This is a genomic window from Streptomyces sp. NPDC102451, from assembly GCF_044765485.1.
Taxonomy (GTDB): domain Bacteria; phylum Actinomycetota; class Actinomycetes; order Streptomycetales; family Streptomycetaceae; genus Streptomyces.
This window is the reverse complement of sequence record NZ_JBIWKD010000002.1, coordinates 1-57,671: the sequence shown is the minus strand read 5'-3', so window position 1 is coordinate 57,671 and position 57,671 is coordinate 1. Positions and strand designations below refer to the sequence as shown.

26 protein-coding genes (1 of these 26 running past the window's edge) are annotated in these 57,671 nt (G+C 70.1%); 9 read left to right on the top strand and 17 right to left on the bottom strand.

Features of this window, described 5'->3' with window-relative positions:
• The 11 genes from ACIRD8_RS03920 to ACIRD8_RS03870 form a co-directional block, all read right to left on the bottom strand.
• Positions 1 to 1,178, bottom strand: partial view of an SDR family NAD(P)-dependent oxidoreductase gene (locus ACIRD8_RS03920; protein ID WP_403985699.1) — the start only. The gene continues 9,199 nt to the left of window position 1, outside the view; 1,178 of the gene's 10,377 nt are visible here — the first part of the coding sequence; the start codon lies at positions 1,176 to 1,178; its stop codon lies beyond the left edge, outside the window.
• Between the two features lie 36 nt (positions 1,179 to 1,214).
• Positions 1,215 to 20,114 carry an SDR family NAD(P)-dependent oxidoreductase gene (locus tag ACIRD8_RS03915; protein ID WP_403985697.1) on the bottom strand — a complete coding sequence of 6,300 codons (18,900 nt, stop codon included), beginning with the start codon at positions 20,112 to 20,114 and terminating at the stop codon, positions 1,215 to 1,217.
• 18 nt (positions 20,115 to 20,132) lie between these two features.
• Complete coding sequence (locus ACIRD8_RS03910; RefSeq protein ID WP_403985695.1) at positions 20,133 to 20,927, bottom strand: thioesterase II family protein; 795 nt, start codon at positions 20,925 to 20,927, stop codon at positions 20,133 to 20,135.
• Entirely contained in the window at positions 20,924 to 22,063 is a 1,140-nt protein-coding gene (locus ACIRD8_RS03905) for an alpha/beta hydrolase (RefSeq protein ID WP_403985693.1), read from the bottom strand. The genes ACIRD8_RS03910 and ACIRD8_RS03905 overlap by 4 nt, the downstream gene beginning before the upstream one ends.
• Positions 22,060 to 22,815 carry a 2-oxo acid dehydrogenase subunit E2 gene (locus ACIRD8_RS03900; protein WP_403985691.1) on the bottom strand — a complete coding sequence of 252 codons (756 nt, stop codon included), beginning with the start codon at positions 22,813 to 22,815 and terminating at the stop codon, positions 22,060 to 22,062. Before ACIRD8_RS03900 ends, ACIRD8_RS03905 begins: the two co-directional genes overlap by 4 nt.
• Positions 22,812 to 23,045: an acyl carrier protein gene (locus ACIRD8_RS03895; protein ID WP_403985689.1), complete on the bottom strand. Its 234-nt coding sequence runs from the start codon at positions 23,043 to 23,045 to the stop codon at positions 22,812 to 22,814. Before ACIRD8_RS03895 ends, ACIRD8_RS03900 begins: the two co-directional genes overlap by 4 nt.
• A gap of 1 nt (position 23,046) precedes the next feature.
• Entirely contained in the window at positions 23,047 to 24,087 is a 1,041-nt protein-coding gene (locus ACIRD8_RS03890; protein ID WP_403985687.1) for a 3-oxoacyl-ACP synthase III family protein, read from the bottom strand.
• A 1,299-nt stretch (positions 24,088 to 25,386) separates the two neighbouring features.
• The gene (locus ACIRD8_RS03885; protein WP_403985685.1) at positions 25,387 to 27,060 is read right to left on the bottom strand and encodes a glycoside hydrolase family 27 protein; all 1,674 of its coding nucleotides are present in this window, start codon (positions 27,058 to 27,060) and stop codon (positions 25,387 to 25,389) included.
• A gap of 102 nt (positions 27,061 to 27,162) precedes the next feature.
• Positions 27,163 to 28,335, bottom strand: a complete 1,173-nt coding sequence (locus ACIRD8_RS03880) for a zinc-binding dehydrogenase (RefSeq protein WP_403985683.1) — start codon at positions 28,333 to 28,335, stop codon at positions 27,163 to 27,165.
• On the bottom strand, positions 28,332 to 29,888 hold the full coding sequence (locus ACIRD8_RS03875) for a flavin-containing monooxygenase (RefSeq protein WP_403985681.1): 1,557 nt from the start codon (positions 29,886 to 29,888) through the stop codon (positions 28,332 to 28,334). Before ACIRD8_RS03875 ends, ACIRD8_RS03880 begins: the two co-directional genes overlap by 4 nt.
• Entirely contained in the window at positions 29,885 to 31,225 is a 1,341-nt protein-coding gene (locus ACIRD8_RS03870) for a spinster family MFS transporter (protein WP_403985679.1), read from the bottom strand. The genes ACIRD8_RS03875 and ACIRD8_RS03870 overlap by 4 nt, the downstream gene beginning before the upstream one ends.
• Positions 31,226 to 31,395: 170 nt before the next feature.
• Between ACIRD8_RS03870 and ACIRD8_RS03865 the strand changes: the two genes are divergently transcribed.
• The gene (locus ACIRD8_RS03865; protein WP_403985677.1) at positions 31,396 to 32,598 is read left to right on the top strand and encodes a PucR family transcriptional regulator; all 1,203 of its coding nucleotides are present in this window, start codon (positions 31,396 to 31,398) and stop codon (positions 32,596 to 32,598) included.
• Between the two features lie 198 nt (positions 32,599 to 32,796).
• On the opposite strand, the gene ACIRD8_RS03860 is transcribed toward ACIRD8_RS03865, so the two are convergent.
• From ACIRD8_RS03860 to ACIRD8_RS03850, 3 genes are read right to left on the bottom strand one after another with little or no spacing between them, the layout of a single operon-like run.
• Complete coding sequence (locus ACIRD8_RS03860) at positions 32,797 to 33,705, bottom strand: carbohydrate ABC transporter permease (RefSeq protein ID WP_360365139.1); 909 nt, start codon at positions 33,703 to 33,705, stop codon at positions 32,797 to 32,799.
• Positions 33,702 to 34,703: a carbohydrate ABC transporter permease gene (locus tag ACIRD8_RS03855; protein WP_403985675.1), complete on the bottom strand. Its 1,002-nt coding sequence runs from the start codon at positions 34,701 to 34,703 to the stop codon at positions 33,702 to 33,704. The genes ACIRD8_RS03860 and ACIRD8_RS03855 overlap by 4 nt, the downstream gene beginning before the upstream one ends.
• Positions 34,700 to 35,959, bottom strand: a complete 1,260-nt coding sequence (locus tag ACIRD8_RS03850) for an ABC transporter substrate-binding protein (protein ID WP_403987228.1) — start codon at positions 35,957 to 35,959, stop codon at positions 34,700 to 34,702. The genes ACIRD8_RS03855 and ACIRD8_RS03850 overlap by 4 nt, the downstream gene beginning before the upstream one ends.
• Positions 35,960 to 36,640: 681 nt before the next feature.
• On the opposite strand from ACIRD8_RS03850, the gene ACIRD8_RS03845 reads away from it, so the two are divergent.
• From ACIRD8_RS03845 to ACIRD8_RS03835, 3 genes are all read left to right on the top strand, one after another.
• Positions 36,641 to 39,286, top strand: a complete 2,646-nt coding sequence (locus tag ACIRD8_RS03845; RefSeq protein ID WP_403985673.1) for a glycoside hydrolase family 97 catalytic domain-containing protein — start codon at positions 36,641 to 36,643, stop codon at positions 39,284 to 39,286.
• A 339-nt stretch (positions 39,287 to 39,625) separates the two neighbouring features.
• The gene (locus tag ACIRD8_RS03840; protein WP_403985671.1) at positions 39,626 to 42,445 is read left to right on the top strand and encodes a PQQ-dependent sugar dehydrogenase; all 2,820 of its coding nucleotides are present in this window, start codon (positions 39,626 to 39,628) and stop codon (positions 42,443 to 42,445) included.
• A complete protein-coding gene (locus tag ACIRD8_RS03835) occupies positions 42,442 to 44,211 on the top strand; it encodes a ThuA domain-containing protein (RefSeq protein ID WP_403985669.1) in 1,770 nt (589 codons plus the stop codon). Before ACIRD8_RS03840 ends, ACIRD8_RS03835 begins: the two co-directional genes overlap by 4 nt.
• A 315-nt stretch (positions 44,212 to 44,526) precedes the next feature.
• Here the strand turns inward: ACIRD8_RS03835 and ACIRD8_RS03830 are convergent, their stop codons facing one another.
• Complete coding sequence (locus ACIRD8_RS03830) at positions 44,527 to 46,317, bottom strand: glycoside hydrolase family 27 protein (protein ID WP_403985667.1); 1,791 nt, start codon at positions 46,315 to 46,317, stop codon at positions 44,527 to 44,529.
• Between the two features lie 741 nt (positions 46,318 to 47,058).
• Here ACIRD8_RS03830 and ACIRD8_RS03825 point away from each other — a divergent pair.
• The 3 genes from ACIRD8_RS03825 to ACIRD8_RS03815 all read left to right on the top strand — a co-directional run bounded on the left by ACIRD8_RS03825 (position 47,059) and on the right by ACIRD8_RS03815 (position 54,140).
• Positions 47,059 to 49,170 carry a glycoside hydrolase family 2 protein gene (locus ACIRD8_RS03825; protein ID WP_403985665.1) on the top strand — a complete coding sequence of 704 codons (2,112 nt, stop codon included), beginning with the start codon at positions 47,059 to 47,061 and terminating at the stop codon, positions 49,168 to 49,170.
• A 177-nt stretch (positions 49,171 to 49,347) separates the two neighbouring features.
• Entirely contained in the window at positions 49,348 to 52,386 is a 3,039-nt protein-coding gene (locus ACIRD8_RS03820; RefSeq protein ID WP_403985663.1) for a TIM-barrel domain-containing protein, read from the top strand.
• A gap of 284 nt (positions 52,387 to 52,670) precedes the next feature.
• Positions 52,671 to 54,140 (top strand): RICIN domain-containing protein, encoded by a 1,470-nt coding sequence (locus tag ACIRD8_RS03815; protein WP_403985661.1) that lies wholly within the window; start codon positions 52,671 to 52,673, stop codon positions 54,138 to 54,140.
• Between the two features lie 55 nt (positions 54,141 to 54,195).
• Here the strand turns inward: ACIRD8_RS03815 and ACIRD8_RS03810 are convergent, their stop codons facing one another.
• A complete protein-coding gene (locus tag ACIRD8_RS03810) occupies positions 54,196 to 55,092 on the bottom strand; it encodes a LysR substrate-binding domain-containing protein (protein ID WP_403985659.1) in 897 nt (298 codons plus the stop codon).
• Between the two features lie 83 nt (positions 55,093 to 55,175).
• On the opposite strand from ACIRD8_RS03810, the gene ACIRD8_RS03805 reads away from it, so the two are divergent.
• Positions 55,176 to 55,775 carry a nuclear transport factor 2 family protein gene (locus ACIRD8_RS03805; RefSeq protein WP_403985657.1) on the top strand — a complete coding sequence of 200 codons (600 nt, stop codon included), beginning with the start codon at positions 55,176 to 55,178 and terminating at the stop codon, positions 55,773 to 55,775.
• Between the two features lie 303 nt (positions 55,776 to 56,078).
• Positions 56,079 to 56,429 carry a hypothetical protein gene (locus ACIRD8_RS03800; RefSeq protein ID WP_403985655.1) on the top strand — a complete coding sequence of 117 codons (351 nt, stop codon included), beginning with the start codon at positions 56,079 to 56,081 and terminating at the stop codon, positions 56,427 to 56,429.
• On the opposite strand, the gene ACIRD8_RS03795 is transcribed toward ACIRD8_RS03800, so the two are convergent.
• On the bottom strand, positions 56,408 to 57,220 hold the full coding sequence (locus tag ACIRD8_RS03795; protein ID WP_403985653.1) for an SDR family oxidoreductase: 813 nt from the start codon (positions 57,218 to 57,220) through the stop codon (positions 56,408 to 56,410). The two genes, ACIRD8_RS03800 and ACIRD8_RS03795, sit on opposite strands and share 22 nt — an antisense overlap.
• Between the last annotated feature and the right edge of the window lie 451 nt (positions 57,221 to 57,671).

Genomic DNA, 57,671 nt, shown 5'->3' with positions numbered 1-57,671 from the left:
GAGCCGAGCCGGACGGGACTCTCCGCGGTGCGGGCGCTGCCGTACGTCGCGATGAGCGCACCGGCCTCGATGGGGTCGCCGAGTCCGGTGCCGGTGCCGTGCCCCTCGATGACGTCCACGTCCTCGGGGCCGATCCCGGCGTCCTCGAGGGCAGCGCGTATGACGCGTTGCTGCGCCGATCCGTTGGGTGCGGAGAGCTGCGTGCTGGCCCCGTCGGAGTTGACCGCGCTGCCGCGCAGCACGGCGACCACCCGGTGCCCTGCCTTCAGGGCGTCGGAGAGGCGCTCGACGAGGACGAGTCCTACCCCCTCGGCCCAGCCGGTGCCGTCGGCCGAGGCGGCGTACGCCTTGCACCGTCCGTCCGGCGAGAGCCCGCGCTGCCGGCTGAACTCGACGAAGGTGGACGGGGTGGCCATCACCGTGGCCCCGCCCGCGACCGCCATCCGGCAGTCACCCCTGCGTACGGCCTGGGCCGCGTAGTGGAGGGCCACCAGCGAGGAGGAGCAGGCCGTGTCGACGGTGACGGCGGGCCCCTCGAGACCGAAGGTGTAGGCGATCCGGCCCGAGGCGATGGAGCCGGCGCTGCCGGTGCCGATGAAGCCCTCGAAGCCCTCCGGCGCCGAGGTGTGACGGGATCCGTAGTCGTCGTACATCACTCCGGCGAAGACGCCGACGGACTCCCCGGACAGCGACGACGGGTCGAGCCCGGCGCGTTCGAACAGCTCCCAGGAGGTCTGCAGCAGCAGTCGCTGCTGCGGGTCGATGGTGAGCGCCTCGCGTGGGCTGATGCCGAAGAGCCCCGCGTCGAAGTCGGCGGCGTCGTGCAGGAAGCCGCCTTCGCCCGCGTAACTGGTGCCCTCCTTGGCCGGGTCCGGATCGACGAGCCGGTCCAGCGGCCAGCCCCGGTCCTCGGGGAACGGGGTGATCGCGTCGGTGCGGTCCGCCACCAGCTGCCAGAGGTCCTCCGGTGAGGTGACACCGCCCGGGTAGCGGCAGGCCATGCTGACGATGGCCAGGGGCTCGTGCGCGGCCCGCTCGGCCCGCTCGAGCTCTGCCCGGGTGCGGAGCAGGTCGTTGGTGGTCCGGCGCAGATAGTCCCGGAGCCTGTCTTCGTTCGCCATCGGTGATCCGCTCTCCGTGTGTGTGCCCGGTGGGGCGCGCCCGCCCGGCGCCCGCACGGCAGGAGCCGGGCGGGCGGGGCGTGTGGCGCGGCGTCAGTCGCTCAGTTCTCGGTCCAGCAGCCCGAACAGCTCATCATCGGTGGCTGAATCCATTCCAAAGGAGTCCTCCTGGGGTGCGGCGGACACGGTGTCCAGGACGCCGAGCGCCGTCCTCAGCGCCTGGACGAGCCGGGCCCGTCCCGTGTCGTCGTCGGCGAGGGCCGACGCGGCTGACACCCAGCCGTCGAGGGACGAGGCGTCGAAGACGGGCGGTTCGACGGCGTAGCGCCGCGCCAGATGTTCCGTGAGCGCGCGTACGGTCGGATGGTCGAACAGCAGCGTGGCCGGCAGTCGTTCGCCCACCTCCGTCCCGAGCCTGTTGCGCAGCTCGACCGCGGTGAGCGAGTCCAGGCCCAGGTCGAACAGACCGCGTTCCGTGGGCACTTGTCCGGCCCTGGCGATGCCCAGGACCTCCGCCACGGCGGTGGTCACCGTGGTGTGCAGCAGGTCGTGCACGGCGTCCGGGGCCAGACCCGCGAGACGGCTGCCGATGGGGATCGGTGCCTCGCCGCCGGATCCGGTGGGTGTCCGGAGGCTCGCAGCAGGCGCGGTGCGCTCCGTCAGCCGGCCGGCCGCCGAGCGGTCGAACCTGGCGGGAACGAACAGCGCCCTGCCGGAGGTGCGGGCGTCCTCGAGGGACCGGTCGAGCAGCGCCAGTCCGTCGGGGACGCTCAGCGGCCGGATGCCGAGCCGCTCCATGCGTGCACGGGCGGGTGCGTCGAGTGTGGCGCCCATCCCGCTGCCGTCGGCGCTCTCCCACAGGCCCCAGGCCAGCGAGGTGCCCGCCAGTCCCGCCGCCCTGCGGTGCTGTGCGAGGGCGTCGAGGTAGCTGTTGGCCGCGGCGTACGCGGACTGTCCCGCGTTGCCGAGCACTCCGGCGACGGACGAGAAGAGTACGAATGCGTCCAGGGGCAAGTCCTGGGTGAGACTGTGCAGATGACCGGCGGCGTCGGTCTTGGGGCGCAGCACGAGGTCGAGCCGGTCGTCGGTGAGGTTGGCGAGCACCGCGTCCTGGAGCGCGCCGGCCGTGTGGAGGACGGCGGTCAGCGGGTACTCCGGGTCGATCCCGCCGAACAGGCGCTCGACCGCCGCGCCGTCGGCGAGGTCGCAGGCGGCGATCCGGATGTCCGCCCGGGCGGCGAGCTCCGCGGCGAGGTCGCGCAGTACCGGGTCGGCCTCCCCGCGCCTGCTGACCAGCAGCAGGCGGCCGACGCCGTGCTTCTCCACGAGATGTCGCGCGACCGCCGAGCCGAGGGCTCCGCCCGCCCCGGTGACCAGTACGGTCCCGTCGCCGAACGGCCCGGTCCGGCCTGCGGCTTCGGCCGGGGTGTCTGCCGGACCGTCGGCCGTTGTCCCGTCCGGCGGCTCCGCCTCCCGCAGCACCGGCCTGTACGCCTCGCCCTCGCGCAGCGCCAGTTGTCCGCTCCGTGCGGCGACGGCACGGGGCAGCAGCGCGAGCGAGTCAGGGTGCCCGTCGCTGTCGACGATGCTGATCCGGCCCGGGTGTTCGTGCTGCGCGGAGCGCAGCAGACCCCACAGCGGTGCCTGCGCGAGCCCCGGTACCCGGTCCGTGTCGAGCGCGGCGACCGCCCCGGTCGTCAGGACGGTCAGATGGCTGCGCTCGGACAGGCCGTTGACCAGGTCCCGTACGTCGAGCAGGTTGCGCCGGAGGTCGTCGTGGGCGGGGACGGCCACCAGGACGTCCGCGTCCGGGTCCGCCTCGGACACCACGGGGAAGGGCAGCCCTTCGGGTGCCGTGCCGGTCACCAGCGCGACCGTCCGTCCGCCGGTCCCGTCGTCGACGGGCCGTTCCGGGACCCACCGGACCGTGTGGGGCAGCAGTGGGCCGCTCCGGGCCGATGTGAGCGCGCCGGTGGGGACGGGCCGCAGCCGTACCTCGTCGGCGGTCAGGACCGGGCCGCCCCGTTCGTCGGAGATCTCCAGCGCGAAGGAGGCGTCCGACCGTGGGGTGATCGTGGCCCTGAGCGGACCGGTCGGAACGGCGTGCAGCCGCACCCCGTACCAGCCGTACGGGACGAGGAGGCGGGATGCCCCGCCGTCGCCGCTCGCTCCGGGACCGCCGGCGCTCCCGCCGTGGGCCTCCTCGCCCCGGATGTCCGCGGGGCGCGCGAGCCAGCCGTGGAGTACGGAGTCGAGCAGCCCTGCGGCCAGCGGCTCCCCGGTGTCGGCCTCGGCGTACAGCGCGTCATCGGTGCGCCACAGTGCCCGCAGCCCCCGGAAGCGGGGACCGTAGTCGTATCCCTGACCGGCGAGGGTGTCGTAGAGCCCTTCGAGGAGCACCGGGACTGCCCCCTCGGGGCGTTCGGAGGGCTGGGTGACGCCCGTTCCGGTGCTCTCGGCCAGCGTCGCGTCGGCGTGCAGGGTCCAGGTCTCCGATCCGGCAGCCCTTCCGTGGACGCGGACCACCGGCCCGGTCACCGTGACCCTCAGCTGGATGTCCGTCTCCTCCGCCACGACGACGGGTGCGTGCAGGGTGAGTTCCTCCACCACCGGCTGTCCGTGCCGGACGCCGAGTGCCCCGATCAGCTCGACCAGGGAGGTGGCCGGCAGCAGGGGGGTGCCGTACAGGGCGTGACCGGTGAGCCACGGCTGCCGCCGGTGGGAGAGCACTCCGGTGTAGACGGAGTCCGTGCCGTCGGGGTCCGTGACGGAGGCCGACAGCAGCGGCAGGCCGGGGTCGTCCGCGCCGATGCCGTGCGCGGTGCCGTCCTCGGTGCGGGGCGGCAGCAACCAGAGACGCTCCTGCTGAAAGGCGTAGGTGGGCAGGGGGACCGGGCGGGCGCCGCCGCCGATGAGGGCGCGCCAGTCCCACGCGACGCCCGCCGTGTGGGCGCGGGCGACGGCGGTCCACAGGGCCGTCACCTCGTCCTTCCGGCGGTCCAGGAAGGCCAGCGCGGCGGTTCCCCCGCCCAGGTCACACTGGTCCGCGAGGGCGGTCAGCGAGGCGTCCGGGCCGATCTCGAGGAAGTGGGCGGCACCCAGTTCACGCAGCCTGCTCAGCGCGTCGGCGAACCGGACGGTCGACCGGACCTGATCGGCCCAGTGGGAGGCGGACCCGAGCTGTTCGCCGTCCACCTCCCGCCCGGTCAGTGTGGAGACGAGGACGGCGTTCAGCGGCCCGGTCGTCAGCTGTCCGACCGCGGCGCGGAAGGGCTCGGTCATGGGGTCCATGCGCGCGGAGTGGAACGCGTGGCTGACCGTGAGCCGTCTGGTGCGCTGCCCTGCGGCCGACAGGACGGCGCCGATCCGCTCGATCGCGTCGGCGTCACCTGAGAGTACGGTCGCCGACGGGGCGTTGACCGCGGCGATGTCCACCCCGGTCATGTCCCCGGCCAGTTCCTCGACCGTACCGGTGCCGGCCTGCACCGCCAGCATCGCGCCGCCGGGCGGCAGTTCCTGCATCAGCCGGCCACGGACGCCGACCAGTTCAACGGCCTCGGTGAGGCCGAGGGCGCCACCGAGGTGCGCTGCGGCGATCTCACCGACGGAGTGTCCGGCGAGCAGTCCCGGCCGCAGCCCCCAGCTCTCCAGCAGCCGGAACAGCGCCACTTCCACGGCGAACAGGGCGGCCTGGGTGTAGCGGGTCGCATGGAGATCGGGTGTACCGCCCTCGATGGCGGCGGCGACGTCGATGCCCTCGGCCCGGCGGAACTCCGCGCGGACCGCGTCGAAGGCCTCCGCGTACGCCGGAAACGCGCGGTACAGCCCGCCCCCCATCCCGGTGCGCTGGCTGCCCTGGCCGGTGAACAGGACAGCCGTCCCGCCGCGCACCGGCGAACCGGTGACCACGAGGGGGAAGGTGCCGGGCTCCGGCGAGGTGCCACGGGCCACATGCCCGAGGCCCTCGAGGAGTTCGGCCAGATCATGGCCCACGACCACCGCGCGCAGGTCGAAAGCGGTACGGGTGGTGGCCAGGGACAGGGCCACGTCGCGGACACGCACATCGCCCCGCCCGGTGAGATGCCGCGCCAGGCGGGTGGCCTGGTCGCGCAGTCCTTGCGCGGTGCGGGCACTGAGTACCCAGGGGACGGGCCGGCCGTCCTCCTCGTCGAGTTCTGCCGCCCGTTCGGTCCCGTCGGCGGTGTCGACCGGGTGCGCGGCCGCGCCCCCCTCCTCCAGGACGATGTGGGCGTTGGTGCCGCCGATCCCGAAGGACGACACGGCGGACCGGCGCGGCCCCTCGGTGTCCGGCCAGTCGGACAGACTGCCGGGGATGTCCACCTCTCCTCCGGCCCAGTCGACGTGCTCGGAGCGTCGTTCGACGTGCAGGGTCCCCGGTACCTGGCCCCGGTTCATGGACAGCACCATCTTGATGATCCCGGCGACCCCCGCGGCGGCCTGGGTGTGGCCGATGTTGGACTTGACCGAACCCATCAGCAGGGGACCGCGCTCCCCGCGCCCGCTGCCGTAGGTGCGGAGCACCGCGCCGGCCTCGATGGGGTCGCCGAGCCTGGTGCCGGTGCCGTGCGCCTCCAGCACGTCTATCTGCCCGGGGCGCAGTCCAGCGGTGTGCAGGGCACTGTGTATGACCCGCTCCTGGGCGGGACCGTTGGGCGCTGTCAGCCCGTTGCTCGCACCGTCCTGGTTGACGGCGGAGCCGCGGACGACGGCGAGGACACGGTGCCCGTTGCGCCGGGCGTCGGAGAGCTTCTCCAGGACCAGCAGCCCCGCGCCCTCTCCCCAGGCCGTGCCGTCGGCGTCGGCGGAGAAGGGCTTGCAGCGGCCGTCGGGGGCCAGTCCGCGCTGTCGGCTGAACTCGATGAAGGTGGCAGGACTCGCCATCACCGTGGCGCCGCCCGCGAGAGCGAGGGTGCACTCGCCCAGCCTCAGCGCCTGGGCGGCCTGGTGGACCGCCACCAGGGAGGAGGAGCAGGCGGTGTCGACCGTGACCGCCGGACCTTCCAGGCCGAGGGTGTAGGAGATCCGCCCGGAGGCGACGCTGCCGGCGCTGCCGCTCACCAGATAGCCTTCCAGGTCCTTGGCGGCACCCCGGTGCTGGTGGACACGGGCCCCGTAGTCGGAGTACATGACGCCGACGAACACTCCGCTGCGCGTGCCGCGCAGGGCCGCCGGGTCGATCCCGGCGTTCTCCGCCGCTTCCCAGGCCGTCTGCAGCAGGAGCCGCTGCTGCGGGTCGACGGCCAGCGCCTCACGCGGGCTGATGCCGAAGAACCCGGGGTCGAACTCGGCGGCGTCGTGCAGGAATCCTCCACGGCGGGTGGCCGAGGTGCCGAGGTGGTCGGGATCCGGGTCGAACAGGTCGAGGTCCCATCCACGGTCCGTGGGAAACGGTGTGGTGGCGTCGGTGCCCGAGGCCAGCAGCTCCCACAGGTCCTGCGGGGTCCTCACTCCGCCGGGGAAGCGGCAGGCCATCCCGACGATGACCACGGGGTCGTCCTCGGCAGTCCCGGGACGGGGTGCGGGCACCTCCCCGAGGGCGGGGGCGGGTTCGGTCGGGACGGGCGGTGCCGGCTCGACCAGCTCCGTCAGGAAGCGGGTGAGCGCGCCGGGGTTGGGGTGGTCGAAGACGATCGTGCCCGGCAGTCGCACCCCGAGGTCGTCCCCGAGCCGGTTGCGCAGCTCGACGGCGGTCAGCGAGTCGAAGCCGAGGTCGGTGAAGGGCCGTTCGGGGTCGACGGCGGTGGGCTGTCGGTGGCCGAGCACCTCGGCCACCGCCGCCAGCACGGTCGCCGCGACGTCCGTGGTCCCTGCGGCTCCCCCGGTCCGCCCCTTGGGCCGTCCGGCCGGCCCGGCCTGACGGGCCGTGCCGTTCGCCGCCCGGAGATCGAGCCGGGCCGCGACCACGGCGGAGAGGTCCGGGCCGTCCGGCCTCAGCGCACGGTCGAGGAGTGCGAGGGCTTCGGCCGCGGGCTGCGGCCTGATCCCGGTGCGGGCCAGTCGGTCCACGTCACGTCGGGCCAGTCCGGCGGCCAGACCGTCGGCCAGGTCCCAGAGGCCCCAGTGCACGGTGAGTGCCTTCTTCCCGGCGGACCTGCGCCGGTGGGCCACGGCCTCCAGAGCCGCGTTGGCCGCGCTGTAGCCGCTCTGCCCCGCCGTGCCGAGCACGGCGGCGACCGAGCCGTACAGCACGAAGGCGTCCAGTTCGGTGCCACGCGTCAGTTCGTCCAGGTGCTCCGCCGCGACCGCCTTGGCGTGGAGGACCGTGTGCAGTGCCTCGGGTGACAGCTGCTCGATGACGGAGTCCTCGGTGACCGCGGCGGCGTGCACCACTGCGGACAGCGGCCGTTCGAGGCCGGACAGCAGCGTAGCCAGGGCCCGCCGGTCCGCGAGGTCGCAGGCGGCGACAGTCACCTCGGCGCCGAACGCGCTCAGTTCGTCGCGGACGAGCGCGGCACCGGGGTGGCCCTCCCCGCGGCGGGAGACCAGCAGGAGCTGGCGTGCGCCGTAGCGCTCGACCAGATGGCGGGCGGTGGCGCGTCCCACGGCGCCGGTGCCGCCCGTGATCAGCACGGTGCCCCCGGCGGCGCTGCGCGGCCACACGGGCGCGTCGTCGCTGCCGGCGGGCGTGCCGGTGCCCGGTGCGGGGGCCTCGGGCACGGTGACCAGCCGGGGCGTGAGGATCCTGCCCCGGCGCACGGCGGACCGCGGTCCGGCCAGGGCGGCCGCACCCAGGAGTTCCGTGTCGCCCGTGCCGCTCTCGTCGGTGTCCACCAGGGCGAATCTGCCCGGGTGCTCGGTCTGTGCGGCCCTGACGAGTCCCCAGACCGCGGCGGTGGCGGGGGCGGCCTCCTCCTCATCGGCGACGGCCAGCTTCCGGGTGACGAGGACGAGACGGCCACCCTCCGCTCCGGCGGCGAGATGTCCGCTGACCGTGGCCCGCGCGAACTCGGCCGCCTCGGCGGTGCCCTGATGGGGGTCCAGGTGTACGAAGGTGACGTCTCCGGGCTCCACCGGCACCTCCTCGCCCCGCAGGGGCTGCCAGTCCGACCGGTACAGCGCGCCGCCGGAGGGCAGGGGACGCAGCCGCAGCCGCTCGATGGTCAGCACAGGGTGCCCGTCCTCGTCGGTCAGTTCGACGCGGTGGCCGCCGGGGTCCGGTGCGGTGATCGTGACCCGTACGCGCGAAGCGTGCGCCCTGTGCAGCCGGACTCCGTCGAGGGCGTACGGCACGAGGGTTCCGGCTGCCCGCGTGCTCAGCGGGAGCGCGTGCAGTGCGGCATCGAGCAGCGCGGGGTGCAGTCCGTAGCGGGGGGCGTGAGCGGTGTCGGGTGCGGGCAGTGCGGCCTCGGCGAGGATCCCGTCGTCGGTGCGCCAGGCCCCGAGCAGGGAGCGGAACGCTCCGGTGTACTCGTATCCGCGTTCCGTCAGACGTCGGTAGGCGTCCTCGGGGCCGTCGGGAGTGAGCGGTTCGCCGGTGTCCGGGGTGCCTGCCGGCCCGGGGGCGACCCCGTCGTCGGTGAGGGTCGCCGTGGCATGCACCGTCCAGCGCCCGTCGGTGTCGGCGGAGCGTACGGTCAGTTCGCCCTGGGGGTCCACGACCGCCTGGATCCTGGTCCCTTCACCCGGTCCGATTTCCAGGGGCGCCTGCACCACGAGGTCACGGACGGTGCCGCGGCCGTCGGCGTGCGCCACGGTGAGGGCGAGTTCCAGCAGGACGGCGGCCGGCAGGAGCGCCCGCCCGTCGATCAGGTGGCCGTCGAGCCACGGGTGCAGCCTCGGTGAGAGCACTCCGGTGTGCAGGGTGCCGCCGTCGGGGAGCCCGGTGCTCGCGGTGAGCAGGGGGTGGGGCGAGGCGTCGAGCCCGTGACTCTCCCCGGCGGCGGCGCGCGGGGCCGCGCCGGGGTCGTCGAGCCAGTACCGGCGTGTCTCGAAGGGGTACACGGGGAGGTCGACGAGTTGTCCCGGCGCGGAGCCGGGGGTCAGGTCGAGCGGTGTTCCCGCGACGTGCAGCCGGCTCAGTGCCGCACGCACGGTGTCGCCCTCGGGCTGTCCCTTGCGCAGCAGGGGGACGGACACGGCCGGTGAGGCGTCCGGCCGGTCCTGGACGAGTGCGGCGAGCGACCCGTCCGGGCCCAGTTCCGCGAAGGCGCTGACACCGAGGGCGAGGGCGCTGCGGACGGCGTCGTGGAAGAGCACCGGCTTACGGATCTGCCCGACCCAGTACTCCGGCCGTGACATCTCCTCCGCGTCGGCGGGCGAGCCGGTGACCGTGGAGATGACCGGCACCGTGGGTGCGGCGAAGGTGAGGGCGGACAGTTCCTCGCGGAAGGCGTCGAGGATCTCGTCCATGTGGGCGGAGTGGAAGGCGTGGCTGACCGCGAGCGCGGTGGCCTTGTGGCCCTTGGTCCTCCAGCGCTCGACCAGGGCGGCGACCGCGTCCGCGTCGCCGGAGACCACGACGGCCTCCGGCCCGTTGACGGCGGCGAGTTCAACGGCCCCGCCGGATGCGGCCAGCAGTTCACGGGCCTGCTCCGGGGTCGCGGCGAGCGCCGCCATCGCGCCGGAGGCCCGGGCGGCACCCATCAGCCGTCCCCGGGCGGCCACCAGTGCGGCGGCGTCGGCCACGCCGAGGATGCCGGACACATGGGCCGCGGCGACCTCGCCGACGGAGTGGCCGATGAGGAAGTCGGCACGCAGGCCGTGGTGTTCGGCCATGCGGTACAGGGCTGTCCCGACGGCGAACAGAGCGGGCTGGGCGTATTCGGTGCGCCGCAGGACATCCGGGTCCGTGGTCAGCAGGGAACGCAGACCGGTACCGATGAGCGGTTCGATGTGTGCGGCCACCTCGTCGAACGCGGCGGCGAAGACCGGTGAGGACTCCAGGAGCCCGCTGCCCATGCCGATGCGCTGGGATCCCTGCCCGGAGAACAGGAAGGCGAGCCGGGGTTCGTGGGCCGCGCGGCCGGTGAACGCGGCGGGATGCCGCTCCCCGTCCCGTACGGCGCCGAGAGCCTCGACCAGTCCGGGTCCGCTGTGGACGACGGCCCGGTGGCCGAAGCGGGAACGCCTGGCGAGTGTGTGGGCGACGTCCGCGACAGCCGGCGGGTGTTCCGACACCAGCAGTCGGTGCAGCCGGTCCGCCTGGGTGCGCAGTGCGGCCGGGGTCTTCGCGGCGAGGACCAGAGCGGAGGGCTGGTCGGCGGGGGCGGCCTCCACGGAAGCAGGCAGGGCCCGGTGCGCCGTCCCGACGATCACGGCGTCGGGTGCCTGTTCGAGTATGACGTGGCTGTTGGTGCCGCTGATGCCGAACGACGACACACCCGCCCTACGGGGCCGGGCGTGCTCGGGCCAGGGTGTGGATTCCTGGAGCAGGGCCAGCCCGGAGTCCTGCCACGGCACGTGGCCCGAGGGGGTGTCGGCGTGCAGGGTGCGGGGCAGTACGCCGTGGCGCAGCGCCATGACCGTCTTGATGACGCCACCGACCCCGGCGGCCGCCTGGGCGTGTCCGATGTTCGACTTCAGGGAGCCCAGCAGCAACGGGCTCGTGCGGTCCCGCCCGTATGCGGCGGTCAGCGCCCGGGCCTCGATCGGGTCGCCGAGGCGGGTCCCGGTGCCGTGCCCTTCCACCGCGTCCACCTCGTGCGGGGCGAGCCCGGCGTCGGCCAGGGCGCGGGCGATGACCTCTTCCTGAGCACGGCCGTTGGGAGCGGTCAGGCCGTTGCTCGCACCGTCCTGGTTGACGGCGGTGCCCGCGACGACGGCGACGACCCGGTGACCGAGGCTGCGGGCGCGTGAGAGCCGCTCGACGACCAGGATCCCCGCGCCTTCCGACCACCCGGTGCCGTCCGCTCCGTCCCCGAACGCCTTGCAGCGCCCGTCGGCGGAGAGCCCGCGCTGGCGGGAGAACTCCACGAACGTCGCCGGGGACGCCATGACGGCGACTCCGCCCGCCAGTGCGGTGGAGCACTCCCCCGACCGTACGGCGCGCACCGCCAGGTCGAGGGCGACGAGCGAGGACGAGCAGGCGGTGTCGACCGTCAGAGCGGGCCCACGCAGACCGAGGACGTAGGCGATCCTGCCCGAGGCCACACTGGACTGGTTGCCCGCCAGCAGCAGCCCTTCGACCTCCTCGGGAGAACTGTGCAGGCGGGCCGCGTAGTCGTCGTACATGGCTCCGATGAAGACGCCGGTGTCGGAGTCCTTGAGGGAGTGCGGATCGATGCCGGCGCGCTCCAGCGCCTCCCAGGTGATCTGGAGCAGCAGCCGCTGCTGCGGGTCGGTGGCGAGGGACTCCCGCGGGCTCATACCGAAGAAGTCCGCGTCGAACTCGGCGGCCTCGCGCAGGAATCCGCCACGCCTGGTGTAGGTGGTGCCCTTGTGGTCGGGGTCGGGGTCGTACAGCGCCTCCAGGTCCCATCCCCGGTCGTCGGGGAAGTCACCGGTGGCGTCGACTCCGTCCGCGACCAGCTGCCACAGTTCGTCGGGCGAGGTGACTCCGCCGGGGAAGCGGCAGCCCATTCCGACGATGACCACCGGGTCGTCCGCGTCGGCACGCCCGGTGACGGACGCGGCGACGGCCGGAGCCGCCTGGTGCTCGAACGCCTCCAGCAGATGGGCGGCGAGACCGCCGACCGTGGGGTGCTCGAAGACGATGGTCGCCGGCAGCGGGAGCCCGGTCAGGGCGGTCAGCCGGTTACGCAGCTCGACACCGGTCAGCGAGTCGAAACCCAGCTCCTTGAAGGGCCGTTCGGCGTCGATGCCGTCCGCCTGGCCGTGCCCGAGCACCTGGGCCGCCTGCTCGCGCAGCAGTGCCACGAGGGTGCGTAGCCTCTCCTGCGGCGGTTCGGATCCGATGCGCCGCGCCCAGGCACCGCCCGCTCCGGCGCCGCGTCGCGCCGCGGCGGGCACCGCGACCAGGCCGGAAAGGATCGCGGGCAGCCGTCCGGACGCCGCTTCCTCACGCAGGACGCTCTCGTCGAGCGGCGAGAGGACGGTGTGGGCCTCGGTCGTGCGTCCGAGGGCGTCCAGGCCCCACTCGGCGGGGACCGCGCCGATGCCGTACCGGGCGAGCCGGGTCCGGTCACGGTCGTCGAGGTGCCCGGTCATCGCGCCGGACTCGTCCCAGAGCCCCCAGGCCACGGCGGTCGCCGGGAGCCCCCGGTCACGCCGGTGGGCGGCGAGGGCGTCCAGGAAGGTGTTTCCCGCCGCGTAGTTGCCCTGCCCTGGTACACCGTAGGTGGCCACGGCGGACGAGAAGAGGACGAAGGAGTCCAGTTCCTGATCGGCCGTCAGTTCGTGCAGCAGCCAGGCCGCGTCGACCTTGGGCCGCAGGGCCGTGTGCAGCTGTTCGGGTGTCATGTCGTGCACGGTCGCGTCGGCGAGCAGCCCGGCGGTGTGGACCACGGACCGCAGCGGCCTGTCCGACGGGACCCGGTGCAGCAGGGCGGCCAGCGCGGCCCGGTCGGTGACGTCGCAGCTCTCGACGGTCACTTCGGCGCCCTTCTCGCGCAGCCGGGCGACGAGCCCTGCCGCGCCGAGTGCGTCCGGCCCCGACCGGCTGACGAGCAGCAGGTGCGGCGGCTGGGGGTGCTCGGCCAGCCGCCGGGCGACGAGGGCGCCCAGCGCGCCGGTTCCGCCGGTGATCAGAACCGTGCGGGGCCCTGTGGCGGCCGGCCGTCCGGCTGCCGGCGCGAGCCTGTGTCCGGTGATCCGGGGCACGTGGGGGACGCCGCCCCGGAGGGACACCTCCGGCTCTCCGTAGGCGGCGGCGAGCAGGCCCGCCGGAGCGGGCGCGTCGGTGTCGACGAGCGCGAACCGGCCGGGGTGTTCGGCGGCCGCCGTACGCAGCAGTCCGCGCAGCGTGGCCGACGCGAGGTCACCGGCCGGGAGCACGACGAGCAGCCGGCTTCCGGCGAGAGCGGGTTCGGTGAGCCAGCGCTGAAGCAGGGAGAGCAGGCCGGCGGAGAGGCGGTGCGCCGCCTCGGCCGTGTCCGGCCCGTCTCCCCGCTCCCCCTGGGGCCCGGCGCCCGGTGTGCCTCCCTGCCCGCCCTCCGGTCCGGCCACCCGTCCGAAGGGAACGATGACCGTCTCGGGCCCAAGACCCGCCGCGATCAGCTCGTCGGTCCCCGCGAAGGCCTCACTGCCGCCGGTGACCAGCGCCGTGTCGCCGTAGCCTGCGAGAAGCGCCGGGGCGCCGGACTCCGCGGGTACCGCGACGGGCCGCCACTCGACCAGGTGCGCGTCCGGCTGGTCCCGCGGAGGTGCGAGCTCCTCGCGCCGCACGGGGCGGAAGGCGAGCGACGCGATCCGGAGCAGCGGCTGCCCGTCCTCGTCGGCGACGACGAACTCATAGCGGTTCTCGGCGAGTTCATGAATCCTGACCCGCATCTTGCCGCTTCCCGCGGTCGGGCCGAGGAGTTGGATCCGTTCCAGTGCGAACGGCAGCAGAGGCTGTTCGGGGTCGGGCTCGCGCCGGCCGACCAGTCCGGCGACCACGGGGTGCAGGGCCGCGTCCAGCAGCGCCGGATGGACGGTGAAGTCCTCGCGGCCCGGCACGGCGAGTTCCTGTCCGGCCTCGATCTCCGCGTACAGGGTGCCGTCGACGCGGTGGGCGGCCACGAGGCCCTGGAAGGCGGGCCCGTAGTCGTAGCCGAGCCGGTAGAGGGCGGTGTACACCTCGTCGACCTCCACCGGCGTGGCGGTGGAGGGCACCAGCACGGCGGCCGGGGCCGGGCCGGTGCGCGGGCCCAGCGTCGCCGAGGCGTAGCGGGTCCACGGCTGGTCGTCGGAGGCACGGGCGTGGACGCCCAGGTCCCGGCGGCCGTCGTCGTCGGGCGCCCCGATCAGCACCTGGAGCTGGAGGGGCTGGTCACCCGCCAGCGGCAGCGGGGCGAGGACCGTCAGCTGGGCCACCTCGCCGTCACCGCTCAGCCGGGCCGCGTGCAGGGCGAGTTCGGCGAATCCGGTACCGGGCATGACCGGCCGGCCCAGGACACTGTGGTCGAGCAGCCACGGATGGCTTCGGGGGTCGAGACGGCCGGTCAGGGCCAGGCCGCCGTCGGCCAGAGCGACCTGGGCTCCCAGCAGGGGGTGTCCCGCCGCGGCGAGCCCCAGCCGGGACGCCTGCGCACCGCCGCCCGTGGTGGTGAGCCAGTACCGGTCCGGAGCGAACGCGTAGGTGGGCAGGTCGTTCGGAGCGGTGACCGGCACGTGCGGCGCGGGCCAGGCGACCGCCGCACCCCCCAGGTCCGCCAGGGCCAGCGCCCGGCGCAGGGCGGGCAGTCCGCCCTCCTCGCGTCGCAGGGTGCCGCCGGTGAAGCCGCTGACGCCCCGGTCCCCGAGGATCTCCTCCACGGCGTAGGTGAGCACGGGATGCGGACTGATCTCGACGAAACGCCGATGGCCGCTGTCGATCAGGCTGTGCACCGTCTCCTCGAAGCGGACGGTGCCGCGCAGATTGCCGTACCAGTAGCCGGCGTCCAGTGCGGAGGTGTCGTCGATCCGTTTGCCGGTGACGGCCGAGTAGTAGGCGGTGCTCGCCCGGCCGGGCTCCAGCGCGGCGCCCAGCTCCATCAGGTGATCACGCAGCGGATCCACGAACCGGGTGTGCGAGGCGTAGTCGACGGGCACGCGCCGCGCCCGTATGCCCTGTTCCTCGCAGCGCGCCAGCAGATCGTCGAGCGCGGCGGTGCGCCCCGCGACGACCGTCGAACGAGGGCCGTTGCGCACGGCGATCTCCAGGTCCTGCGGGTGGAGCTCCAGGAGCGGGGCCAGCGCGTCGGCGCCGAGCGCGACGGAGACCATCCCGCTGTCACCCGCGATGCGCACCAGTGCCCGGCTGCGGAGCGTGACGAGCCGGGCCGCGTCCGCCAGGGAGAGCGCCCCCGCGACGTGGGCGGCGGCGATCTCCCCCTGGGAGTGGCCCACCACGGCGTCCGGCCGGACGCCCGCCGCCTCCCACAGCGCGGCCAGCGACACCATCATGGCGAACAGCACCGGCTGGACGACGTCGACCCGCTCCAGCGGGGGTGCGCCCGGCTCGCCACGCAGCACCGCTCTCAGGTCCCAGTCGGTGAAGGGCGCGAACGCCTCGGCGCAGGCGTCGATCGAGTCGCGGAACACCTCGCTGGCTTCGAGGAGTTCGCGAGCCATCCCGTCCCACTGGGACCCCTGCCCGGGGAAGACGAAGACGGTTCGTCCTGCTGCCCGTTCACCGGTGTGGACCGCCGGATGCACCCCGCCCGCCGACAGTTCGGCCAGCGCCTCGCGCAGTACGACGGGGTCGTCGGTGAGCACGGCGGCACCGTGGCCGAGCGGTGTGCGGGCGGCCAGCTGCGCGGCGATCACGCCGGTGCCGGTCTCCGGACGGCTCTCCAGATGTGCGGCGAGCGCCGCGGCCTGGCGGCGAAGGGCCTCGGGCCCGGTGCCGTGGACCAGGACAGGCCGGGACGGAAGGCCGGTGGGCGGCGCGTCGGGGCCCGGCGCGGCGGCGGGGTGAGCAGGTGGCTGGGCGAGGATCACATGGGCGTTGGTGCCGCTGATGCCGAACGAGGAGACGCCGGCCCTGCGGGGGCCCTCGTGCTCGGGCCATGGCGTGGTTCCGGTGAGCAGCCGTACGCCGGACCCCTCCCAGGCCACCTGGGGGGTCGGCTCGTCGGCGTGCAGGGTGGCCGGGAGGACCCCGGCGTTCAGCGCCAGCACGGTCTTGATCACACCGCCGATCCCGGCGGCGGCCTGGCTGTGCCCGATGTTCGACTTCAGGGAGCCGAGGAGCAGCGGTGTGCTCCGGCCCGGCCCGTAGGCGGCGGACAGGGCGCGGGCCTCGATCGGGTCTCCGAGCCGGGTGCCGGTGCCGTGCGCCTCCACCGCGTGCACCTGGTGCGGGGCGAGTCCGGCGTCGGCCAGGGCGCGGGCGATGACCTCCTCCTGAGCACGCCCGTTGGGAGCGGTCAGGCCGTTGCTCGCACCGTCCTGGTTGACTGCGGTGCCCTCGATCACCGCGAGCACCGGGTGGCCGTTCCGGCGGGCCGAGGACAGTCGTTCGACGACGACCGTGCCCACGCCTTCCGCCCATCCGGTACCGGAGGCGCCGGCCCCGAACGCTCGGCAGCGTCCGTCCTGGGCGAGGCCGTGCTGACGGGAGAACTCCACGAACATGCCGGGCGAGGCCATCACCGCTGCTCCGCCGGCCAGGGCCATGGAGCAGTCGCCGGACCGCACGGCCCGTACCGCGAGGTCGAGCGCGACCAGCGACGAGGAGCAGGCGGTGTCGACGGTGAGCGCGGGTCCCCGCAGGCCGAGGACGTACGAGATCCGCCCGGAGGCCACGCTGATGGTGGATCCGGTGAGCAGGTAGCCGTCGGAGGATCCGTCGCCCTCGTGCAGCCGCGGGGCGTAGTCGGACGCCGTGGCGCCGATGAACACCCCGGTGTCGGAGTCCTTCAGGGACCTCGGGTCCAGGCCGGTGCGCTCCAGCGCCTCCCAGGCGGTCTGGAGCAGCAGCCGCTGCTGGGGGTCGAGCGCCACGGCCTCCCGGGGGCTGATCCCGAAGAACTCGGCGTCGAACTCGGCAGCGCCGCTGAGGAACCCGCCGTTGCGGGTGGCGGAGGTACCGGGACGTCCGGGATCGTCGGCGAACAGTTCCCCGAGGTCCCAGCCCCGGTCGTCGGGGAACTCGGTGATCGCGTCGGTTCCCTCGACGACGAGGCGCCAGAGGTCGTCGGGGGAGGCCACCCCGCCGGGGTAGCGGCACGCCATGCCGGTGATCACCACTGGATCTCCGGCGTGGCCGGCGGCGGTCCGGGAGGCCTGCGAAGGGACAGCCGGCCGGGCGCCGGCGGCCGGCGGTGCGCCGCGCAGGTGGGCGATCAGCGCGGCAGCGGTCGGGTGACTGTAGAGATCGGCTGCCGCGAGTTCGGTCGCCAGCCCCTGCTGCACCAGTTCGCTCAGCTCGACCAGGCCGAGCGAGTCGATCCCCAGGTCCTTGAACCCTGCCTCGACGTCGATGCGGGCGGGGTCGCTGTGCCCGAGCACGGTGGCGAGGGCGTCCAGGACACGGCGTTCGACCTCGCCGTGGGAGGCGGCGTCCGCCACGTGGTCGTGCGCGGTGGCTCCGTCGGCGGCACGACCGTCCGGACCTCCGGAGGCCACGGGCCCGGCGGGCTGCGCGGGACGGGCCGCGATGTCCGGCCGTGGTCCGTCCGGTGTGCCGGTCCGGCCGTCGTCGAGCTGGTCCAGCCAGTACCGCTCGCGCTGGAAGGGATAGGTGGGCAGCTCGACCCGGGGTACGTCGTCCGGGAACACCCGTTCCGTGTCCAGTGGCTGCCCCGCGGTGAACAGCGCGCCCACCGCGCGGTCGACGTCGTCGTCCGCGCCGAGCAGGGGCACGTGGACGGCCGCCCTGCCGGTCAGTTCGCGACCGAGTCCGCTGAGGGTACGGCCGGGGCCGGCTTCGGCGAAGACGCCGGCGCCGAGGTCACGCAGCCGCAGGACGGCGTCGGCGAACCGCACCGGGGACCGGGCGTGTTCGGTCCAGTAGTCGGCGTCGGTCGTGGTGACGGGCTCTCCGGTCACCGTCGAGACGAACGGGACGGTCGCCGTGCGGAAGGTGAGGGCGGCGAGTTCACCGTGGAACTCCTCCAGCATCGGGTCCATCAGCGGCGAGTGGAATGCGTGGCTGACCCTGAGCGACCGGGTCCTCAGACCGTGTCCGGCGGCGCGGGCCGCCAGCTCGTCGAGCACACCGGCCGCACCGGAGAGGACCACCGAAGCAGGTCCGTTGACCGCCGCGAGGGCGGCCTGCCCTTCGAGCCCCGCGAGCAGTTCCGCGGCCTCCGCCTCCGGCGCGGCCACGGCGAGCATCGCGCCGCCCTCGGGGAGCGCGTCCATGAGGCGGCCGCGCGCGGTGATCAGCCGGGCCGCGTCGGGCAGGTCGAGGATTCCGGCGACATGGGCGGCGGCCACTTCTCCGATGGAGTGCCCGGCGACGAATCCGGGCCGCAGGCCCAGCGACGTGTACAGGCGGTAGGTCGCGACCTCGACGGCGAACAGCGCGGGCTGGGTGTACAGGGTCCGGTTCAGCAGCTCGGCGTCGGCATCGCCCGGAGCCGCCCACAGGATGTCCGTCAGAGGGCGCGGCAGCAGCCCGTCGAGTGCCCCGGCCACCTCGTCGAACGCGCGGCGCCAGACGGGATGGCGGTCGTAGGCGGCCAGCCCCATACCGTTGCGCTGGCTGCCCTGACCGGGGAACAGGACCGCGAGCGGGGCGTCCGTCGCCCCTCCGGTCAGCACGCCGGGTGACGGGCGGCCCGCGGCGAGGGCGTCGAGACCGGCGAGCACGTCACCGGTCACGGCCGCCCGGCGTCCGAACGCCGTTCTGGTGGTGGCGAGCGAGCGGGCGAGGCCGCGCGGCACGTCGCCGTGTGCGGCGACGAGCGCGCCGACTGCGGCGGCCTGGTCGCGCAGGGCGTCGTCGGTACGTGCGCTGAGCAGGAGAGGCAGGCCGGTGGACGGCCTCTCCTCGGGGTGGGGCGCGGACTCCTCGGCCGTGGACCCTTCAGCCGTGGGCCCTCCGGCCGTGGGGTGCCCGGCCGTGGGCGGCTCGGCGACCACGACGTGGCAGTTGGTGCCGCCCATGCCGAAGGAGCTGACGCCCGCCAGGAGCCGCTGCCCGGGCCTCGGCCACGGCCCGTGTTCGGTGCGGACGGCCAGCCGCAGCCCGGCGAGGTCGATCCGGGGGTTGGGCTCGACGTGGTCGAGGGTCGCGGGCAGTTCCCGGTGCGACACCCCCAGCACCGCCTTCAGGAGGCCGGTGATACCCGCGGCGCCCTCCAGATGGCCCACATTGGTCTTGACGGAACCGACCTCGAGAACAGGCACCGCGTCCTGGGCGTCCCCGCCGGTGGCCGCCTCCGCGTCCCCGCCCTCGTCGGTGTCCGCGTCGAGGCCGCGGGCCAGTCCGAGCGCCGCCGCCTCCACGGGGTCGCCCACCGGCGTCCCGGTGCCGTGCAGTTCGACGTACTGAAGGTCCGCGGGGGACACACCGGCCGCGTCGCAGGCCAGCCGGACGACCTCGGCCTGGGCTCGGCGGCTCGGGACGGTCAGTCCGTCGGTGGCCCCGTCGTTGTTGACGGCGCTGCCCAGGATGACCGCGTGCACCCGGTCGCCGTCCGCCAGCGCCCGGTCGAGGGGTTTGAGCAGGACGAGACCGGCTCCCTCACCTCGTACGTAGCCGTTGGCGCGGCGGTCGAAGGTGTAGCAGTGGCCGTCGGGCGACAGTCCCCCGAACCGGGCCACGGCGGCGGTGGACCCCGGAGCGACGATCAGGTTGACGCCGCCCGCGAGGGCGAGCCCGGACTCCCCGCGCCGGATGCTCTCGCAGGCCAGGTGCACAGCGACCAGGGAGGAGGACTGGGCGGTGTCCACCGCGATGCTGGGACCGTGCAGGCCCAGGGTGTACGACACCCGGTTGGCGATGATGGCGCGGGTGGTGCCCGTCAGTGTGTGTCTGCCGGGTGCGTCCGCACGGGACAGGGCGGCGTACTCGTCCGCGAGCGAACCGATGAACACCCCGGTGGGTGTGGCGCGCAGGTGGCTGGGGACCACGCCCGCGTGTTCCAGGGCCTCCCAGCTCAGCTCCAGGACCAACCGCTGCTGCGGGTCCATCGCGGCGGCCTCGCGCGGCGAGACACCGAAGAACTCCGCGTCGAAGGTGTCGATGGATTCCAGGTAGCCCCCGTAGCCGATTCCCGGGTGGGAGCGGGAGAGCCGGTCGGCCGTCGGGCCGGCCCTGTCGCGCGGCACCTCACCCACGGCCCTTCGTCCCTCGCCGAGCAGCCGCCACAGAGCCTCGGGGCCCGGCGCTCCCGGCAGCCGGCAGGCCAGACCGATCACGGCCACCGGTTGCCGGTCCGCGGCCTGCGCGGATGCCGTGGTGCCGGTGTCCTGCGCCGCCGCTGTGTCGTTGCCGCTCAACTCACGCCTCACTCTCGTTCAGAACAGTTCGGTGAGCACCGTGCGTACGGTGTCCGTCACGTGCGCCAGCCGTGGTGCCAGGTAGAAGTGGTCGCCGGGCAGCACCTGGAGCCGGAAGGCGCCCGTGGTGTGGTCCCGCCAGCGGGCCGCGTCCTCGACGGGCACCAGCGGATCGCTGTCCCCGATCAGCGCGGTCACCGGGCAGCTGATCCGCGCGTCGTGGTCGGGGACGTACGCCGCCAGGGCCCGGTAGTCCGCCCACAGGGCCGGAAGGATCAGTTCCCGCAGATCGGGTACGTCCAGTACCGCCTTCGACGTGGCACCCAGCCACAACACCTGTTCGATGAGTGACTCGTCGTCGTGGAGCACGGCGGGGTCGACGCGGGTGAGCACCGGAGCCCGGCCGGCTGAGACGAACAGCGCCCGGGGAACCGGTCCGAGGCCCTGCTCGCCGAGCAGGGCGGCCTCGTAGGCCACCAGCGCGCCCATGCTGTGCCCGAAGTACGCGACGGGCGCGCCGCCGGTGTGCGCGGCGACGGCGCCGGCCGTGTGCCGGGCGAGTTCCCTGATGTCTTCGACCGCCCGGTGCCGGTGTCGCTCCAGACGGCCGGGGTACTGCACGACGAGGACTCGCACGGCGGGCGCGAGGGCGCGGGCGAGCGGTCCGAAGAAGGCGGCCGAGCCTCCCGCGTGCGGCAGCACCACGAGGTCGGGGGCGTCCGCGTCGGCGGGCGCGTACTGCCTGAGCCAGTCCCCCGGCTCGCCCGTCCGCGCCGGTGCGGCGGCCGGACGGGCGGTCTCGATGCCGCTCATCGGGTCGCCGCCGCACGTGCCGCCTCGACGGCGCCCGCGAGCTTCTCGATGACGGACGGGGCGGCGTCCGGGCGCATCAGCTGGACGGCGAGCAGGCTCCACAACCGGGTCTCGGCGAGGTGGCTCGGAGCGCCGTGCACGTCGTCGTGTGCCAGCTGCCGCAGATCGGCCACGTTCTTCTCCAGCCGTTCGGCGTCCCGGGGCGGGATGATCTCGTCCCGCCGTGCGGTGACGACGGCCAACGGCACCGACAGCCGACGGAGTTCGTCGTCGCTGAGGGCCCAGTCGCGGATCCGCTCCCAGACGTCGTCGGCAGGGACGCCCACCAGGTGGGCGAGGGTGTCCCGGGTGATCCTGGGGACCTGTCGCTGCCATTCGGCGTCGGTGAAGAAGTCGTGGACGGGCGGGCCGTTGCCGACGATGCCCCTGATGCGAGGGTCGGCCAGTGCGGCGCGGACGGCGAGATGGCCGCTGAAGCTGAGGGCCAGGAGGTAGCTCCGGGAGACGTCCGCACGGCCGGCGAGCGCGTCGAGCACCGCGGGGAACAGCCGGTGGCTGTCGGGGCCGTACACCAGGGGGTTCTCGCCCACGCCGGGGAGTTCCGCGACGACGCCGGCCAGACCCAGGGCCACGATCTGCGGCAGGACCGGCCCCCACTGCTCCTTGGTGCTGACGATGCCGCCGGTCATGACCAGCAGCGGCCTGGGGTTCGCGGAGTCGAGCCCGGCGGTCCAGATCCGTACCGGAACGCCGTCGATGTGCACGGTCCCGGGTTCGATGCCGGTCGGTGAGGCACGCCTCCACCGGTCGAAGGCGTCCACGCTCCGCTCCAGGGAGTGGGCACGGCCCGGCCCGTCGACGTACGGGAACCTGCCCATGGTGTAGAGCTGACCGGCGGCGAGGAGGTCCCCGGCCGCCTCGCGCTCCTCTCCCGCCCGGATCCATTCGTGGGCCCAGGTCCCGGGGCCTTCGCCGGTGTCGGTGGTGATCCGGTCGAGGAGGCCCGCGTAGTGGTCGGCGGGCAGGTCCTGGGAGATCGCGTGGGCCACGACGAACTGCTTGAGTTCGGCGAGGTCGTTCCCTCCCGCTTCCGGTGAGGCCGGGCCGGTTCCCCGGTGCTGCCGTGTGTCGCTCATGCGGGGACCGCCTCCAGTGCGTCCTTGATCTCGGTGAGGACATCGGCCGCTTCGGCTCCGTCGATCACCCGGTGGTCGAAGGTGAGCGAGAGCCGTAGCACCGGGGCCACTGCCAGCGCCCCGTCGCGGACCACGGGCCGGTCGGCTATCCGGCCGATGCCGAGGGTGACGGTGGTGCCCCCGACGGAGTGGAAGCCGTCCACGGCGCGGTGGCCGAGCGAGGTCACGCTGAACGTCCCGGTGATCTCCGGCCGCCGGTCGAGCAGGCCCGCCACGGCACGGAACCGGTCGAGGGCGTCCTTGAAAGGCAGGAGGCGCAGCGCCCTGATCCCGGCGAACTCCTCGGCGGTGTCGGGGTCCTGGGCGGCGACCCGGTCCAGGTGTTCCTGGATGTCGGCCAGGCCCGCGTGTTCCAGATCCGGGATCACGGTCGCGAGGACCACCCGGTGTCCGTCGAGCACCCGGTCGAGCGTGACCTTGGCGCTGACGGTGTCGAAGGTGGCGACCGTCGGATCGAGTCGTCCGTGGATCGCCGCGTTGGCCTCCGGGTGCTTCGCCAGGACACCGGCCGCGGCGTGCACGACGTACGAGACGACGGAGCGGCGCAGCCCGGCGTCGTGGGCGGCGCTCCGTGCGGCGACCACCGCGGTGGCGTCGACTTCGGTGTCCAGATGGACCGGCGCGAAGTCCCTCGTCTGGTCGAGGAAGAACAGGGTGTGCCTGCGCTGGGTGGGGAACGGACGGCCCGTCAACGGATCACCATTTCGTAGAGGGACCCCAGATCACCGGCGTCCAGGAAGTCGGGCAGGGACAGCTGCCTCCCGACGCGCTTCTCCAGTGCCACCAACAGCCCGAGCAGCTGTACGGAGTCCCAGCCGGCCAGCTGGTCGAGCGCGCGGTGCAGATCGGCCTCGTCGAGTTCGATCCCGGTCTGGTCCCGGACCAGTTCCGCGAACTCGTCGCGTGTCAGGACGTCGCTCATTTCAGGCACCCCCGCTCAGTTCGAGTGCGAGGCCCGCCTTGGTCCACTTGCTCGACTCGATGGCGACCGCGATGGCGCGGGAGGGCGTGGTCATCCGGGCGAGGAGCTTCTCCAGTTGGAGGAAGAGGAGGGCGTTGCCGTTGTTCCCGGTGTCCCCGACGAGGGTGATCTCACGGGCGTGCGGCAGGTCGAGCCGTTCGACGATCTTCTCGGTCATGGTGACGGAGAGCTGTGGCGGCAGCAGATGCTCCACCTCGTCCCGTGCCCAGCCGAGGTCGTCGAGCAGTTCCTGCACGACCTCCTCGGCGAGTTCGGGAACGTGCTCCTCGATCGCCTTGTAGTCCTCCTGGGCCGGTGCCCGCCCCGAGTGACGGTCCGCGATCCCGAACCAGTGCAGGATCTGTCCCGGCTGCCGGTCCAGACCCGAGAGGCGCGTCAGCACCGCGCGGATCTCCGGGGCGCCGGGCCGCTGGTCGGTGGTGAGTACGGCGGCCCCCGCCCCGTCGCCGAACAGCAGGTAGTTCACGAGCTCTTCGGGGGGCAGGGACTTGAGGTCCGCGGAGACGTCATAGTGCTTGGCGATCACGTCGCCGCCGATGACCAGGGCGGTCCGGTACCGGCCGGTGGCCAGCAGGGAGGACGCCACGTCGATGGTCTGTACGGCGCCCGAGCAGCCGGACTGGAGCTGGAACGTCGGGATCCCGTCGATCCTGAGCCGGTCGGCGATCACGTTGACCGTCGCGGGCATCAGGGTGTCGGGGGTCGCGGTGCCGAGCACGACGACATCGATGTCCCCGGCGGAGAGCCCGGCTCCGGCGAGGGCCCGAGCGGCGGCGATCTCACCCAGGTCCGCGAGGGACTGCCCCGGACGGCCGGTGGCCAGGTCGATGGCCAAGTACCTGGTCCTGGTCCCGATGAACGTGTCGACCCAGCTCTGCCAGAGCTGGTCCATCCCGAAGCGTGCGGCCAGGGCGGCGGTGTCGATCGGGGGCCCCGGCAGTGCCGACCCCACCGACAGGACGCGCACCGTGCGGTCGCTCATGGCGGACTCCTTTCGCGTTACCGATTCCGGACGCTAAGGTCGCCGCCTAAAGCGGAACTAAGGGCTGTCGCTTGACCGCGGTGGATCAGCACGCGGTGTCGGACGCGGTGCGTCGCGAGGCGGAGGGCGCTCCCGAACCGGTCGTGTCCGGGCGGTCGGACGACACGGCGAGGTGCCGTGGCTCTCGTCGTACGCCTGCCGGGTCCGGCCCGTTCCTCGGCCGGGCCGCCGATGACGGCGTGAGGGCCCGGACGGCTCGCCCCCGCCACCGGCTCCGTGATCCCGTCCGGCCCGGCCCGCGTGGGTGGTACACGCGGGCGCGGCACGACCACTGGGAGCGATCTTGGTCAACCCAGGAAGCTCAGACGGACCTGGCGGTCCCTGTTGTCGACGTTCGTGTCCACCAAACTCCGTTAAGGCAACCCCGACGATAGCCCTCACTGTCGGCTTCGGCGATAGAAGCTCTTGGCAGCGCGTACAGCGGCGGGTGACCTCGTTGCTCTCGTCGGCACCCCCACCTCCACCGAGGAGCGCATCGCCGTGCGAGGACAAGCCCGGGACGTGCGCCAGCGACCGGGCCTCACCTTCGCTGCCACTCATCACGAAACCGTCGAACGGCAGTTATAGCGCGCACCGCCTTGTCAGAAAGCGCGGGCACTTGATCTAGGACGTAGCCCAACACCAGGACACACCCACCAAGTGCGGCCACAGTCATTCGGCCAGCCTTGGATAGGCAAACGTGAGGCAGACGACGGCTCCGGTGGTGAGCAGTCCCAGCGCCAGCGGTGCCCGCCCGGCAGAGCGACATCCAGGCCGGCCCGCCGGAGCGCGGCGGCGCGGGGCCCGGCCGAGCACTCCTCGTAGCGCGTTTTCGCCAGAACAGGAGCCTGCCCTGGAACGCTCCCTCCTGCTGGACGAACCACGACGACCCACGGGCGGCGCGGGGCGCAGCAGCTTGGAAACGTCTGGCTGGTCAGGGACACGGTCGAAGCCCTTTCCGCGATCCGCGAGCCGGCAACGCAGCACGTCTGCTTCTCGCGGATCCCATCGCGGTGAAGACGCAGCCGGGACACAACAAGGGGGAGGGCTCGGGTCCGGACTGAGCGCCCCCTGCTACACACCCTCCCTCTGGTCTTCTTCGGCTCCCTCGGTGCGAACAGCACGGCGCAGCACTCCGTGGATGCATGAAGGTGCACCGGAGATCCGTGCCGACGCCGGTCTCCGGTGCACCTGTCGAGTTACCGTGGAGGAGCCGTCACACACCGCCTCAGCTGTCAGCGTCCGCGGGTGGACAGCAGATCAGCCCAGGATCCACTGCTGGTTGGCGCCCCCGTTGCAGGTCCACAGTTCCAGCGCGGTGCCGTTGACGTTGCCTGCCGGCTTGTCGCCGCCTGTGACATCGAGGCACAGTCCCGACTGGACACCGGTGATGGTCCCGTTGGGATTGAGCCTCCATTGCTGGTTGGCCCCGCCGTTGCACGTCCACAGTTGCACCGCAGTGCCCCGGGTGGTCCCCTTTTCGTGGACGTCGACGCACTGCGTGCCGTTGTAGAGGCGCAGCTCACCGGCGGCGGTGAGCGTCACGGCCTGGTTCGGGCGGCCGTTGCAGTCCCAGATCTCGATCTTGGTCCCGGGCTCCGTCCCGGCGCCCTCCGCATCCAGGCAGCGCTGGGAGGAGGCGCTGATCAGCGGGTGGGTCGTGCCGATGCTGCTGCCGGTGCCGACCGAGACCCTGTACATCACCGTGCCGTGCGCGGGGACCGACGCACTGATCGTGCCGCTCGTCGACGACACCGCCCTGGACCACAGGTTGGAGAGCTTGTACGACGCCGCGCCGGGCAGCCCGACCGCAGCGGCCGTGGTGCTGACGGTGGCGGTGGAACTGCTCTCGTTGGTGAGGGTGACCGAGCGGTCGCCGTTGGCCAACTGCTTGGTCATCACGACGAGTCCGCCGGAGGAGGAGACGACGGTCCCCTGCTTGCCAAGGGGGTCCTGGTCGACTGCGATGACGTCGCGGTTCTCCAGAATGCTCAGCGTCGCCTCGCTCGCGGTGCGGATGTCGCTGCCGATGAGCAAGGGTGCGGCCATCTGCGCCCACAGGCTGAAGTGAGTGCGGTACTCGGTGTCGGTCATGCCGCCGTTGCCGACTTCGAGCATGTCCGGGTCGTTCCACGCACCGGGTTTGGCGTACTGCGCCCGGGGCTGGTTCTCATGGGTGTTCTCGAGCATCTTCGACCAGGTGTCGTTGATGTCGCCGGTGGTGCGCCAGGCGTTGCCGATGGCCGGCGCCCAGTTCCAGGGTGAGTTGGATCCCCATTCGCAGATGCTGTAGAGGATGGGGCGGCCGGTCGCCGCGAGTGCGTCGCCCATCGTCTTGTACCGGGTCCGGGCGTCGGCGCCGGTGTTGTTGCAGTTGTCGTACTTCAGGTAGTCCACACCCCAGGAGGCCCACTGCTGGGCGTCCTGCTTCTCGTGCCCGAGCCCACCGGGGAATCCTTCGTCCGCACAGGTCTTGGTGCCCGCGCTGGAGTACAGGCCGAACTTCAGCCCCTTGGAATGCACGTAGTCCGCGACGGCCTTGATGCCGTTCGGGAAGCGCACCGGGTCGGGGACCAGGTTTCCCGCGGCGTTCCGCGAGGGCAGTGCCCAGCAGTCGTCGAGGTTGACGTACTCGTAACCGGCGGCCTTGAGGCCCTTCTCGACGAAGGTGTCGGCGATGCCCTTGACCATCGCCTCGTTGAACTGCGATCCGCAGCCCGTGGTGTTCCAGTTGTTGAAGCCCATCGGCGGCGTCCGGGCCAGACCGTTCTCCAGTGCCGCGGCCTCCGGCGCGGAGGCGACTGCGACGATCTGCGTACCGGCCGTGACGCCTGCAGTCACCACGGCCGCGCCGGTCAAACTGCCGGCGGCTAACGTCAGCGAAGCGACCGACGCCGCTAAGCGTTGTCTGAAACTGTGCTGTTCGTGCAGCATGTGCGGCTCCTAGAGGGAATTTTGGCGCACAATCAAACAAGGGCGAACAAGAACAACCACATCAGACCGTCGTGATCCGCAGGTGTCAAGGGGGTGCGAACGTCACCGCGGAAGAATCCGGTCGCCGTCGAGTGAGGGGTCGATGAGGATCTTGGCGTGAACGTCAGGGTCGGCAAGGGTCGTGAACGCCGCCGCGACGCCGTCCAGTCCCACACGGCCGGTGACGAGATGGGAGGCGTCCAGAGTCCCGTCGGCGAGGGCGTGAAGGGTGTCCCGGAACTCCAGTGGCGTGTACCCGACGACGAACCGCAGGTCGAGCTCCTTGTTCACGGCCAAGGAGGGTCTGAACGCATCGGGTCCCATGCAGACACCCACGACCACGACGCGCGAGTGCAGCGGAGCCCCGGCCAGGATGCCGTCGATCATGCCGGGCACGCCCACACACTCGAACACGACCGGGCGTTGCGGACGGGTCCTGCCGATCGCATCCAGTGCGCGCCAGGCCGTCCACCAGGGCACCGGCAATCGGGCCAGGCCTTCGACCGCGTCGATCCCCGCGTTGTACTCGTCGGGCATGGTGGTCATAAATCCGTGCCCGGTCGAGGCACGCTCCCACGGCGACTCGACGGCGGGGTCGATCACGACGTCGGCACCGCACTTCCCGGCGAGCGACCGGCGGCCCGCGGAGTAGTCGCCGGCTATGACGGTGCCGACGCCCCTGGCTTTGAGGACGGAGATGACCGCGAGGCCCACCGGGCCGCAGCCGAGGACGATCGCGACGTCCTTACGGGTCACCTCGCCACGGTTCACCGCGTGCCACGCCACCGCCATGGGCTCGGTGAGCACGGCGAGGTCGGCGGGAAGCCCGTTCGGGACGGGGAGGGTCAGTGCCTCCTGTACGACGACGTGTTCGGCGTATCCCCCCGGGGCGAACGTGGACAGTCCGACTCCGTCGACCTGCCGTCCCCGTCTCACCAGCGGGATGCTGACGACGGGTGTGCCTGTCTTGATCGCGCCGACGCTCCACGGTCCATGGTCGACGACCTCGCCGAAGATCTCGTGGCCGAGCACCACGCTCTCGTCGGAGCGGACGTAGCGGGGATATCCGCACAGGTCCAGCACGTCTGCCAACTGGTCGGCGTGCAGACGGCAATGCAGGTCCGAACCGCAGATCCCGCACCGCTTGACCTCGAGCAGCAGCTGGCCGGCTCCGGGACGCGGCATCGGCAGATCGACGACTTCCAGCCGCCCCTGGGTGAGACTCGCGGCCCTCATGAAGCGTCCGTGGTCACTGCCGTCTGCCGGTCCGTGGCGCGGGGCCCTGCGGCAAAGTGGTAGACCTCCGGCCTCCACCGAACCGCCTGGCGCCGGAATCGGAAGGTCCAGTCGGGATAGATGGTGGCGTTGCGCCCGTGGGCGTCCTGGTAGAACGTCCGGCAGCCCCCGAGTTCCCACACCGACTTCGCCAGCTTTCGGTCGAGGTCGTCGTTGTAGGTGTCGTGTGCCCGCCGGTCCACCTCGATGGAGGTCGAACCGGAGACGTCCAGTGCCCGGACGGCGTTCTTCACGTGCTCGGCCTGGGCCTCGATCATGTAGACCATCGAGCTGTGTCCCAGACCGGAGTTGGGCCCGAGCAGCATGAAGAAGTTGGGGAATCCGGGAACGGACACACCGAGGTACGCACGCGGTGATCCTGCCCACGCGGCGTTCATCAGCTCGCCGTCACGGCCGCGTACCTTGCCGGCGAAAGGTATGTCGGTGACGTGGAAGCCTGTTCCGAAGATGATGGTGTCGACCTCCCGCTCCACGCCGTCCGCGTCGATCACACTGTGCTCGCGAATCTCGCGCAGCGCCCGCGGCACAAGCTCGACGTTCGGCTTCTGAAGGGCGGGATACCAGGCGTTCGAAGGGACGACACGTTTGCAGCCGAGAGTAAAATCAGGGGTGAGTACCCGGCGCAGGGACGGGTCTTCCACCTGGCGTTCAAGGTGTTGACGCGCCAGGCGTTCGATCATGCCCATGAGTTTCGGCTGCTTGGCGAAGCCGAGCACCAGGAGCTCCCTGGCGACGTACGCCTTGGCGCGCTCGGCCCGTTGGCGCCACGGCCGAGCCCGGAGCCGTGCGCGTTCGGCGTCGGTGATCGCCCTGCCGTCGTGCGGCGTGATCCACGGGGCGCTGCGCTGGAACACGTACAGGGTGTCGACCCTGTCAGCTATTTCGGGGACGTACTGGATCGCGGAGGCGCCCGTCCCGATCGAGGCCACACGCTTACCCGCGAGGTCGTGGTCGTGGTCCCAGCGCGCAGAGTGCATGATCTTCCCGCGGAAGCGGTCGATGCCGGGCACCTCGGGGAGCTTGGGTTCGGTCAGGGGGCCCATCGCACTGACAAGCACCTGCGCCGTCCAGGGCCCCGCACTCGTCGTGATGTGCCAGAGCTGCTCGCCCTCGTCCCACCGGGCCTCCTCGACCTCGATCCCCGAGCGTAGATGCGGACGCAAGCCGAACCGGTCGAGACACCGTGCCAGGTACGCCTGGATCTCCGGCTGCGGGGAGTACGTCGAGGACCAGTCCGGGTTGGGGGCGAAGGAGAAGGAGTACAGGTGGGACGGAACGTCGCACCTGCATCCGGGGTAACTGTTCGAGTGCCAGACTCCCCCGGCGTCGTCCGATCGTTCGAGAATCAGGAAGTCGGTGAACCGCGCCTCCTTCAGGGCGCACCCCAGGCCGATTCCGGAGAATCCGCCGCCGACGATGAGGACCCGCACGTGCTGGACCGCGGGGGCCGCCCCTCCCCCGTCGGCCGTGCTGGTGGTGTGAACGTGACTCATTCTGTTGCCTCCTTGGAGAACATCGAGAGACGGTCCGCCCGGACGTGTCGCGAGGCGATGGACATGCCGGCGGCGGCGACCGCGAAGGCGAGTGGAACGGTGATCGTCATCGCTGTCCGCAGGCCGTGCGCGGATGCCTCCACAGCTGAAGCGGAATCTGCGGCCAGGTGGTCGGAGAGGATTCCGACGAAGACCGGTCCGCCGGCGCCTCCGAGCAGGTAGCCGACGGCGAACAGCAGACCGAGCGCGCCCGACCGCTGTTCGGGGCGGATGACGTCGGCCACCACCGGGACGGCTGCCGCCAGGTAGACGATGCCCAGGAGGTAGCCCAGGCTCAGGAAGACCCCCAGCTGCCACAGCGCTCCCTGGCCTGCGGCGAGGCCGGCGAATGAGAACACCGCGGCGCCGACGAGACTGGCGGCCGCCACCCGTACCCGGGCCTCGGGCGACTTCTTGGCCGCCCGGTCGAGCACCCGTCCCCCCGCCAGCAGGCCGACCAGTCCGGTGACGCCGACGACGACACCGCCGACCACGCCGGCGTCGACAAGGGAAAGGCCGTGATAGCGCTGCAGCACGGGGGTGAGGAAGGTACCGATCGCGTAGGCCGCGAAGTTGTACCCGGCGAAAGCGATGAGCATTCCGTACATGGAACGCACCTTCATCAGCGCGAGGAAGGAATCCTTGCGATCCTCGCGCGGGGCGGGGGCGGTGAGGCGCGCCGGGTCGGCGGCCCCCCGCTCGGGCTCGCGGATGCGCAGCACGAGGAGCGCGACGACGATGCCGGGCACCGCCGCGATGAGGAACGGTGCCCTCCAGCTGTCGAACGCGACGGTGAGTCCGCCGGCGGTGAGGAAGGCGAGAAGAGTACCGATCGGGAAGCCGAGCATGAACAGGGAATGGGCTCTGGAGCGGCGCTCGCTCGGATAGAGGTCCGAGAGCAGCGATCCGGTGGCCGGCGCGTAGCTGGACTCGCCGATGCCCACTCCGACGCGCGAGGCGAAGAATCCCCAGAAGCTGGTCAGCAGTCCGCCGGCCGCCGTGAAGGCGCTCCAGACGAAGAGTCCCCAGCCCGCGACCGCCGGGCGCGGGACCCGATCGGCGAGGCGGCCCAGCGGGATGCCTGCCAGGGCGGCCACGAGTACGAACGCCGAGGACAGGATGCCGACCTGTGTGTCGTCGAGGGCGAACTCGTCCTTGATCGGCTCCAGCACGACGGATGGCAACGCCCGGTCGTAGAAGTTGAGCAGGTTGCCGACGAACAGCAGCCCGAGTACGTAACCTGCCGACGAACGCGGTGCGGACGCACGGTCCGAGGGCTTCGTGAGGGGGCGCGTCACGGAGAGGTCCCTTCGCCGTTGAAGAGCGCTCGCTATGGCAGCCGGAACAAGGTCACCACGAGCTTCGCCACAGTGTGGCCGCGCAATGCCTCAAGGACTACGGAGAACCGAATAGCATCGTCTTGACATTTTTGTTCCCGCGAACAAATTCCGTGGATAGGCTCGCCCTCATGGAGCACGAGATCCCCACAGCGTGGCCTGTCCTTCGGCGGATGCCGGACCTCGCCACCCTCGACGAACCGACACGCGCCGCGGTGGTCGCAGCCGTCGCGCGACTGCGCATGCTGGGGGACGTCTTCGCGGACCGCTACCTGGCCCTCGTCCGGCGGCACGTCCCGGGGTACGTGGTGCTCCCGGACGACGAGATCCGGTCGTCCGCCCGCCGGTTCATGGACATCCTCGTCTCGGAGCTCTCCTCTCTGCGCGTCCCGGATCCGGCTCTCCGCGAGATGCTCGGTGAGTACGCGGTCGAGCGCGCCGCCCGGGGACTTCCACTCGACGCACTTGCCATCGGGTACCAGCTGGGATCCCGGGAGATGCTCGCCCTGGTCGACGAGGTCGCGGCCGAAGTGGGCCTGCCCCCCGACTTCCTGCTCGCCGTTCACGACAGCACCTGGGAGTTCTCCAACGAGGCGTCAGCGGTGTTCGCCAGGGTCCAGCACGACCTTGCGCTGGAGCGCGTGCACTTCGACGCCGAACGCCGCTCGGCCTACGCGGGTGGCGTGCTCGGTGGGACGCTTCCCGCCGAGCGGATCAACAGCGACGCCCCACTCCTCGGGCTCGCCCCACAGACCGACTACGTGGCCCTGGCCGCGCGGGCCGCGTCGGCCGACGACGCCGACGCGGTCCGCCGCGCCATCGCCTCGGCGGTCCACGTACCCGCCGACCGGCTCCTGCTCGCCCAGGTCGGGGCGGTCCTGGGCTTCATCGCACCCAGAGCGCCCGAAGCCGTCGAGGGCCACCTGGTCGCTGCCGGCCCGCCGCTCCCCCTCGATCAGCTCGCGACCGGGTTCGACGAGGCGGTGCTGGCGCTGGAGACCGGGCGGCGGTTCGCCATGACAGGTGTCGTACGACTGTCGGACCTCGGGCCGCGTCCGCTCGTGCTCCTCGACGCGCGCATCGCCGACGGCCTCTCGGCGCGTCATCTGGCGGTACTCGACGCCGCGGGGCGCTCGAGTGCCGAGATCGAGGAGACCGCCCGCGTGTATCTCGACTGCGACCAGGACGTGCGGGAGGTGGCCCGGCGCCTCTCGGTGCACCCGAACACGGTCCGGTACCGGGTGAACCGCTTTCAGCAGCTCACCGGGCTGGACCTCCGTCGCACCGAGGACCTGGTGACGTCGTGGTGGCTGCTGAACCGCCGGGGCCCCTGACCCCTTGCAGCGCCGCCGAGCCATGCGCCTGGGCCGCGCAGGACCCGTGGCCCAGGCCTGGCCGCCGGGATCAACCCGGCAGGGTGGCGACGCCTGCCGCCATTCAGACAACGTCGAGACCAACCTGGCGAGGACAGCAGTCCGTGACGGGGCCGGAGGGTACCCCCACTGCCTACGCGCTGCTTCGCACTCCCCGGCTCACCCCTTGCTCGATCCGAGGGACAGACCTGCGATGAACTGCTTCTGCAGCAGGACATAGACCACCAGGGTCGGGACCGCCGCGATCATGGCGCCGGCCGCGATGAGGTTCTGGTTGCTCACGAACTGCCCCTGGAGGTTGGCCAGCGCCGAGGTGACCGGGCGTTTGTCGCCGGACGACATCAGCGTGATGGCCCAGAAGAAGTCGTTGTAGATCCAGGTGGTCAGCAAGGTGGCCAGCGCGGCCAGGGCGGGTCGGCACAGGGGGACCGTGAGTCGCCAGAAGCGGGTCCACAGGCTCGTCCCGTCCACGAGCGCGGCTTCGTACATCTCATGCGGGATGGACTTCATGTAGTTGCTCAGGACGAAGACGCAGAAGCCCAGCTGGAAGGCCACGTTGATGGCGATGAGGCCGAAGGCGGAGTTGTACATCAGGCCGCTGTCCGCGAGGAAGGACGGAAGCGGGATCTGCAGGTACATCCGGAACAACGGCGTGATGATCACTTGCTGGGGCAGCAGGTTCCCGGCGGTGAACAGGATGAGCAGGGCCACGTTGACCTTGATGTTCACCCTGGTCAGGACGAAGGCCGCACCGGAGGCCAGGAGGAGCACGACGACGACCGCCGGCACCGTGATCAGGACCGAGTTCCAGAAGAACCGGCCCATGTTCGCCTGCGACCACGCGTCGCCGAAGTTGCTCAGTGTCAGCTCGTGCGGAAGCGAGACGTACCCGTGCTTTCGCGTGTCGGAGTACGGACGGACCGCGATGTAGAGCGCGAACAGAATCGGCAGCAGCCACAGGACGGACGCGCTGACGAGGAAGATCTGGGAGAGGAGCTGCCCCCGCGGTCGGACCGTGCGGAGCGCGCCCGCCCGTGCCGCGGTCCCTGGCAGCGTCTCGGAGCTCACGGTGTTTCCTCCTTGCGGAAGGTCTGGTGGAGGAAGAGGCTGATCGGCACCAGCGAGATCAGGAGGAGCACGACGCCCAGCGCGGACCCGAAACCGACCCGCTGGGTCTCACCGACGATGTTGGCGGTGACCAGGACCGACAGCAGTTCCAGGCCGTTGATGCCCTTGTTGGTGATGTAGACGAGGTCGAACGCCCGGAGCGACTCGATGACGGTGATGACCATGATGACGATGTTGATCGGCTTCATGGCCGGAAAGACGACCTGCCAGAACGTCTGCCAGGCGTTGGCGCCGTCCATCCTGGCGGCTTCCCGAAGCGTCGGGTCGACCGCCTTCAGCCCTGCGAGGTAGAGGACCATGACGTACCCCGCCTGCCGCCAGGTGGCTTCCAGAAGGACGGCCCACAGGTTCAGATCCGGGTTGCCGAGCCAGTCGATGGCGTTGTCGTCACCGGCGCGCCCGATGACGGTATTGATCACCCCGTAGTTCTGCGAGTACATGAACTCCCAGATGATGCCGACGAGCGCCAGCGAGAGCATGACCGGCAGGAAGAGGATGCTCTGGTACATGCGGCTGCCGCTGATGCCACGGTCGATGACCACGGCGAACAACATCCCGAGTGGAGTGGCGATCACGACGAAGACGGCCAGCCAGATGAGGTTGTGCTGGACCGCGGGCCAGAACTCCGGATAGTTGGTGGCGGCTTGGTGGTAGTTCTGTACGCCGTTCACACAGCCGTTGTTGAGGATCGACGGCAGCGCGGGGTCACAGGCCTCGGTACGCAGGTCACCGACACCGTTCCACCGCATGAACGACAGCAGCACGGTGCCGAGCGCCGGCAGCCACACGAAGGACAGGCTGAGCAGCAGGGGAACGCAGAGCAGCAGGGTGGCGACGAGGCGGTCGCGGGGGTCCAGGTGTCGAACGCCTCGTCTCCGCCGGGTGGGCGGCGCACCGGGGGGTGCGGGCGCCCGACGTGTGCGGGTCATGGTGCTCATCCGGTGTAGATCGCCTTCGCCTGGGACTCGGCGCTCTTCTGGAGCGAAGCGATGCCACTGGTGCTGGGGTCGCCTATGAACTTCTGGATGAGGGAGATCATCGCGGTGGCCATGGCGGGGTCGGCGTCGCGGTCCATGAACTGGGCGACGGCCTTGCACTTGCCGATCTCGGCCACCGACTTCTTCTGGATGGTGTTGTACGTCGGGACCGACAGGCCCTTGGCCAGACCGACGTCCCACTGATCGGTCTTGAGGTACTCGGCCTCGGCCTCGCCCGTGCCGATGTACTCCAGGACGGCCTTGGCCGCCGCGGGGTTCTTGGCCTTCTTGCTCAGCATGAAGCCGTCGGTGGGCGCGTCCATGTAGGCCTGTCCCCACTTCGGGTTGATGGCGGGGAAAGGGAAGAAGTCCAGATCTCCGAGGTCGGCCTTGTCGCTGACGAACTGCGCGGCCACCTGGTTGGTTCCCTGGAACATCATCCCGGCCTGCTTGGATTCCAGAGTCTTCGCCGCGTCCTGCCAGATCCGGCCGTTGGCGCCGCTCTGCACGTACGGCATCATCTCGGCCCAGTGCTGGAAGACGTTGTGCACGCCCTGATCGGTCCAGGGGATCTCGTGCTTCATCAGCTTGACGTGGTAGTCGTAGCCGTTGATCCGCATGTTGAGGATGTCGAACGTGCCCAGGGCCGGCCAGCCGTCCTTGTCCCCGAACGCGATGGGGATGAGGCCGTCCGACTTCATCTTCTTGCACAGCGTCAAGTACGCGTCCCAGGTGGTCGGGACGGTGTAGCCGTTCGTCGCGAACAGGCTCTTCCGGTAGAACACGACCCAGGGGTAGTTGTAGAGGGGCACGAAGTACTGGTGGCCGTCGAGACCGGTGGAGAGCTGCTTGGCGACGGGACCGAAATTGCCGCCGATCTTCTCCCACACGTCATCGATCGGCTCGGCCAGCCCTTGGGCGGCGAAGTACTGCATGCGATAGCCGGCGAACCAGGTGAAGAGGTCGTCCGGTGTGCCCTGCAGATAGCTGGTGATGTTCTGCTGGAAGGAGTTGTGGTCAACGGTGTTGATCTTGACCTTCACCTTGCTCGACGCTGCCGCGGACTCGGTGAGCGTGGCGAAGGCCGCCTTGGTCGCGGGGTCCGAGTAGTTCGATCCGAAGGTGACCGTGCTTCCCGCCACGGGGCCCGAGGACTTGTCCGAAGCGTCGGACTCCGAGCCGTCCGCGCAAGCCGAGAGCAGTCCACCCGCGGCCACCGTCAGCCCGGCGGCACCCACGCCACGGAGCACGCCTCTGCGCGTGTAATGGGAAGGGACAACGTCGTTCTGAGGGTCGACAACCGACATAGTGTCTCCATGACGTGAGTAATTGAGCGACGGGTGACGGCGGTCGAGTTTCAGCCGGGGTGAATCCTGTCCGCACCTTGCCGGACGATTCCAACAGAAGCCACCAAGTTGCAACGCAATCGATCGCAGCCGTAGTTCTACGCTGCCCCGCGACCTCGGTCAACGTTTCCCGCCACAAACAACATTGGAATCCGACACAGTCGAGCGAGTAACCCTCCACCGCACGGCACAGCATGTCGACCTGCCGTCAAGTCAGCTTCTGTGCGCATGAGTTGAGGGAGACCGCAGGTCAGCCGGGGTGGCCCTCCGGGCGTGATGGCGACACATCACAGATGAAATCGAGCAAGAAAGGGCTTTCCCCGTCGCGCGGACACGAGCGTGCGACTCTCCCCCACTCGAGAAATTGCTTGTCGGCAGCAACGCTCGACGCCCTCATCCGGGCCTCAGGGGCGCAGCGAAGGAGGGTCGGCACCCTCTCCACAGGGCAGCGCACTCACCGCTTTTCAGTTCATTCTTGTGCGAAGCATTGACGTTGAATCAAACACAACTCCACACTGTGGCGCACTATCCCCCACCAAAGGAATGCGACGTATGCGCGAAAGGAAGTTCAGAACCGCGCTCTTGTCCGTCTACGGGTTGGCAGCCGCTCTGGCCGGCGCCGTACTCCCGGCCGTTCCCGCTCACGCGGCGTCGGTCGCCGCGGTCACGACCTGGACGGTCGCCGGACCGACCGCAGGCTCACCGGTATCCGCCCAGGTCAGCCTCGACTCCAACGGCGGGAAGCTGAGCTTCGGGGTGTCCCGACTGGGAACGGCCGTGCTGAGCCCGGCCCCCATCGGCATCGAGACCACTGCCGCCGATCTGAGCAAGGACCTTGCCTTCACCGGCCGTCAGGACCGGACGGTCACCGAGTCGTACACGATGACGACCGGCAAGAAGCGCACCCAGCAGACCACGTACGCCCAGACGACCCTGTCCTTCACCGGCGCCGGCGGCGCACGACTGGACGTCGTGGTGCGCGTATCCAGCACAGGCGCCGCCTACCGGTACACGCTGCCCGGCTCAGGCAGTGTGACGATCGAGCGGGAGGCGTCCTCCTGGACGGTGCCCGCCTCGGCCAAGGCCTGGGTAGTCCCTGGCCACCGTGAGGACCAGGGCCAGTGGCTCAGCACGACCGCGGGCGGGGCCCCGGCGAACGACTACGCGGTCCCCGCACTCTTCCAGGTCGGATCGAACTACGCGCTGCTGGCCGAGACCGACCTGGACGGGCGCTACGCGGGCAGCCGCCTGACTCACCTGGCCGGATCGGGTACCTACTCCATGAAGATCACCGACGCTCCGGTCACCGCGACTCTGCCGCTGTCCACCCCATGGCGTACCGCCGCCGTCGGCGACCTGGCGACCGTGACCACCTCGACCCTCGTCGACGACCTCGCACCGCCCTCGAAGGTGAGCGACACCTCGTGGATCAAGCCCGGCGCCTCCGCCTGGTCCTGGCTGACCGAGCACTCCAGCCCTTCCGACCCCGCCCGGCAGCGGGAGTACATCGACTTCGCCCAGCACCACGGCTGGGACTACGTCCTGGTCGACGAGGGCTGGCAGTCGAGCTGGATGCCTGACCTCGTGGACTACGCCGAGACGCGAGGCGTCAAGGTGATCGCCTGGTTCAACTCCTCCGCCCTCCAGACCGCTGAGCAGCGCGAGCGGTGGCTGCCCCTCGTCAAGAGCTGGGGCGTCGCCGGAGTGAAGATCGACTTCAGCTACGAATACACCCAGCCCACCCTCAAGTGGTACGACGCCGTGCTCGCCCGGACCGCCCAGCTCGAACTGCTGGTCAACTTCCACGGAGCCGCCACGGCGCGCGGCATGCAGCGCACGTGGCCGCATGTCATGACGGGAGAAGCGGTCTATGGCGCGGAACAGCAGAACAACCGGGCCGCGCGCAACACCGTTCTTCCGTTCACCCGCAACGTCGTCTCCAGCATGGACTTCACGCCCGTAGTCTTCAGCCTGAGCAACCGGGACACCACCGACGCCCACGAACTGGCGACCGCGGTGGTGTTCGAGTCGGGCTGGCAGCACTACGCGGACAACCCAGAGAGCTACCAGTCACGGCCCGACGCCCTGCGTATCCTCGACCAGCTCCCGACAGCCTGGGACGAGTCGCGGCTCCTCGCCGGCGCCCCGGGTCAGGAGACCTACATGGCCCGCCGGGCGGGCGGCAGGTGGTTCGTCGGCGGGATATCCGCCGTAGCCGCGAAGACGTTCCAGTCACCGCTGAGCTTCCTCGGAGGCGGTCAGTGGCTGATGGAGACCGTGCGCGACGGCCCCGGCCCACTCGTACGGGAGACCAGGGTGGTCACCGCTGCGGACACCCTCTCCGTGCCGATCGCGCGCAACGGCGGTTTCGCCTCCGCTCTGTGCCCGTACACCGCCGGGATGACGACCTGCGGTTCGGCCGACAACGACGGTGTGCTCAAGGGTCAGGAATCCGGCCGGTGCGTCGATGTGCCCGGCAGTGCGCGGACCGACGGAACGGACGTCAAACTCTGGGAGTGCAACGGCGATCCCAACCAGCTCTGGACGCAGACCCCATCCCAGCAGCTCACCGTCTTCGACGGCAAGTGCCTGGACGTCGACGGGGGTGGCACGGTCGATGGAACAGTGGTGCAGATCTGGTCGTGCAACGGGACCGGAGCCCAGCGGTGGTCCTTGGGAGCGGACGGATCCGTGGTGAACCCCGCGTCGGGCAAGTGTCTGACCGCCCGAGGCCACGGCACGGCTGACGACACGGCGATGGAGATCCGCCGCTGTGACGGCGGCGCGCACCAGAAGTGGGAACGTACCGCTGTGGCCGGGCCGGTCAAGGGTCAGGCATCCGGCCGCTGTCTCGATCTCCCCAACAGCGCGACGGACAACGGCACCCGGCCGGCTCTCTGGACCTGCAACGGCGGCGCCAATCAGACCTGGACCTCCACGGCCTCCAATCAACTCAGGATCTACCCCACCGAATGCCTGGGCGTCACCGGCGGCGCGACCGCCGACGGAAGCGCCGTCGTGATCAGTGACTGCAACAACACGCCCAGCCAGCAGTGGCGTGTCACGTCCGGTGGCGCGATCGTCAACGTGGCGTCCGGCACGTGCCTGGACGCGTACGACGGCGGCACCACGAACGGCACCCAGGCGATCATCTGGCCCTGCAGCGGCGCCGCGAACCAGAAGTGGTCCCGTAGCTGACCTGCTGCTCCCGTCCGGGGCCGGAGGAGAACTGAAGGCACCCTGCCGCCCCGCCCCACGTCGAGTCCTCGCGGAAAGGAACGCGCCCCCGGGTGAATGCCGGGGGCGCGCGCCTTGGCCAGCCCAGGCTCTCACCCGCAGCTTTGTCCCCCTGCGGGAAAAAGTTGCGACCTCATACGTCAAAAGGGTTTCTGTCAGAAGAAAAAGCCATTACCTTCCTGACCTGAACCGGACAACAAGGACCGAGTGCCCTCCCCTCCCCCGTGGGCACCGGGCTCCCTGGCGCGACGGCGCGCGCCTGTGCTCCACCCCGACCCCGTCACCACACGGAGGATTCGCGTGCACAGGAGATTGACCCGGCCTCTCGCGGCGCTCGCCTGCACCTTGCTGGCTGCCGCGGGCGCCCTCACCGCCCAGCAGACCCCGGCTGGAGCCGCCCCGGCGGCCGATGAGTTCCAGCAGGTCACCCTCGCCAAGGGGGTGGCCGAGACCGGTGAGCCGATGACGCTCGCCGTTCTGCCCGACAGGTCCGTCCTGCACACCTCACGGGACGGCACCCTGCGTCTCACCGACGCGGCCGGCACCACCAAGGTCTCCGGTCGACTCGACGTCTACTCGCACGACGAAGAAGGCCTCCAAGGCGTCGGCGTCGACCCTGGCTTCACCACCAACCGCTTCGTCTACCTCTATTACGCCCCGAAGCTCTCCACTCCCTCGGGGGACGCCCCTGCGAACGGTTCATCAGCGGACTTCACGCCGTTCGACGGCGTCAACCGGCTCTCGCGCTTTGTCCTCAAGGCCGACGGCACTCTGGACACCGCCAGCGAGAAGAAGGTCCTGGACGTCCCCGCAAGCCGTGGTCTCTGCTGCCATGTGGGCGGCGACATCGACTTCGACGCCCAGGGCAACCTGTACCTCTCCACCGGGGACGACAGCAACCCCTTCGCCTCCGACGGCTACGCCCCCCTCGACGAGCGGTCCAACCGCAACCCCGCCTACGACGCCCAGCGTTCCTCGGGCAACACCAACGACCTGCGCGGCAAGGTGCTGCGGATCAAGGTGAACGCGGCGGGCGGCTACTCCATCCCGTCGGGGAACCTGTTCGCGCCGGGAACCGCGAAGACGAGGCCCGAGATCTACGCCATGGGCTTCCGCAATCCCTTCCGGATGTCCGTCGACAAGGCGACCGGCATCGTCTACCTCGGCGACTACGGCCCCGACGCCGGCAGTGCGAGCGCGAGCCGCGGACCGGCCGGCCAGGTCGAGTTCAACCGGATCACCAAGGCGGGCAACTTCGGCTGGCCCTACTGCACCGGCAAGAACAACGCCTACGTCGACTACGACTTCGCCACCTCGAAGTCCGGGGACGCCTTCTCCTGCTCAGCGCCGAAGAACACCTCGCCGAACAACACGGGCCTGACCGATCTCCCCGCGGCCCAGCCCGCCTGGATCCCCTACGACGGCGGCTCGGTCCCCGACTTCGGCAGCGGTTCCGAGTCCCCCATGGGCGGACCCGTCTACCGCTACGACGCGGCCTCGACCTCCGACGTCAAGTTCCCCCAGAGCTTCGACGGCGACTTCTTCGCCGGCGAGTTCGGGCGTAAGTGGATCAAGCGCATCGAGCAGGGGTCCGACGGAACCGTTCAGTCGATCAACGCCTTCCCCTGGCAGGGCACCCAGGTCATGGATTCGGCCTTCGGCCCGGACGGCGCGCTGTACGTGCTCGACTACGGCACGGGCTACTTCAACGGCGACGCGAACAGCGCTGTCTACCGCATCGAGTACGTCACCGGCGGACGGGCCCCGCTCGCCACCGCCACCGCGGACCGCACCTCCGGGAAAGCCCCCCTCGCGGTGAAGTTTTCCTCCGCGGGCACCTCCGACCCCGATGGCGACCGGCTCACCTACGCCTGGAAATTCGGTGACGGCGGCACCTCCACCGCGGCCGACCCCTCCCACACCTACACGACCAACGGCAGCTACACCGCCGAGCTGACGGTCTCCGACGGCACCGGCCACACAGCGACGGCCTCGGTGGGCATCACCGTCGGCAACACCGCGCCCAGCGTCACCCTGGAACTGCCCACCGACGGGACCATCGTCGACGCGGGTGCCGCCGTCCCCTTCAAGGTCACCGTGACCGACCCGGAGGACGGCACGATCGACTGCTCCAAGGTCAAGGTCACCTTCATCATCGGACACGACAGCCACGGCCACCCGCAGACATCCGCCAATGGCTGCTCGGGCACCCTGCAGACCATCGCCGACGGTGAGCACGACCCCAACGCGAACATCTTCGGCGTCTGGGACGCCGAGTACACCGACAAAGGCGCGAACGGACAGCCGGCCCTGACCACCCACGACGAGAACATCAGCCAGGGCAGTCAACGCCAGGCCGAGCACTACGGGGACTCCGCCGGTGTCAGGATCGTCGACAAGACGGCCGCACACGGCGGCAGGGCGGTCGGCTACATCGAGAACGGCGACTGGATCTCGTTCAAGCCGTACCTCCTCGCCGACGCGACCAGGCTGACCGCCCGCGTCGCGTCCGGCAACGCCGGAGGGACCCTGGAAGTACGGGCGGGCTCACCCACCGGAACCTTGCTCGGGTCGGCGGCGGTGGCCGCCACCGGAGGCTGGGAGTCCTTCCAGAACGTCTCCGCGGACCTTTCCAACCGTCCGGCCGGGACCACGACCCTTCACCTCGTCTTCAAGGGGGGCAGCGGATCCCTCTTCGACATCGACGACTTCACCTTCACCACCAGTACGGGCACCGCACGGACCGGTCAGATCACGGGCATCGGCGGCAAGTGCGTCGACGTGGCGGCGGCGTCGAGCGCGGACGGCACCCAGATCCAGCTGTTCGGCTGCAACGGGACGGACGCCCAGAAGTGGACGGTCGGCACGGACGGCACGCTGCGCGCGCTCGGCAAGTGCCTGGACGTCAGCCGGGGCGAGACCGCCAACGGGACGAAGATCCAGCTGTACAGCTGCAACAACACCGGAGCCCAGAAGTGGGAGCCGCAGTCGAACGGCACCCTGAGGAACCCGGTGTCGGGCAAGTGCCTGGACGCGGCCGAAGCGGCCTCCGCCGACCGCACCAAGCTCCAGCTGTGGAGCTGCGGTTCCGGTGCCAACCAGAAGTGGATCCTGCCATGAACCGACACCACAGGTACCTGGCCACCTGGGCCGCGGGCGCCCTCCTGGCTACCGCCGCCCTGCCCTCCGCAGTCTCCGCGGCGGCCGGCCCCGAGCTCGGCACACCTGCCGTCGCCGCCTCCTCCGCGGCCGTGGCCGTGGACGACCCGGCGTACGACGTGCTGGTCTTCTCCAGAACCGCCGGATTCCGCCACTCCTCCATCGACGAAGGCGTGACCGCTCTACGTGAGCTCGGCAAGGCCAACAACTTCACCGTCACCGCGACCGAGGACGCCGCTGCCTTCAACTCCGCCAATCTGGCCGGTTACGAGGCCGTGGTATTCCTCTCCACCACCGGTGACGTCCTCAACGCCGCCCAGCAAACGGCCTTCGAGGGGTACATCGAGGCCGGCGGCGGGTATGTCGGCATCCACGCGGCGGCAGACACCGAGTACGACTGGTCCTGGTACGGCGGCCTGGCCGGCGCCCTGTTCCGGTCCCATCCGGCGATTCAGCCTGCCACCGTGGAGGTGGAGGACCGCGCCCACGACGCCACCGCCCACCTCGGCCCGACCTGGCAGCGGACCGACGAGTGGTACGACTACCGCACCAACCCGCGCACGACGGCGCACGTCCTAGCCTCGCTCGACGAGTCCACGTACAGCGGCGGCGCAATGGGGGACGACCACCCGATCGCCTGGTGCAAGGACTACCGGGGTGGGCGGGCCTTCTACACGGGCGGCGGCCACACCGAGGACTCCTACACCGATCCCTCCTTCCGCCGCCATCTGCTCGGGGGCATCCGCTGGGCCGCGCGGCTGGCGGAGGCCGACTGCCGGCCTGAGACGGGCTACACCACCCTGTACGGCACCTCGGGCACCAGCGGGTGGAAGCAGGCCGGACCGGGGTCCTTCACCGAATCCGACTCCACGCTCACCTCCCAGGGTGGTCTCGGTCTGTTCTGGTACCAGGCCAAGGAGTACAAGGCGTACTCCCTCAAGCTCGACTGGCGGCAGGCCGGCGACGACAACTCCGGCGTCTTCGTGGGCTTCCCGGCCTCCGACGACCCGCAGTCGGCCATCACCAAGGGCTACGAGATCCAGATCGACGCGACAGATACACCTGAGCGGACCACAGGGTCCGTCTACGGCTCCGCCTCGGCCGACCTGGCTGCTCGCGACGCGGCACTCAACCCACCGGGAGAGTGGAACACCTACGAGATCCGGGTCGAGGGAGAACGTCTCCAGGTCTTCCTCAACGGGCGCAAGATCAACGACTTCACCAACACCGATCCCGCCCGTAGCCTCCAGCAGGGCCATATCGGCCTGCAGAACCACAGCAACGGCGATGACGTCTCCTTCCGCAATGTCCGCATCAAGGAGCTGGGAGGGACGACGGGCCCCCGGGAGGGCGCTGTCACGGGTATCGGTGCCAAGTGCCTCGACGTCGCCGGTGGCTCGAGTGACAACGGCACACAGGTACAGCTGTGGACGTGCAACCGCACGGCGGCCCAGAGGTGGACGGTCGGGACCGACGACACGCTGCGAGCACTGGGCAAGTGCCTGGACATCAGCGGTGGCGGATCGGCCGACGGGACGAAGGTCCAGCTCTACGGGTGCAACAACTCCGGGGCCCAGAAGTGGGTGCAGCAGGCCAACGACACGCTGAGAAACCCTCAGTCGGGCAAGTGCCTTGACGCCTCGGGCGCTTCCTCGGCCGATGGCACCAAGCTGCAGCTGTGGACGTGCAACACCGGCGCCAACCAGAGGTGGGTCCTGCCCGGCTGACCGACACCTTGACTCCGGTGTCACCGCGGGAGGCGGTGGCACCGGGACCGGCCGCACCACCGGGCCGGTGACGGCGGCGGGGCGTGACGCCGAAGCGCCCTGCCGCCGTTCTCGTCCCGTCGTGACACGTTCGAGGGTCACGGCCACCCCGCCCCGTCCGAGAACGAGCCGAGGCGCCGTACCGCCTGGTCCCCACGGCGCCCGTCCCGCGCCTCGTCCCACAGGTGTCCCTCGATGCTTCAGCACGCGCCGGTGCCCCCGGCCGCTGGGGGCGACCGGGGGCACCGTCACGCATCACATCGAGCGGGGCGCGGTTCAGCGGCCGGCCCACGACCACTTCTGGGCGTCTGTGCCGTTGCAGGTCCAGAGCTGCAGTTCGGTACCGTTCGCGGTCTTCCCGCCCTTCACGTCCAGGCACAGGCCGGACTTCTGGGCGACGATGGTGCCGTCGCTCTTCACCGTCCACTTCTGCGATGTACCGCCGTGGCAGTTCCACTGCGAGACCCTGGTTCCGGGAGTGGTCCCGTTCTCGAAGACGTCAAGGCATTCCGTGGCGCCCATGGTGCGCAGCTCACCACTGGAGGTCGGCGTGACCAGCTGGTTCAGGCCGTCGTTGCAGTCCCAGATCTGCGCCTTGGTACCGGAGAGGTAGATGTTGCCGTCGATGTCGATGCACTTGCCGGTCTGGGCGCTGACCAGGGCGCCGGTGCCGCCCGTCCCGGAGGTGGGCACCGCCGAGATGAGGGCGACCCCGCCGGGGGCCACGCTGGTGGTGTAAGTGCTGACGGTGCCCAGCGGCTTGTCGTTGTTGATCATGTCGGTGATCTTCGCCGAGCCGCTGAGCCCGAGCTTGGCCAGCGGGAGGCTGAAGGTGTGACTGGAGGTGGTGTCCGTGTTGAACACACCGATGTACCAGGTGCCGTTCTTCTCACGCTTGGCGAATACCTGCTGGTTGCCGTCCTTGACCACCCGAGCGGCCGGAATGCCGTCCTGGTCGATCGCGATGAGCCTCTTGTTGGCCAGCAGCGCCTTGTCGGCGGGATCGAGGTTCGTCAGGTCGGCGCCCAGCATGTACTGGGAACTGGCCAGGGCCCACAGCGCCATGTTCGTCTGCCGCTGCGGCGGGGTGATGCCGTCGTTGTCACCGTTGCCGACACCGAAGGAGTCCAGGTCGTTCCAGCCTCCCTTCCGGGCGTAGGGCTGGTACTTGGCCGCGTCGTCGAACCGCTTGTAGACGTTCTCCCAGCTGGTGAGCGGGAAGCTGTAGCCCTTCGGGCTCGCCCCGATGTCACCGTCGATACGCCAGGAGTTCGAGAGCTCCGACCAGCTGGAGGAGGCGGACAGACTGGCTGACAGGTTCAGGGCGATCGGCCGGCCTGTCTTCTCCAAAGCCTTGGACCAAGCCCTGACGTCGGCCGTCTTCGAGGGGCCGACGCCGTCCAGCTTCAGGTAGTCCACCCCCCAGTCGGCGAACTGCTGCGCCCAGGAGTCGATGAACTCCTGTGCTCCGGGCTTGCTGAAGTCGATGTTCCGCATGCCCTTGCAGTTGAAGTTGCTCGCGCTGCTCGTCATGGCGATCTGGTCCGCGGTGTACGAGGTACCCTTGATCTTCGTCTTCTTCGCCACTGCCTGTGCGGAGATGCCTGGTGTCACGTACAGGCCGTACTTCAGGCCCTTGCCGTGCACGTAGTCCCCGAGGACGTGCATGCCGTCCTTGGAACCGCTGCCCGGGAACAGTGATTCGTCCGTCACCCAGCGGCCGTTGGAGTCCACGTCCGGGCCCTGACTGCCCGGGCACTTGTACCAGAAGTCGTCCATGTTGGCGTAGTTGTAGCCGAGGTCCTTCAGTCCGCTCGAGACGAGGGCGTCGACCTGCGCCTTGAACTTCCCTGCTGTGGGGTCCCGCTGGAGGAACCCCCAGCCGCTCCAGCCCATCAACGGCGCGTCGACCGCCAGACCGTTGTCCAGCAAGGGGGCTACGGCCTCCGCCGGCGTCTGGGCCGATACTGCGGGGGCCACGGGCTTCGGTGACGCCACCGCCTGCGGCATGGCCAGACCCGCGCCTGTCGTGGCGGCGAGCGCCAGCACCATCCATCGAGATTTCATCGGTCCTCATCTTCCGTTCGTGGGAGCGCGTGGCTGCAGGGACAGCGCGCAGGAATCAAGGGAAGAGCTATCGCTCTCGCGAGAGGTCGACATGGCCCTCGTGCGACTCCATGTCCACCTGGGCATGCGTGTTCGGGCCATCAGCGGCAGGGAGTCGGTGTGCCCCCACCACACAGTGTCCGGGCACAGGCCGAGACATCGCCCGGCGTAGCGAGCCGAGCAGACCCAATGGGAGGATTGCCTGTTCCGACCGGGACTCAGATCCAACAACGGAGCCGGAACAAAGCGGAGTTGATCGCGTACTGGTCCTGCTCATCCATGGCGACAAGCTGACCTCACCCAGCGAGGGCGATGGTGGACAGTGTGCTGTCTCGTTTCTTTTTTCGTCAAGGCTCAAGACAACCGAACAGTTCACAACACGCCAACCGAGACCTAAGCTGCAGACCGGGCCATCGATCCCGCCACCCGCGGTCGGCGCCCGCCCGCCGACGTCAGCGGCACCGCGGACCGTGCGACCACGCCCTGCGTTCACCCACATGAACTCACCAGGCATCCGACGTTCGAACTCTCGCCTAGTGCAGCAGGGTTGACCCTGCACTCCCGCCAGGCCTAGCCTCGCCACTTATCGAGGTTCATGTGAGAGATCATCGTTCACATACATAGTCACCGTCATTCGGATGCCTTACGTAAGGCGAACTGTTGCCGGGAGGGCATCCCCCACACCTCCAGGGAGGGCACGCCATGAAGGAACTCTCCAGCAGGCGGCAGGTTCTGGGCGCCATCGCAGGTGGCGTCGCCGCCACCCTCGCCGGCGGCGGCTCGGCTGCAGCCGCCCAGACCTACAACCCACCCGCCTTACGCACCTGGCTGAGCCTCAACTCCGGCTGGCGGTTCCACAGGGGCGACGCCGCGGGTGCCCAGGCCGTCGGCTTCGACGACGCGGCATGGAGCGCGACCAGCGTGCCGCACACGTGGAACGCCTCGGACGGCGCGGACGGCGGCAACGACTACTACCGGGGTGTCGGCTGGTACCGCAAGCACGTCACCGTACCGGCCAACCTGTCGGGCAGGATGCTCTTCCTCCAGTTCGCCGGGGCCAACCAGGTAGCCGACGTCTGGGTCGACGGAGTCCACCTCGGCCGGCACCGAGGCGGATACTCGCGCTTTCGGTTCGGCGCCACAGAGACCCTCACTCCGGGCAAGGACAGCGTGATAGCGGTCAGGGTGACGAACTCCCCCGATCCCGATATCGCTCCGCTGGACGCGGACTACACGTTCCAGGGCGGCATCTACCGCAACGTGAGCCTCTACGCGGTCGACAGACTCGCGGTGCGGATGCTGGACTACGCCGGTCCCGGCGTGTATCTGCGTCAGAGGAGCGTCACCACCGTCTCAGCGACTGTCGACGTCACAGCGAAGGTCTTCAACAACAACAGCACCAGTCGATCCGTGGTGGTGCGAGCCATCGTCACCGCCACCGACGGCACGATCGTGGCCGACAGCAGCAGCCCCAAGCAGACGATCAGGGCCGACAGCGGACTTGACGTCGTACAGACACTGACCATCGCGAAACCACGTCTGTGGAACGGTCTGACGGACCCCTACCAGTACAGCGCCCACATCGAGGTACGAGACGCGACCGACGGAACGGTCAGGGACGTGGTCACCGAGCCACTGGGCCTGCGCCACTTCAGCCTCGACGCGAACAACGGGTTCTCGCTCAACGGCAGGCATCTCAGCCTGCACGGCGTCAACCTGCACCAGGACCGCGCCCAGGACGGCTGGGCCGTCGACGACGCCGACCACACTCAGGACTTCACCCTCATCAAGGAACTCGGCGCCACAGCGGTGCGGATGGCGCACTACCAGCACGACCAGAAGAACTACAACCTCGCGGACGGGGCCGGCGTGGTCGTGTGGGCGGAGATACCCCTGGTCAATCACATCACCGGTTCCACGGCCTTCACCACAACCACGCGCGACCAGCTGCGCGAACTGATCCGGCAGAACTACAACCACCCCTCGATCGTCTTCTGGGGCATCGGCAACGAGCAACGCTCCGACGACACCCCTACCAACGCACTGCTGGCGGAGCTCGCCGGGCTCGTCAGGAGCGAGGACCCGGACCGCATCAGCACCTACGCCAACAACCTCGGCGACAACGCCAAGGTGACCGACCACGCGGACACCGTCGCGTACAACAAGTACTTCGGCTGGTACGGGGGTTCCTACGACGGCCTGGGCGGCTGGGCCGACAGCCTGCACAAGGCCGACCCCGGTCGCACCTTCGCGGTCTCCGAATACGGCGCCGGGGCGAACCCCGCCCAGCACGCCCTCAATCCGTCGGCGCCCAGCGCGGGCGGCTCGTTCCACCCGGAGGAGTACCAGGCGCTGCTCCACGAGGCTTCCTGGAAACAGCTCGCCGCCCGGCCCTTCATCTGGGGCACCTTCGTGTGGAACATGTTCGACTTCGCCTCCGACGGCCGGAACGAGGGCGGCAGGCCGGGCATCAACGACAAGGGTCTGGTCACCCACGACCGGGCCACCCGCAAGGACGCCTTCTACTGGTACAAGGCGAACTGGGCCTCCACACCCACGCTCCACATCACCAGTCGGCGCTGGACCTCACGTACGGAGCCCGTGACCGAGCTGAAGGTGTACTCCAACGCCTCGCAGGTCACCGCCGTCCTCAATGGCTCCATGCTGGGCATCAGAAGCAGCTCGGACCACATCTTCACGTGGCCGGGTGTGACCCTGCGCCCGGGGGCCAACACCGTCTCGGTCAGCGCATCCATCGGCGGGGCCACTCACACCGACACCGTCACCTGGACGCTTGCCGGGACGACACACTGACCTGTCGTCAGTTCTGTGTGTGTGCCGTCCCGGCAAGCGCGACTCAGCCGCCGTCGGCTTGTCGGCGCAGCGACAGCAGCTCCGTACCCGTCGGGTGCTGCGCGCGGCCCCATCCCCACGCACCCCGTGTGTGAGAACGCTGATCCGCCCCAGACAGCCACCCGCATTGGAGACACCATGAAGCGCGATCAGATCAAGCGCAGGACCCTGCTCTCGACAGCTGCAGGTGTACTGGCCGCCGGCGCGGTCACCACTCTGCCGCAGCACGCCTTCGCAGCCGCCGACGTACGGGAACAATTCGGCGACTACGCCTCACACACCACCGAGGGCCGCAGCATCACCGTCACCAGCGTGACCGGTCAACGACTGCGGCTCACCCCTTACGGGGACCAGATGGTCAGGGTGCGCGCGGCCCGCGCCGGAGAGGACTTCTTCTCCGACACCCGGTACGAGATGGTGCAGCCTCAGAGCCACACGTCTCTGGGCGGCAGCCTGACCCTCAAGGTCAACACGAACACGCTCGAGTTCAACACCGCCGCCGGCAACGGCCTTCGCATCGTTCTCCACAAGAAGCCGCTGCGTCTGGAGTTCTACGCACGGGACACTGGAGCTCTGCTGGCGAAGGAGGACTCCACACGCAGCATCACCTGGAGCGGCACGAACCACTCCGTCACCACCGGAGCATTCGTCCCGCCGCCCGCCGAGGAGCGCTTCCTCAAAGCGGGACACGGAGTGCTCGGCCGCACACCACGGCTCGACCGCACCGGCGACACGGTCTCCCACAACTATGCCGACGCGGCGGCGGCTGCCGACAACCCCAACAATCAGGCACCCGCCATCGTGCCGTTCTACCTCTCCAGCAAGGGCTACGGCGTCTTCTTCAACACCACGTTCGACACGACCTTCAGCTTCGGCGGGAGCAACGGCTACTCGTTCTCGGCCGATGCTCACGACGCCGGGGGCGTGCGCCCCCAGCTGGACTACTTCCTGATCAACGGCCCCCGGTTCGCACAGCTCCTCGACCGTTACACCCAGCTCACAGGCCGTCCGCGACTGCCACAGCTGTCCATCTTCGGTCTCCACATGTCCGACAAGAGCTTCCCCACCGAGAGCGACCAGGACTGGTGGCGCGAGAAGGTCGGCCTGCACCGCGCCGCAGGGTTCCCCTTCGACCACCAGGTCAACGACAACCGCTGGCGCGAAGGCTCCGGCTCCTGGTCCGGATCATGGTTCGAGTTCAGCGACGAGCGCTGGCCCGACCCCGCCGGCTACAAGAAGTGGGCGTCCGAGAACGGCATCACCGTGACCCTGGACTACAACCGCAACAACACCAACGAGATGGCCGGGTGGAAGGGCGGTCCACCGCCCGGGTACAGCGTCGCGGCAGCGGACCTCCAGAAGGTGAAGGAGAACAACGCCGTTCCCGACTGGAGCAATCCCGACGCCCGCGCCTGGGTGTGGAAGGTCTTCTGGGACAAGGCGCTCAACCCGTCCCTCGGTTTCCCCGGCGATGCCCTGTGGATCGATGAGACCGACGACCTCGGAGGAATCCCGTACACGGCGCGCATGGCAGACGGCCGCACATGGGCGGAGGACCGCAACGCCTACTTCCTGAACCTGCACAAGGGGGTCGGTGAGGAAGGCTGGGATCCCTCCGGCGCCGGGCACATCGGGACCGCCAAGCGCCCGTGGACCTGGAGTCGCGGTGCCACCGCGGGCCAGCAGCGCTACGGGCACTACTGGACGGGTGACATCAGCCAGACCTACGATGAGATGCGGAGTCAGATCCGGGGCATGCAGACGGCCGGCCTGGGTGGCTTCCCCTTCGCCAACATCGACGGCGGCGGCTTCGACGGCGGCACGGTCTCCGACGCCTTCTACCGCAACTGGCCCGTCGCCTGGGCCAGCCTCTCCCCGATCTGGCGCCCCCATACCTCCGCCTCGGTCCGGGACCACGGCAAGAGGGCGTCGCGCTGGCCGCTCGACCAAAGTACGCAAGCGCAGGCGGAGTTCGCGAAGTACAGTCACCTGCGATACAGCCTGATGCCGTACATCTACACGCTCGCGCACCAGGCCTCCGCCACCGGCATGCCGATGGCGAGGGCCATGGTGATCGACTACCAGGACCGGACCCGCGCCTACAACCACGACCTGCAGTACCTCTGGGGCCCCTCGCTCCTCGTCGCCCCCCTGACGTCCGACGGCGGAGGCGTCCAACAGGTCTGGCTGCCCGCGGGAGTCCGCTGGTACAACTTCTGGACGGACGCCAAGCACACCGGGTCCGACACCGCGGACCTCTCCTACACCACCCGCACCGGCGAAGCACCGCTGTTCGTCAAGGCCGGGGCGATTCTTCCCAAGTACCCCTACGCGCAGAGCACCGCCTACCTCACCAAGCGGCAGCTCGAGATGGATGTCTACGCAGGGGCCGACGGCGTGTTCGAACTGGTCGAGGACGACGGGGTGACCGAGGAGTACCGAACCGCCAAGAAGACAAGCGTCACCCGGCTCACCTTCACCGACTCCTCCACCCGCGTCGTCATCGCACATCCGCAGGGAACGTACGACGGCGCACCGGGCGGACGTCGCTACCTCGTCCGCATACACGGATTGGACAGCCCGGTGGGGATGCGGGTCAACCGTGGTGCCACCCTGCCCGCCTTCACCAGCGAGGCGGCGGCCATCCTGAGTGACAAGGGCACCGGGTGCGCATGGGACGCGGGGGCGAAGGTCCTCAGTGTCGTCACACCGGTGATACCCGTGTCCACGGGCGGCGGCAATGCCGCCACCATCGAGCCCAGCGGCGCCTCATTCCCCCGGGTCGGCGGCGGGACGGTCCATCAGGCCGAAAGCGCGAGGCTCGACAGCGCCTACATCATCGACACCGTCCACCCCGGCTATACCGGCACCGGCTACGCCGACTCCACCGGAACCTCCGCCGCGGGATCCACCCTCGCGTGGACGGTCGCGGTTCCCACGGCCGGCACGAAGCAGCTCATCATCCGCTACGCCAACGGAGGCAGCACGGAACGCCCCTTGGCCATCGACGTCAACGGCACGAAGGGCGGCACCCTCGCCATGCCACCCACCGGGAGCTGGGACACGTGGGCGTCGGCCTCCCTCACCGCGGACCTTCCGCAAGGGGAGAACGTCACCATTCGCGCGACTCTCACCCAGTCGCAGGGCGCGAACATCGACAGCTTGACCGTGCTGTAGGGGGAACCGCCCGCGCCGTGGGGGGGGGGGGGGGGGGGGGGCGGCCGCCCCCCCCCCGCCCCCCCCCGCCCGGCCCGGCCCCCACCCCGGGGGGGGGGGCCCCCCCCCCCCGCCGGGCGGGGGGGGGGGGGGCCCCCCCCCCCCCGGGGCGGCGCCGGGCCCCCCCCCCCCCCCCCCACGGCGCGGGAACGGGCCGGGCGGAACTTCACCCTGTCCGGGTGGGGCTCACCCTCAGACGATCACCACCGTCCTGGCAGACATCACTGGAACTCCATGAGGTACTCATGCTCGCGCGCCTCCTGACATCCGCCCGACGCCTATTCACGGGCGCCCTCACCCTCATCGCCACCGCAGCCGCCGTGCTGGTGGCGGTGCCGCCCGCGCACGCCGACCCGACCAGCACGTTCACCCCCGGCACGTCTTGGACCGACACCTCGGGCAGGGCCCTGCAGATGCACGGCCTCGGCATCGTCAAGGTCGGTCCCGCCTGGTACGCCTTCGGAGAGAACAAGATCGGCAGGGATTCGTCCGACACCAGCTTCCAGTCCATCGACTGCTACCGCTCCACGGATCTGTCCCACTGGTCCTATCAGGGTGCCGCTCTGAAACGGCAGGCCGGCGGCGACCTGGGCCCGGGCCGCATCGTGGAGCGCCCCAAGGTCATCTACAACGCGTCCACCTCGACGTATGTGATGTACCTGCACATCGACAGCCCCTCGTACGGTGAGGCGAAGGCGGGTATCGCCACCAGCAGGACACCGTGCGGCACCTACGACTACCGGGGCAGTTCCCAGCCGCTGGGCCGCCAGAGCAAGGACCTCGGCCTGTTCCAGGACTCCGACGGATCCGGGTACCTGATGCGTCGGGACCCCGCCACCGGCCTGCGCATCGAACGGCTCTCCGACGATTACCTCTCGGTCGAGAGCACGGTCACGGTCTTCTCCGACGTCGAATCGCCCGCGATGGTCAACACCGGCGGTCGCTACTACCTGCTCGCGTCGAACCTGACGGGCTGGCGAACCAACGACAACGTCTACGCGACCGCCACCTCGCTCTCCGGGCCCTGGTCCTCATTCCGTACCTTCGCGCCCCCGGGCAGCAAGACCTACGACTCGCAAACAGCCAACATCATCCCGGTGCAGGGCACTTCGGCCACCACGTACATCTACGCGGGCGACCGCTGGAACACCAGTGATCTTGGCTCGTCCCCCATGGTGTGGCTGCCCCTGACCATCAGCGGGACCACCGTGGCAGTCGGCTGGCAGAACTCCTGGACTCTCGATGTGGGCGCCGGGACCTGGACGGGAACGTCCAATCCCTCCGGGACCCGCCGCCTCACCAGCGCGGCAAGCGGGCTTCTGATGGACGTCAGCGGCGCCGACAGCACCGACGGAGCGGGTGTCATCCAGTGGCCGGCCACCGGGGGCGCCAACCAACGATGGACGCTCCACCAGGTCCGCGGGAACGTCTACACCCTGGTCGACAGCGGCAGCGGAAAGTGCCTGGAGATCCCCGGACGGTCAGCGGCACAAGGTACCCGCCTGGACGTGTGGACCTGCAACAACGGCACCAACCAACAGTGGGTGTTACAAGCCGCCGGCGCGTACACCTCCTCCTCGAACGCCTCGTACACCCTGGTCAACCTCAGCAGTGGATGGGTGGTCGACGTGCCCAAGGAGTCCGCCACACCCGGCACGGCCCTCCAGCAGTGGGCCGCCACAGGCGGCACGAATCAGATCTGGACCCTGGGCTGACCTGGGCGGACAGGGGCGGGGGAAGCTGACAGGCCGGCCGCTTCCCGGCTCCGGGTCACCGCTCCTGAGCGGGGAGCGGCTCCGCACACGATCTGACGAATGCGCGTACCGATCCGGAGAGTTCGTCGGGGCGACTGAGCCTCATCACCTCCACATCTGCCGCCATGCCCAGCAGGGGTCGGTAGATGAGTTCCGGCAGTGCGATGCGCTCCGCAGCGGCCGGAACCAGAGCCACACCGACGCCGGCAGAGGCGAGTGCAAGGGCGCCGAGGGTGCTGGTCACGAGATGGACGTGGGTCCCGTGCTCCGCCCGGGCGGCCCCCAATCGGTCGAGCACGCTCTGGTCACCCATGTCGGTTGCGTACACGATGAGGTTCTCGCCCTCCAGGTCCCCTGGGGTGACCGAGGCCTCGGAGGCGAGTGCGTGGTCGTGGCGGACAGCGACCGAGAGGTTCGTCCGGGCTCCGCGCGTCACCGCAAGACCGTCCGTGTCATGGAGACCGTTGTCGGGGCTGTACCCGACGTCGAGTGTGCCGTCCTGGATGCCTTGAACCTGTGCGGAGGGCGGGAGCTCGGTCAGATGAAGCTCGACCGCGGGGTGAGCTCGGTGAAAGCGCCGCAGGTCCCCGGAGAGGATGCCTTCCAACACCGCGACCCCGGAAAAGCCGATCCGTACTGCCCCGGTCTCACCTCTGACCGACTGCCGGGCGACGTCCAGGGCTCGGTCGGCCTGCGCCAGTGCACGCCGTGCCTCGATCAGCAGCAGGTCTCCCGCTTCTGTCAGTTCGACCCGGCGGCTGGTGCGGACGAAGACAGGGCCCCCCACCTCGCGTTCGAGTGCCTTCACCTGTGTGCTGAGCGTCGACTGGGTGACGTGCAGCCGTGCGGCAGCACGGCCGAAGTGGCACTCCTCGGCCACAGCCACGAAATAGCGCAGGTGACGTAGTTCCACGCTGACCTCCAATCGTTCTCAGCGAACAATAGATCAGATCTATCAATTGGTCCCTATCGATGAAACGGTCGGAGACTGGGGATATGCCGATAACGACAACACTCCAGGACCGCCAGGACATCGCCGACCTCATGACAGGCTGGATCCACCGAGACCTGGGCCGATGGGACAGGCTCCGAGCGCTGTTCCACCCGGGAGCGCAGATCGAGATCACCTGGTTCGAGGGGGCGGCCTCGGACTTCGTCGACGCGTCAGCGCGGATGGCCTCCACGGACCTGCGCACCAAGCACCTCATCACCTCTCCCGCAGTGACGTTCTCTGCGGACGGCTCCCGCGCCGTCAGCGAGACCAACGCGGTCATCATCGCCGAGAACAGCAGCCTCAATCTGGGGTGCAACGGCCACAACCGTTTCATCGACCGGATCGAGCGCCGGAACGGCGTATGGCGCATCGTCGACCGCAAGAGCGTGTACGACTTCGCCACCTTCACCTTTCCTTCCGGAATCAGGGACATCGACCCCGAGGTGGTGGCCAGGTATCCGCGCGAGTACGGGGCACTGGCCTACGTGCTCGACATGAGCGGGTTTCCCGTTCTGCGCACCTTCGCCACGAAGGGAAGCGAACTGGAAAGCGCCATCAAGAAGTCCGCGTTCGCCTGGCTCGGTGAGGAGGACCAGGGATGACAGCCACCTTCGAGCCGTCAGGAACGGGAAGCATGAAGCTGATCACCATCGAGGAGCACACCCTCGACACCGCGGTGGCGCGGGCATCCGCCGGGCGAGCAGCGGAGGTGAGCCCGCACTTCGCGACGGCGTACTCACCGGTCGGCGGACTCCCCTACTCCCCCGCCCCCGAGGAGCTGGAAGATCTCGACCAGGGGCGCATCGCCGACATTGACGCCCACGGCATCGACGTACAGGTACTGTCCAACCTCACCACACAGTCCCTTCCGGCCGACGTGGCGCCCGAACTGGTAGGAGGGGTCAATGACCGACTGGCGGCCGCCTGCGGCCGTCACCCCGGCCGTTTCGCCGCGTTCGCTCGGTCACTGGGGCGAGATGATCCCCTGGTTCCTGGACCGTCTCGACGAGGCACTGCCCCAGCGCGCGACGGGGCTCGACCGGAGCATCGGTGACTACGTGCGGCAAAACGTCTGGTACACCCCCAGCGGCATGTTCACCGCACCTCACCTGCGCTTCTGCACCGAAGTCCTGGGCACCGACCGGATGATCTACTCGGTCGACTGCCCCTTCGTGGGCAACGCGGGTGCCCGAGCCTGGGTCTGTACGGTGATCGCTGTACAGACCCTCGTCGCTCACGGCCGAGCAGCCACGTGAGCATGAGGATTACCGGTGAAATCATGGCTGCTGTAGCGTTTGCTGATCGCTCGCGCCGCGCTGGTGTGATAGGGAAAGCGGATCTCGTGGTCCGCGCCCATGGACGCCGCCGTGAACTCGTCGGCATCGATTCGCTCGGCAGCTACCTTGCGCCCCAGCACCTCGGATATGACCGCCGCTATGTCGTGTGCCGTGTAGCGACCGGGCGCGACCAGTTCATAGGTCGCTCCTGCGTGGCGATCGCTGTCGACCAGGACGGCAGCGGCCACCTCGGACACATCGCTCAGATCGACCATCGACTGGTATCGGTCCAGCGCCCACGAGAGACGGAAACGGCCCCGCTCGACAGCGGGCTTGAGCCTGTGTCGCAACATGTAGTTGGCAGGCTGGAGAATCGTGAACTCCATCCCGGACGAGAGCAGATGTTCCTCGAGATCACGCTTGACCTCGTACTGGGTGAGGTCGGTGAGAATCGCATGGAGTACCGAGCTGAGGACGAAGTGCTTCACCCCGGCTTCCCGCGCCGCGTCAATGGCGGCAAACCCCATCTCTCGCTCCTCGGGGTGAAGAGTCGGCCCGACGTAATAGACCTTGTCCACCCCGTGCATGGCGCGTGCCATCACCGCGGAATCGGCGATGTCACCGACAACGACATCGGTCACGCCGCCAGAGCGAAGAGACTGCGCCGATTCTTCGGAGCGTACGCACGCACGGAGCGCCTGGCCGGCTTCCAGAAGTCGTGGAATCAGATGATTACCTTGATTGCCGTTGGCCGCGGTGACCAGTATCACGAAATCATCCCCTTGCACGCATTTGCTCGCCGGCCCGCTCCAGGAACTCGACGTCGCGAGCTCTGTCCCCGGCGGCGATGCGGGCCCTGACGCCATCCTCAGGCGACTACAAACTAAATGTCAACATTCAAGGAGGCGAGCGGTGCACACGGCGCACTCCTCCCGAGCAGTCAACTTGTCCAGCCATATCGCACGACAGGTCCATTGAGGTGCAACGACTACCGTCGGGCCCACTCGGACGTATCACCCGGCAGCTGGGCGAGCACGCGCGACGGACCCAAAGACGGGAAAAGTGTTGACAGCCTTGCAAGGGTTGCAGCTCGGTCCCGTCCGCAGACGGGACCGAGCCCTCTCATATCAGCTGGTCTTCACGGGGAGCTGCAGATGGGAAGCGCGCTCTCCCCCGGTGTGGATGATGTGCTGTCCGCTGTTGGCGGGGGTGTACTCGCGG

Coding starts and splice junctions, on each gene's coding strand:
- ACIRD8_RS03875 (WP_403985681.1), bottom strand. CDS start 29,888: ATGAGTCACGTTCACACCACCAGCACGGCCGACGGGGGAGGGGCGGCC.
- ACIRD8_RS03825 (WP_403985665.1), top strand. CDS start 47,059: ATGAAGGAACTCTCCAGCAGGCGGCAGGTTCTGGGCGCCATCGCAGGT.
- ACIRD8_RS03890 (WP_403985687.1), bottom strand. CDS start 24,087: ATGAGCGACCGCACGGTGCGCGTCCTGTCGGTGGGGTCGGCACTGCCG.
- ACIRD8_RS03885 (WP_403985685.1), bottom strand. CDS start 27,060: ATGCTGCACGAACAGCACAGTTTCAGACAACGCTTAGCGGCGTCGGTC.
- ACIRD8_RS03805 (WP_403985657.1), top strand. CDS start 55,176: ATGCCGATAACGACAACACTCCAGGACCGCCAGGACATCGCCGACCTC.
- ACIRD8_RS03800 (WP_403985655.1), top strand. CDS start 56,079: ATGACCGACTGGCGGCCGCCTGCGGCCGTCACCCCGGCCGTTTCGCCG.
- ACIRD8_RS03865 (WP_403985677.1), top strand. CDS start 31,396: ATGGAGCACGAGATCCCCACAGCGTGGCCTGTCCTTCGGCGGATGCCG.
- ACIRD8_RS03905 (WP_403985693.1), bottom strand. CDS start 22,063: ATGAGCGACACACGGCAGCACCGGGGAACCGGCCCGGCCTCACCGGAA.
- ACIRD8_RS03845 (WP_403985673.1), top strand. CDS start 36,641: ATGCGCGAAAGGAAGTTCAGAACCGCGCTCTTGTCCGTCTACGGGTTG.
- ACIRD8_RS03855 (WP_403985675.1), bottom strand. CDS start 34,703: ATGAGCACCATGACCCGCACACGTCGGGCGCCCGCACCCCCCGGTGCG.
- ACIRD8_RS03815 (WP_403985661.1), top strand. CDS start 52,671: ATGCTCGCGCGCCTCCTGACATCCGCCCGACGCCTATTCACGGGCGCC.
- ACIRD8_RS03820 (WP_403985663.1), top strand. CDS start 49,348: ATGAAGCGCGATCAGATCAAGCGCAGGACCCTGCTCTCGACAGCTGCA.
- ACIRD8_RS03895 (WP_403985689.1), bottom strand. CDS start 23,045: ATGAGCGACGTCCTGACACGCGACGAGTTCGCGGAACTGGTCCGGGAC.
- ACIRD8_RS03830 (WP_403985667.1), bottom strand. CDS start 46,317: ATGAAATCTCGATGGATGGTGCTGGCGCTCGCCGCCACGACAGGCGCG.
- ACIRD8_RS03835 (WP_403985669.1), top strand. CDS start 42,442: ATGAACCGACACCACAGGTACCTGGCCACCTGGGCCGCGGGCGCCCTC.
- ACIRD8_RS03880 (WP_403985683.1), bottom strand. CDS start 28,335: ATGAGGGCCGCGAGTCTCACCCAGGGGCGGCTGGAAGTCGTCGATCTG.
- ACIRD8_RS03910 (WP_403985695.1), bottom strand. CDS start 20,927: ATGAGCGGCATCGAGACCGCCCGTCCGGCCGCCGCACCGGCGCGGACG.